Genomic DNA, 57671 nt, shown 5'->3' with positions numbered 1-57671 from the left:
TGTACTAGGTGGAGGTCACTCAATTGGTGTACCAATTGCTGTATCATGTGACCATTCATTTATTGCTGAAACAGCTACAATGACAATTCATCCAGTAAGATTAACAGGACTTGTTATTGGTGTTCCTCAAACATTTGAATATCTTGATAAAATGCAGGAAAGAGTTATTAATTTTGTTACAAAGCATTCAAATATTACTGACGAGAAATTTAAAGAACTAATGCTTTCAAAAGGGAATCTTACACGTGATATTGGGACAAATGTTGTTGGTAAGGATGCAGTTGAATATGGTTTAATTGATGAAGTCGGTGGTGTAGGTCAAGCTATACAAAAACTAAATAGTTTGTTAGAAAAATCTAATGATGAGGACACGATGCTACAATGATCTTTTACACAATGGTACCGAGTGAACACATGTTTCCAACATTAGAAGAAGAATATAAAAAGCAATCGATTGTTGAAGTGAATGGTGTACAACTTCTTGTTCAAGAAACAACAAATTCTCAATTTGAAATTGTCCGAATATTAAGCAGTGATCCTAATCACTATTTAGACTCTGCAATATGTCCTGGACAAAAAGTTACAATGTCCATTTCTACCAATCAAGGGAATTATGGTATAATGAATTAAAAGAGATAGGCAGCCATTATGGCTGCTTTCTTTCTTGCAGCAAAAAAATTTAAAAATAGTAAACAGATTACTATACATAGGTGATATAAATGACAAAAAGAAAAGGAAAACAGAGAAAACAACGAAAACCGAAGGATGACTGGAAACGTATATTAAAATTTGAGCTTTCAGGTTTAATTATATTAGCAATAGCTCTTATAGCAATATCCAAATTAGGTTTTGTAGGTACAGCCTTTGTCCATCTATTTCGTTTTTTTAGTGGTGAGTGGTATATGCTCTTTTTAGTTGGTATTGTATTATTCTCACTATATTTAATTTGGAAAAGACAAATACCTCCTTTATTTTCAAGACAAATGGCAGGTATTTTCTGTATAACTGCATCACTTTTATTATTAAGCCATGTAACCCTTTTTAAAATGCTTTCTCACAATGGAACATTTGTTTCTCCGAGTGTCCTTTCAAATACCCTTGAGCTATTTTGGATGGATGTAAGAGGGGAAGCTAGTTCGGTTGATTTAGGCGGTGGTATGCTTGGTGCAATATTATTTGCAGCTTCATATTATTTATTTGCTGAGGCAGGATCGAGAATTATTGCTGTTGTTTTAATAGTAATAGGAATTATTTTAATTACTGGTCGTTCTTTACAAGGTACACTTACCAAACTACTTCAACCCGTAGGGAATTTTATTAAAAATCAAACACTAGGATTTATCGATGATATGAAGGGTCTCCCCGAAGCATGGGAGAAAAAACGAATAGAACAAAAACAGAAAAGAGCTGAACAAAAAGAAAAGAAAGAAAATGAAATGGAACATGAAGTTGAAGAAGATGAACTGCAGCCAATTATTTCAAGCTTCTCTGATAGCTCAGAGCCGGAAAAACCAGCTCAGGAAATGATTATTCATACAATGGATACAAATAATGATTATAAAGCTCAAAGTAATGCTTCAAACACACAAAGTGTGGTGGCCGAAGAAACTCAAGATCTAAATCAGGAAGTACTTCAGCCTATGGCATTTGTAGAGGTAGAAAATAAAGATTATGAGCTGCCATCAATAGAAATATTAAAAGCACCAAAACATAATTCTCAAGCGGCAGATAAAAAGAATATCTATGAAAATGCGAGAAAATTAGAAAAAACATTTCAAAGTTTCGGAGTGAAAGCAAAAGTTACACAAGTTCATTTAGGTCCTGCTGTAACAAAATATGAAGTCTATCCTGATGTAGGTGTAAAGGTAAGTAAAATTGTCAATTTAAGTGATGACTTAGCTTTAGCATTAGCTGCAAAGGATATAAGAATTGAGGCACCTATCCCAGGTAAATCAGCAGTAGGAATTGAAGTTCCTAATTCTGAAGTAGCGATGGTTTCTTTAAGAGAAGTATTAGAATCCAAATCTAATGATCGACCTGACGCAAAACTTTTAATTGGACTAGGTCGAGATATTTCAGGTGATGCTGTTTTGGCTGAATTAAATAAAATGCCTCATTTGTTAGTAGCCGGTGCTACTGGAAGTGGTAAAAGTGTATGTATTAATGGAATCATTACAAGTATTTTAATGAGAGCTAAGCCACATGAAGTGAAATTAATGATGATAGATCCCAAAATGGTTGAATTGAATGTTTATAATGGTATTCCTCATCTTTTAGCACCTGTAGTAACTGATCCTAAGAAAGCATCACAGGCACTAAAAAAAGTGATTAATGAGATGGAAAGAAGATATGAGTTGTTTTCACATACGGGAACACGTAATATTGAAGGTTATAATGAGATAATTAGAAGAAATAATCAGGAGGAATTAGCAAAACAGCCGGAACTTCCTTATATCGTAGTAATTGTGGACGAGCTTGCAGATCTAATGATGGTTGCTTCTTCAGATGTGGAAGATTCGATAACAAGATTATCTCAAATGGCCCGTGCCGCTGGTATTCATTTGATAATAGCAACACAACGTCCATCAGTAGATGTTATTACAGGTGTAATTAAGGCGAACATTCCGTCTCGTATCGCGTTCAGTGTATCATCACAAACAGATTCAAGAACAATTCTTGATATGGGTGGAGCTGAGAAGCTACTTGGTAGAGGTGATATGCTATTTCTACCTGTTGGAGCATCAAAGCCTGTTAGGGTACAAGGAGCATTTTTATCAGACGAAGAAGTTGAACAAGCAGTAGACTTTGTTATTGCTCAACAAAAAGCTCAATATCAGGAGGAAATGATCCCAACAGAGGTTGTTGAGACGAAAACTGAAGTGACAGATGATTTGTATGATGATGCTGTACAACTTGTTGTGGATATGCAAACCGCATCTGTATCAATGCTTCAACGTCGATTTCGAGTTGGATATACAAGAGCAGCTAGATTAATAGATGCAATGGAAGAAAGAGGTGTGGTAGGTCCCTATGAGGGAAGTAAACCACGTGACGTCCTAATATCAAAGGAAAAACATGAAGAACTTACTTCTTAAATAGCAAGAACTTAAGCAGAAAATCTATGGATAGTGAACTTGCTACATGTGAATTAGGAGAGAATATGGAAGTGATGGTTAAACTATAACCATCACTTTTTTTATTACTTGCTTTCTTTAAACTAGATAATCAAAATCTAAAAGCTTGCTCAAACAGCAATAGTAAAAGTGCTACTTCAAAACAATCACTCTAGAAGAGTTGAAACTTTGAATATAAAGCAATTTTTTTATCGTATTAGTTTATATAGGAGTAACAATAGTAATTATCTTAATATTTTAAATTTATTTTAAAATCGACAAATTACGACATTAAGAGTAAAATATTAGATGAAATATATGGAGAGAATTGGCTAATGCTAGAGAATGGTATTAAACTTTTTAACAATAACCTCAAACTTAAATATTTTATTTCTCTTCTTTCGACAAATTTGAAGAGTTTCTATTTATTTCTAGCATAAAACGTGATATAGTAATTTCGATTAGAGAAAGGTGTATAACATCAGATGTCTGATCTCTTATAGTTAGCGGATAAATTGGGGGTGGATGAATGACCATAAAATCTGATAATCGGCACTTGTACCTACAAGTGATTGATAAGATAAAAGAGGATATAGAAAACGGTACATACAAAGAAAAAGAGAAATTACCCTCTGAATTTGAGCTTTCAAAAAGTTTAGGTGTAAGTAGAGCTACTTTAAGAGAAGCACTTCGAACATTAGAAGAAGAAAACGTTATCATCAGAAGGCATGGGGTCGGTACATTTGTGAATGCGAAACCACGTTTTACTTCTGGTATCGAACAATTAAATAGTGTTACAGGTATGATTGAACAAGCTAACTCAATTCCTGGAACCGTTTTTCTTTCATCGTCAATCATAGGAGCTACAGACGATGATGTAAAAAGATTTAAGTGTAAAAAGGAAGAGGATATCTTTTTACTAGAAAGAGTTAGGACTGCTAACGCTGAACCAGTAGTCTATTGTCTTGATAAAATACCTACTGACCTGCTTCCAGATACTTTTGAACATGAACAGGAATCATTATTAAAGGTTTTAGAAGAAAAAGCTGGTATTTATATAAGCTATGCAGTGACCCATATTGAACCGATAGGATACCATGATAAAATTTCTCCTATTTTAGAATGTGACCCTGAAACATCATTATTATTGCTAAAACAGATGCATTTCGATGATGAAGATCGACCAATTTTATACTCTTTAAATTATTTTAGAGCTGATAACTTTAGTTTCCATGTAGTAAGAAAGAGAATATAGGTTAAGAATAAAAGGGATGACCTTTTTATAAAACTATCAATTTTACTGTGTTATTCAGAGCTTTATGTGAAAAAATATAAAACATTGTGAGAAAATCTCCAATATTTCTGCTTTTTTACCTAAAGTTATCTAATATAAATAAGTATTACATAACTTCAAGGAGGTGGTTGTTCTCGAATAGACTATCATTTTTTAGTAAAATGTAATACTTATACTTAAATTATTGAGGGGGCTTTAAAAAGATGAAGAAAAAACATGGTTTAGCATTATCATTATTACTAGCTGCTGGTACTCTTTTAGCAGGTTGTGGTGGCGGAGATCAGAAGGAAGAAGCTGGTGGCGGAGAAGGTGCTGGTGAAGCAAAAGATAACTTCTCAGTTGCAATGGTAACGGATATAGGTGGAGTTGATGATAAATCATTCAACCAATCTGCATGGGAAGGCTTAACTGCGTATGGTGATGCTAATGGTCTTGAAAAAGGGACTGGTGGATATGACTATCTTCAATCTCAAAGTGATGCAGATTATGCAACTAACTTAAATACGTTAGCTCGTAAGAATTTTGATCTTATCTATGGAATTGGATATTTACTTCAACCCGCTGTAGATGAAATTGCTCAACAACAAAAAGATACAAAATTTGCAATTGTTGATAGTGTTGTAGAACAGCCTAATGTAGCTAGTATTACATTTAAAGAGCATCAAGGTTCTTTCTTAGCAGGTGTTGTAGCTGGTTTAACAACAAAAACAGATAAAGTTGGTTTTGTTGGTGGAGTTGAAGGTGACTTAATTAAGAAATTTGAAGTTGGTTTTGTTGAAGGTGTTAAAGCAGTAAATCCTGATGCAAAAGTTGAAATTCAATATGCTGGTTCATTTGGTGATGCGGCAAAAGGTAAGCAAATTGCTTCAAGCATGTACGGTTTAGGCGCAGATATTATTTATCATGCAGCAGGTGGAACTGGTAATGGTGTATTTTCAGAAGCAATTGATTTGAAAGTTGAAGATCCAACTCGTGAACTTTGGGTAATTGGTGTTGATAAAGACCAATACGAAGAAGGTAATGGTAAAACAAAAGACGGAGAAGAATTTAACATTACTTTAACATCTATGGTAAAACGTGTTGACGTTGCTGTTCAAGATTTAGCTGAAAAAGCTGCAGCTGATGAATTCCCAGGTGGCGAAGTTATTGAGTATGGAATCGAAGAAGGTGCTATTGGTATCGCTCCGAGTGATCAGCATCTAAGTGATGAAATTAAAACAAAAGTTAAAGAATACGAAGAAAAAATTCTTAATGGTGAAATTGAAGTACCTACAAAATAAGAGTTTAAAATGGAATGGGCTGACTAAATAGTGAAATCTCAAATCTCTCTTGCAAAAAAGAAATAAAAAAGTGTTAGAGAGATGGGAGTTAATTATGTCAGCCCTTATTCCTGAAAATCGATAAATTCAAATCTTTTATCTAAGTCAATTTAGTAGTACATATGTAATGAAAGATTTGAATTTGCTGATTTTTATTCAAGGTATAAGCAAAAAAAATTAATATTTATGTTGTTCAGGATAAAGGAGTGAGCATGTTTGGACTATGTAATTGAAATGCTAAATATTCGTAAAGAATTTCCTGGCATAGTAGCAAATGACAATATAACGTTACAGGTAAAAAAAGGAGAAATTCATGCTCTATTAGGAGAAAATGGGGCAGGTAAATCAACATTAATGAACGTACTCTTTGGACTTTATCAACCTGAAAAAGGTGAAATAAAAGTTAAAGGAAAGAAAGTTGATATTACCAATCCCAATATTGCTAATGATCTAGGTATTGGAATGGTTCATCAGCATTTTATGCTTGTTAACACATTTACTGTAACAGAAAATATTATTTTAGGTAACGAACCAAAAAAAGGTAGTTCAATTAATTTAAAAGAAGCTGAAAAACAAGTAAAAGAGATTTCAGAGCGTTATGGTCTGTCAGTTGATCCTACAGCAAAAATAGCTGATATTTCTGTTGGAATGCAGCAAAGGGTTGAAATTTTAAAAACACTGTACCGTGGTGCTGAAATTTTAATTTTTGATGAACCAACTGCGGTGTTAACACCTCAAGAGATAAAAGAATTAATTCAAATATTTAAAACACTGATTAACGAGGGTAAATCAATTATTTTAATTACACATAAATTAAAAGAAATAATGGAAGTCTGTGATCGTGTAACTGTTATCCGAAAGGGAGAAGGAATAGGGACAGTTAATGTAGCAGAGACAAATCCAAATGAACTTGCATCGTTAATGGTAGGAAGAGAAGTTTCTTTTACTACAGAAAAAACAGTAGCTAAGCCAAAACAAGATGTTCTTACGATTGAGAACCTTAACGTAAAGGATAATCGTCAAGTATTTAAAGTGAAATCATTGAATTTGTCAGTACGAGCAGGTGAAATTGTTGGAATTGCTGGTGTTGATGGTAACGGACAAACAGAACTAATTGAAGCGATTACAGGATTAAGAAAAGTCGATTCAGGTTCAATTAAATTAAATGATAAGAAAATAGAGAATATGCACCCTCGCAAAATAACAGAAAAGGGTGTTGGACATATTCCACAGGATCGTCATAAACACGGCCTTGTTCTTGACTTTCCGATTGGTGAAAATATGGTACTACAAACATATTATCATCAACCATTTTCTAAAAGAAGTGTTTTAAATTATAAAAACATTTATGAGAAAGCAAAACAACTTATAAAAGAGTTTGATGTAAGAACACCGAGTATATCTACTTTAGCAAGAGCATTGTCTGGTGGTAATCAGCAAAAAGCAATCATCGGACGTGAAGTAGATCGTAATCCAGATCTTTTAATAGCTGCTCAGCCTACTCGAGGATTAGATGTTGGAGCAATTGAATTTATTCATAGTCGACTTATTGAACAACGTGATAATGGAAAAGCGGTTCTTCTTATCTCCTTTGAACTTGATGAGATTTTGAATGTTAGTGATCGTGTTGCTGTTATTTACGAAGGTGAAATAATAGATATAGTAGATCCTAAAGAAACAACTGAACAAGAGCTAGGCCTTTTAATGGCTGGTAGTAAACGTCAGAAAGAAGGTAAGCTATCATGAATCTAAATCGTTATATGAACTTATTAATTCCAGTTATTGCTGTATTTTTAGGATTATTATTTGGTGCAATTATCATGCTTGTTAGTGGGTATAATCCTATAGCAGGATATAGTGCATTATGGTATGGGATTTTTGGGGAATCATATTATATTGGTGAAACAATTAGACAATTAACTCCTTATATTTTAACAGGTTTAGCTGTTGCATTTGCTTTTCGTACAGGTCTTTTTAATATTGGTGTAGAAGGACAAGTAATAGTTGGGTGGTTAGCCGCTGTATGGGTCGGGGTTGCATTTGAATTACCTGCAATCATTCATATTCCATTAGCCATAATTGCTGCTGGTTTAGCTGGTGCATTCTGGGGATTTATTCCTGGATTTTTAAAAGCAAGATTTAAGGTGCATGAAGTTATCGTCACAATTATGATGAACTATATTGCATTGCATGTTACAAATGCTTTAATACGTAATGTTATGACAGATAATGCTGATAAATCAGATAAAATTTTCCCAACTGCATCATTACGATCTGAGTTCTTCGAAAATATGACTGATTATTCTCGTATGCATTATGGTATATTTATTGCACTAATTGCTGCGTTTATTATGTGGTTTTTACTCGAAAGAACAACAAAAGGGTATGAACTTCGAGCAGTAGGATTTAATCACGATGCAGCTCATTACTCAGGTATGAACGTGAATCGTAATATTATTCTATCTATGGTTATTTCTGGAGCCTTTGCTGGTGTAGCAGGTGCCATGGAAGGTTTAGGTACTTTTGAATATGTTTCAGTAAAAGGCGGGTTTACTGGTATCGGATTTGATGGTATAGCAGTAGCTTTAATTGGAGGAAATGCAGCTATTGGAATTATTTTAGCAGCAGCTTTATTTGGAGGCTTAAAGGTAGGAGCATTAAATATGCCTTCTGAGGCTGGTGTTCCAAATGAGCTTGTTGAGATTATTATTGCGCTTATTATCTTCTTTGTAGCTTCTAGCTATTTTATCCGCTGGATTTTACTTCGTTTTAAAAAGGAGGGGAAATAAGTGAGTATATTACAAGCTCTAGAGATCATCATTCCCACTGCATTATTCGTTGCAGCACCACTTATTTTCACTGCACTAGGTGGAGTTTTTAGTGAAAGATCTGGTGTTGTAAATATTGGACTTGAAGGCTTAATGATTATTGGGGCCTTTGTAGGTATAATATTTAACTTGCAGTTTGCTGACATATTAGGAAATGCCACACCATGGTTTTCTATATTAGCTGCGATGATTGCAGCAGGCGTTTTTTCTTTGCTTCATGCCGTAGCTTCAATTACATTTAAAGCTGATCAGGTTGTTAGTGGTGTTGCTATTAACTTCTTAGCACTTGGTTTATCATTGTTCTTAGTGAAGAATATTTATGAAAAAGGACAAACAGATCGAATCACAATTAGCTTTAATAAAATGGATGTACCTTTTTTAAGTGATATTCCAATAATTGGTGATATCTTCTTCTCTGGAGGTTACATTACTTCGTATATAGCTATATTCGCTGCATTTATTGTATGGTATGTTATATTCAAGACACCATTTGGTCTTCGTCTACGTTCAGTCGGTGAACATCCAATGGCTGCTGATACAATGGGAATTAATGTGACAAAAATGAGGTATATAGGTGTTATTCTAAGTGGAGCTTTTGCTGGAATTGGCGGTGGAGTTTATGCAACAATTATCGCTAGAGACTTTAGTCATGCAACAATAAGTGGACAAGGCTTTATGGCTCTTGCTGCTGTTATATTTGGTAAATGGCATCCACTTGGAGCAATGGGAGCAGCATTGTTCTTTGGCTTAGCACAAGGTTTAAGTATTATTGGTGGCACGATACCATTGCTTAAAGATATTCCAACGGTTTATTTGCTTATTCTACCCTATGTATTAACAATTTTAGCTCTAACAGGATTTATTGGGCGAGCAGATTCTCCTAAAGCTTTAGGAACACCGTATGAAAAAGGTAAAAGATAATAGTATTGAAAAAAAGCTTCTACAATTTATTTTGTGGAAGCTTTTTTTTCATTTGTTTATCGAATAACGAGGTGAACAGAACCCTAATTTTTAGAAAGGCGCCTTATGTAAAGGGTCATACATAATGAGATTTGTTACTAAATCCCAGTATATGTTAGGGCGAAATTACACAAAATGAACTTGGTATCAAATAAATAATAAGACAAGGAGAAGACAAAATGGGATCAGGAAAGAAGCTTGACTTACTTGCATTATCATCTGTTCCACTTGTTATGACTTTGGGAAATTCTATGCTAATTCCAGTGCTACCTCTCATAGCAAAAAAATTAGATATCAGCTCTTTTCAAGTTTCCCTTATTATCACGGTCTACTCTATCGTTGCAATTATTTTAATTCCAATAGCAGGTTATTTATCAGACCGTTTTGGAAGAAAAGTTGTAATGGTTCCTTGTTTAATTATTGCAGGTATTGGAGGAGCGGTATCGGGATGGGCTGCATGGAAGATAGATGACCCATTTTTTATAATATTATTAGGACGGATTTTACAAGGGATAGGTTCTGCTGGGGCAGCTCCAGTTGTGATGCCATTAATAGGTGATATGTTTAAAAATGATGATGAAATAAGCGCTGGGCTTGGTTTAACTGAAACGGCAAATACTGCAGGGAAAGTATTAAGTCCAATAATTGGTGCTGCACTAGCCTCTTTTTTATGGTACCTGCCATTTTGGTTTATTCCTTTTTTTAGTGGAATTAGTGTATTGCTCGTTTTTCTATTAGTTAAAATACCCAAGAAAAAGAAACAGGAAAAACAATCATTCAAAGAGTTTACTCACTGTGTGAAAGATATTTTTAAGAAAAATGGTAGATGGTTATATTCTATTTTTGCAGTAGGCTGTATCATAATGTTTGTTTTATTTGGAGTTCTGTTTTATTTATCAGATATATTAGAAAAACAATACAAAATTGATGGTATTCAGAAAGGTCTTGTACTTGCGATTCCATTATTAGCATTATCAATAAGCTCTTTTGTATCAGGAAAAAAAATAGGTCAAAATCAGCAGTTAATGAAGACAGTGATGATTGTTGGAATGGGAACTGTTGCTATTTCTTTTATAGCGTTAAGAATTCAACACTCCATTATCTTTCTTATTTCATTTTTAGTCTTTACTGGTATAGGTATAGGGGCTACGCTACCAAGTTTAGATGCAATGATAACAGAAGGTATTGAAAAGGAAGAAAGAGGAACAATTACCTCCATATATAGTTCAATGAGATTTATCGGTGTTGCTGCAGGTCCACCTGCATATTCTTATTTTATGACAGCATCTGAGCATCTCATTTATTATATTTCTGCTGGAAGCAGCTTGATAGCAGTAATGGTGGTTCTACTCTTTATTAAGCCCAATAAAGGCAACGAAAAAGATCCTAATTCAAAACAGATGCCAAAGCTTGCATAAAGAAGACTGACTCAAGGGATCCCCTTTGTCAGTCTTCTTTAATTATGTATAAATAATAAATTGCTTAGAAAGACTAATTAAAGAGTAAAAAAGTGTATTATTTCCTTTATTATCCTCGTATTGTTATAATTACAAGCAAAACTGTCAATAAAAGGAGGTTCAAAATGTCGTACATAGATGAGCAACTTGTAGAAATAAACGGAATGTCATTACATACTATTTCTACAACAAAATTTAAAACAAATACAATTGTACTAAAGCTATTAGCACCATTGAATGAAACTGATGTTACTAATAGAGCATTATTGCCTTATGTTCTTCAGAGAGGTACAAAGTCTTATCCTACGAGCACAAGTCTAAGACAGCATTTAGATGAATTATATGGAGCAACACTACATGTTGATCTTGCAAAAAAAGGTGAGAATCATATCATTTCATTCCGGATGGAAATTGCAAATGAAAAATTTTTAAAGGACTCATCTCCATTACTTGAAAAAGCAGTGAAATTATTATCAGAGATTTTACTTGAACCTGTTATCGAAAATGGAGTTTTTAAAGAAGATGTTGTAACACAGGAGAAACGTACTCTTAAACAACGTATTCAGGCAGTTTATGATGATAAAATGAGATATTCAAATTTACGATTAGTTCAAGAAATGTGTAAAGATGAACCTTATGCTCTACATGTAAATGGTGAAATTAATCAAGTTGATCAAATCACTGGTGAAACTCTATATGAATATTACAAAACATCAATAACATCTGACAAAATCGACATGTATGTTGTGGGTGATACAAAGCAAGAAGAAGTAGAAGGTTTTGTTAAGAAATATTTTAACTTTACTAATACTTCTCAGCGAACAGCTGAACCAGAAAAGCAAAAGTCTGTAAAGGAAACAGAGGTTTTTGAAGAGCAGGATGTAAAACAAGGGAAGTTAAATATAGGATATCGAACAAATAGTACGTATAAAGATGATGATTATTATGCTCTTCAAGTGTTTAATGGAATTTTTGGAGGATTTTCTCATTCAAAGCTATTCATAAACGTCCGTGAAAAAGCAAGTTTAGCATATTATGCGGCATCTAGAGTTGAGAGTCATAAAGGGCTATTAATGGTAATGTCAGGCATTGAAGAACAGAATTATAAGCAGGCTGTGACAATTATAAAAGAACAAATGAATGCCATGAAAAATGGTGAATTTTCAAATGAAGAATTTGAGCAAACACAGGCTGTGATCCGAAACCAGCTGCTTGAAACAGTTGATACACCATATGGTTTAGTTGAAATCGTCTATCATAATGTGATTGCTAACATTCATCGCTCCTTTGATGACTATCTAAATGGCATTGATAATGTTTCAAAAGAAGAGGTAATACAGGTAGCTAACAAAATTGAACTGGATACTATTTATTTTCTTAAAGGAATGGGGGGGAATGTATGACAAATCCTATTCGTTTTGATCAATTAGAAGAAACACTTTATCATGAAAAAATGGAGAACGGTCTTGAAGTCTATGTTTTGCCCAAAAAAGGATTTAACAAAACATATGCAACATTTACAACAAAATATGGATCAATCGATAATAAATTTGTGCCTCTTAATGAGGAGAAATCAATATCAGTTCCAGACGGCATTGCTCATTTTCTTGAACACAAGCTTTTTGAAAAAGAAGATGGTGATGTATTTCAGCAATTTAGTAAACAAGGTGCATCAGCAAATGCATTTACATCATTTACAAGAACAGCTTATTTATTTTCTAGCACAAGTAATGTTGATAAAAACCTGGAAACATTAATTGATTTCGTTCAAACACCTTACTTTTCGGAAAAAACAGTTGAGAAGGAAAAAGGTATCATAGGGCAAGAAATAAATATGTATGATGATAACCCAGACTGGCGCTTATATTTTGGGCTCATTCAAAACTTATATCAAAATCATCCAGTTAGAATCGATATAGCTGGAACAGAAGAGTCTATTGCTAAAATAACAAAGGATTCGCTATATGAATGTTACAATACTTTTTATCATCCAAGTAACATGCTTTTATTTGTTGTCGGTGCAGTAGAGCCAGAGAAAATTTTGAATCAGGTTAGAGAAAATCAACAGAAAAAGGATTTTACAAATCAAGAAGAAATTAAAAGGGAATTCCCTATTGAAGAAGACGAGGTATATAAGTCAATTGAAAAACTACGAATGAATGTGCAAAGCTCAAAATGTTTAGTAGGATTAAAAGCTAAAAATCCTAAAAGAGTTGGGAAAGAATTATTAAAATATGAGCTTTCAATGAATATTATTTTAGATATGCTCTTTAGTAAAAGCTCTAATCATTATGAGGAATTATATGGTGAAGGCTTAATTGATGATACATTTAGCTATGATTATACAGAAGAAAAAGGCTTCGGCTTTGCAATGATCGGTGGGGATACAAATAATCCAGATCTTTTGGCAGAAAAAATCAAAAATATCCTTATTACAGCAAAAAAAGATGGTGGAGATTTTAGTCAGTTTGATGCTACGAAAAAGAAAAAAATTGGTTCATTTTTAAGGGCTGTTAATTCACCTGAATATATTGCAAATCAATTCACAAGATATGCTTTTAATGATATGAACCTCTTTGATGTTGTTCCTACATTGGAATCTTTAACAAAAGAAGACATAAATCAGGTTTTGAATGAAGCTGTGGAAGAGAAATTATTTTCAGTTTGTCAGGTTATTCCAAAGTAACATGACTAAAATATAGATGATATACTAAAAAGGTCTGACAAATAGTCAGACCTTTTTAAATACCAAATATAATAAGACCTTAAGGAGTTCATTTAAATGGGGAAATTCGCATTAATAACAGGTGCTAGTGGAGGGATTGGAGCTGCCATAGCAGAAAAATTATTGAATGAAGGGTATTCACTATATGTTCATTTTAATAAAAATGAAACAGCAATTAAGGAGTTTATTGAAAAATTCACAGGTAGTGAAAGTAAGATCATTCCAGTTCAAGCAGACCTGTCTACTATATCTGGTGTTAATGAACTAATTCATCAAATTTCAGTCCCAATTGATTTACTTGTATTAAATAGCGGTAATAGTTTCTATGGATTAATAACAGATATGAATGATCAGGAAATAGATCAAATGATTCAATTACATATATCAAGCCCTTTTCGCTTAGCGCAAAAATTACTACCCCCAATGATTAGTAAAAAATCAGGGAATATTATTGTTATTTCGTCAATATGGGGAATAACTGGTGCTTCATGTGAAGTTTTATATTCAATGGTCAAGGGAGGGCAAAATTCCTTTGTAAAGGCTCTGGCAAAAGAAGTAGGTCCAAGTAAAGTGAGAGTAAACGCGATAGCTCCAGGTGCAATTTCAACCAATATGCTTTCAAATTTTAATAAAGATGAATTAGAAGAATTATCAGAAGGAATTCCTATAGGTCGATTGGGGCATCCTAACGAAGTAGCTGAAGCTGTCGTATTTTTAGCTTCTGAAAAATCCTCTTACATAACTGGACAAGTAATATCAGTTGATGGGGGATGGATTTAAAGGTTTCTTTATTTATTTGAATAAAATGTTTTTCCTAAAGGAATAATACACATGTAACAATAAAAAAAGGAGGTACTCCTATGTCTGTTTTAGATAATTGGAATGAGTGGAAAGGTTTTCTTGGTGATCGTTTAGATCATGCACAAAACGAAGGTATGAATGATCAAGTTATTTCTAATTTAGCTTTTGAAATCGGCGATTATTTAGCTAAGCAAGTAGAAGCTAAAAATCCTCAAGAAAAAGTACTAGCAGATTTATGGAGTGTAGCGTCAGAGCAAGAACAGCACGCTATTGCTAACATGATGGTTAAGCTTGTTCAAGATAACGGTTCTAATTAAGAGAGGAGATTTCCTCTCTTTTTTCAATGTACTTATTCTTAGTTATTTTCCTCATACCTCTTTTAAATCTTTCATCTTTTGGAAAAATCATATATGATATAATGAAGATGATTCGAACTTTTATTTATATGGCTTTGTTAATACCACCAGTAGCAACAAAATCTTTATGAAATTTAACAGAGCCTTCTAATAAGGAGGGTTTATTTTGCCATATGAATGGTATTTAGAATATGAAATACAAAAAAACCGACCTGGTCTTCTAGGTGATGTTGCATCTTTATTAGGGATGTTATCAATAAATATTGTGACGATCAATGGTGTAGATGATTCACGTCGAGGATTATTGTTAAAGTGTGAAAGTAATAATCAAGTAAGAAGACTTGAATCAATATTAAATACAATGGACAATATAACTGTTACAAAGCTACGTGTACCTAAGCTCCGAGATCGTTTAGCAGTTCGACACGGAAGATATATACAAAGAGATGCAGATGATAAAAAAACATTTCGGTTTGTAAGAGATGAGCTTGGACTCTTAGTTGATTTTATGGCAGAATTATATAAGCAAGATGGTCATAAGTTAGTGGGGATTCGTGGAATGCCTAGGGTAGGTAAAACTGAATCAATAGTTGCTTCAAGTGTTAATGCCAATAAAAAATGGTTATTTGTTTCATCAACACTTCTTAAGCAAACAATTAGAAGTCAGTTGATTGCTGATGAATATAGTGAAGATAATGTATTTATTATAGATGGTATAGTATCTACTAGACGAGGATCTGAAAAGCATTTACAGTTAGTTAGAGAGATCATGAGACTATCTGCAACCAAGGTAGTAGAGCATCCAGATATTTTTGTTCAAAATACAGAATATACAATTGATGATTTCGATTATATAATAGAAATTCGCAATGATCCTGACGAAGAAATTACGTATAAAGATGTTGAAGAACCACAAATGAGGTTTGATTCTCCAAGTCTTTCAGGCTTTGACTTTTAATTATGGGGTGTTACGGTTGAGTGAATTAGGAAATCGACTGAAACAAGCAAGAGAGGAAAGAAATATTAGTTTAGATGACCTTCAAGCTATAACAAAAATTCAAAAAAGATATTTATTAGGTATTGAAGAGGGTAATTACTCTATGATGCCAGGGAAATTTTATGCAAGAGCATTTATTAAACAATATGCTGAAGCTGTTAATTTGAATGCAGATGATCTTTTTGAGGAATTCAAGAATGAAGTACCAACTACATATAAAGAGGATGTCCCTGAACAACTTTCACGAGTGAAAACGCAAAGAGAATTACCCAAAACTGCGTCTAAGTTTGTTGAGTTACTTCCTAAATTTGGTTTGATTTTGCTCATTTTAATTATCGCAGTTGGCTTTTGGATTTGGAGACAAAATGCAGCGGTAAATGATCAGGAAAATGAAAATGAAACAAACATAACTGAAGTAAATGATAGTGAATTCGAGAAAATTGATAATGTTGCATCTGAAGATGAAACAGAAACAGAAACAGAAATAACAGATGAAGAACCTGTAGCTGATGATGAGGAAAGTGCTCCCCCTGAGGAAGAAAAACCTGTACAAACCTTAACATTTAAAGAAGTTAATGGTTCAAATACAGTATATGAACTTTCAGGAACAGATAAGTTTGAGTTAGAGGTCATCGCAAAAGACCGTACATGGGTGGGTATTAAAAATGGTAAAGGAAAAACCTTTTTTGGTGAGGAAATTCCAAAAGGAGAAACACAAGCAAATGATTTCTCAGCAGAATCTGAAATTACAGTGAGGGTTGGCAACGTCCCTGGAACAGATTTGAAAATCAATGGTGAGCTTTTAAAATATGAGGATACGAAGAAAACTCCTCAAAATATTACAATTATTTATATGAAAGAATAGGGACTGACTCAAAGAATGTCTAAAACCTCTCCTAAGGTATGAAGTTTGTTTCACGAATATCTTAAGGAGAGCTCTGACATTCTCGGAGTCGTCCTGTTTTAATTGGAAGAAAAAAAGTACCATTTCACAAACAAACGAATACGGAGGATATGTATTATGAACTTACCGAATAAAATAACAATCTCACGAATTTTCTTAATTCCAGTATTTATGCTAATTATGCTTGCTCCATTTGAATGGGGAACATTGACATTAGGGTCAGAGTCTATTTTACTAACACATTTTATAGGAGCAATCATCTTTATTATCGCCTCAACTACAGATTGGATTGATGGGTATTATGCAAGAAAATTAAATATGGTTACAAACCTTGGAAAATTCTTAGATCCTCTAGCAGACAAGTTATTAGTTTCTGCTGCACTCATTATCTTGGTCGATCTTGAACTTGCTCCTGCATGGATGGTCATTCTTATTATTAGTCGTGAGTTTGCAGTTACAGGGTTAAGACTTGTTTTAGCAGGTGAGGGTGAAGTAGTAGCAGCTAATATGTTAGGTAAAATTAAAACTTGGGCGCAAATTATAGCAATTTCAGCTCTTTTATTACATAATATTCCTTTCGAATTTATTAATCTGCCTTTTGCTTCTATTTCTTTATGGGTTGCAACATTTTTTACTGTTTATTCTGGTTGGGATTATTTTATTAAAAATAAACAAGCGTTTATTAACTCAAAATAACGTTTATTCTAAGGAGGTAAACAATGAATATTCGTACTGAAATAATTGCTGTTGGATCTGAGTTATTGCTTGGTCAAATCGTTAATAGTAATGCACAATTTTTATCACAGCAATTAGCAGAGCTTGGTCTAAATGTATACTATCATACAGTAGTTGGTGATAACCCAGCACGTCTTGAACAAGCTATTGAAATTGCGCAAAAAAGATCTAATGTAATTATATTTACTGGAGGCTTAGGACCTACTAAAGATGATTTAACGAAAGAAACTGTTTCAAAAGCAGTTGGTAAAACACTTAACTTTGATCAACATGCATTACAAAGCATTGAGCAATATTTTACTCAAACAAAACGTGTCATGTCTGAAAACAATAAAAAGCAGGCACTTGTTATAGATGGTTCATACATATTAAGAAATGACTATGGTATGGCTCCCGGCATGGCTTTCCAAGTGAATGAAATAACATACATGCTATTACCTGGTCCACCTAGTGAACTGAGACCTATGTTTAATAAATATGGTATAGAATACTTTCATGAAAAATTAGGCCTTCAAGATAGATTAACTTCACGGGTTTTACGTTTTTTTGGTATTGGAGAATCTCAATTAGAAACAGATATTCAAGATTTAATTGATCAACAAACCAATCCTACAATAGCTCCTTTAGCAGCAGATGGAGAAGTTACTTTAAGACTAACAGCAAAGCATAAAGACGAAAAAGTAGCTAATAAGCTATTAGATGAAATAGAGAATAAAATAAATGAACGTGTTGGTGTGTTTTTCTATGGTTATGAACAAACAACAATTGTTAATGAGCTGAAAAATATTCTGATGGAGAAGAAAAAAACAATCGCCGCTGCAGAAAGTTTAACTGGTGGGATGTTTTCAGAGCATATTACAGCACTAGAGGGTGCAGGAATCATTTTCAACGGAAGTATTGTTGGATACACGAATGATGTTAAGCATAGAATTTTACAAGTAGATCAACACATTCTTGAAACATATGGTGCAGTGAGTGAACAATGTGCAAATGAAATGGCTAAACAAATACGCAAGCTTACTGGTAGTGATATAGGAATAAGCTTTACTGGTGTTGCTGGACCCACTACACAGGAAAATAAACCAGTTGGTACGGTCTTTATCGGTATATCACTTAGTGATGATTATACAAAGGTGTATAACTTAAATTTAGCAGGATCCAGAAACGGAATAAGACTAAAGACGGTAAAGTATGGATGTCACTATTTGGTCAAACTATTAAATGAAATAGAATGATATACTAATTGATGAAAAAAGATCTGGTACTTATTCAGATCTTTTTTCTTCGAAATTAAATAATAAATTTTAAAATTGAGTTTCCACATGTTATTATGCTGAGAAAATAGAATTTTTTAGTAAGATAAAATATAATTATGAAGAAAACTTCATAGCTAAAACAATCGAATAAATGTTCGGTTTTCACTTGGCAAATGATATAAAATGCGTTATATTTATTATAGATTCATTTAGAGGAGGAAATTTTGTGAGCGATCGTCAAGCTGCCTTAGATATGGCGTTAAAACAAATAGAGAAACAATTCGGTAAAGGTTCTATAATGAAGTTAGGTGAACAAACAGATAGAAAGATTTTAACTTCACCAAGTGGTTCACTTGCACTTGATGCTGCATTAGGGGTAGGTGGATATCCACGTGGTAGAATAATAGAAATATATGGTCCTGAGAGCTCTGGTAAAACCACTGTTGCTCTTCATGCAATTGCAGAAGTACAACAACAAGGTGGTCAAGCTGCATTTATTGATGCAGAACACGCTCTTGATCCTGTATATGCTCAAAAGCTCGGTGTTAATATTGATGAACTATTATTATCACAACCTGATACTGGTGAACAAGCACTTGAAATAGCTGAAGCTCTTGTACGTAGTGGAGCAGTAGATATTCTTGTAATTGACTCAGTTGCAGCTCTAGTACCAAAAGCTGAAATTGAAGGTGAGATGGGTGATTCTCATGTTGGTCTTCAAGCACGTTTAATGTCACAGGCTTTACGTAAATTATCAGGTTCTATTAATAAATCAAAAACAATTGCTATTTTCATCAACCAAATTCGTGAAAAAATTGGTGTAATGTTTGGAAATCCCGAAACTACTCCTGGTGGTCGTGCGCTTAAATTCTATTCATCTGTGCGTTTAGAGGTTCGTAGAGCAGAGACACTAAAGCAAGGAAATGACATGGTTGGTAACAAAACGAAAATTAAAGTTGTGAAAAATAAAGTTGCTCCTCCTTTTAAAGTTGCTGAGGTAGACATTATGTATGGTGAGGGAATCTCTAAAGAAGGGGAAATTGTCGACTTAGGTACAGATATTGATCTTGTGCAAAAAAGTGGTTCTTGGTATTCGTACAATGAAGAGCGCTTAGGTCAAGGTCGCGAAAATGCCAAGCAATTCCTAAAAGAGAATCCAGCAATTAGACTTGAGATTCAAGAGAAAATCCGTAAGCATTATGGATTAGATGAAGAAGTAATTGCTCCTGAGAATGAAGAATTAAACCTATTAGGAGAGTAAGGCAGTATAAAAGGGCAGATATGCCCTTTTTTTGTTTAAATTTAAATATTACATAAATATTTTGTATATTACTAAGTTATTGGGTGAAAATAAGTTATTATAAAAAAATATTTCTTCAAAAATATACTTCTAAATAGATTGGTAAACCACTGCCATAGGAAATCCCGTAATGTTTGAAAGCGTGATTCTGCTTGAATATTGTCGTAAAATCAATGAGTGAAGATGTAACACCTTACATGATCATTACAAAGCTCCATATAATCATAGTATGTCGAAAAATATCTGCTAATCACGTGACACACTTCGACAAAAAGCAACAATTATTCTCGTTGATTTAATGATTTATTCAACAAATTCGCTAGAAACACTGAAATCACTACGGTCATAGGCTTGACAATAAAAATTCACAGATTTACAATTAGGATGTATATTTTACAATTTTGTAGAATGATGATTGAAGAATTTTAAAAAGCAAACAAAATGTTGGTACTTGAAATGGTCTTCCTAAAAACTTATAAAAGACGCAAAGTTCAACATGATCAGAAAGCTTTGTGCTGTATGTTGACAACTTAAATTGAACAATGTACATGCCGACACTTTAATCTAGAAAAACAAGTTCATAGCAAGAGGAGGTGTAATGATGGACATAGTATCAATAATCATCTCCATTTTGCTTGGCCTAATCGTCGGTGCAGTTGTTGGCTATTTTGTTCGTAAATCTATTGCAGAAGCGAAAATTGCTGGAGCTAATAATGCTGCTGAGCAGATAATTGAAGAAGCAAAACGTGATGCAGAGGCAACGAAAAAGGAAGCGCTTCTTGAAGCTAAAGATGAAATCCATAAGTTGCGAACAGAAGCAGAACAAGAAGTTCGTGAAAGAAGGAATGAACTTCAAAAACAAGAAAATCGCTTATTACAAAAAGAAGAGAATCTCGATCGTAAGAACGAGTCTTTAGATAAACGTGAAGTTATGCTAGAGAAAAAAGAAGATTCTCTTAATGACAGACAACAGCATATTGAAGAGATGGAAAGCAAAGTGGACGAGATTGTGCGTAAACAGCAAACAGAGCTAGAACGCGTATCTAGCCTTACTCGAGATGAAGCTAAGTCAATCATTCTTGAAAAGGTAGAAAATGAACTCACACATGATATCGCTATAATGATTAAAGATAGCGAAAATCGTGCAAAAGAAGAGGCAGATAAAAAGGCGAAAGAAATCCTGTCACTTGCTATTCAAAGATGTGCGGCAGATCATGTAGCTGAAACAACAGTTTCAGTTGTTAACCTTCCAAATGATGAAATGAAGGGGCGTATTATTGGACGTGAAGGTCGTAATATACGAACGTTAGAAACATTAACGGGTATTGATCTTATCATTGATGATACACCAGAGGCAGTTATTTTATCAGGCTTTGACCCTATTCGACGTGAAACAGCAAGAATTGCTCTTGATAAGCTTGTTCAAGATGGACGTATTCATCCTGCACGTATTGAAGAGATGGTCGAAAAATCTCGTCGAGAGGTAGACGAATACATCCGAGAAACTGGAGAGCAAACAACTTTTGAAGTTGGTGTACATGGTTTGCATCCAGATTTAATTAAGATTCTTGGTCGTTTGAAATTCCGTACAAGCTATGGCCAAAATGTATTAAAGCATTCAACTGAGGTAGCTTATTTATCTGGATTAATGGCTGCAGAACTTGGTGAAGATGTGATGTTAGCTAAACGAGCGGGTTTATTACATGACATCGGTAAAGCAATTGACCATGAAGTTGAAGGAAGTCATGTTGAAATTGGTGTAGAACTTGGTACAAAGTACAAAGAACATCCTGTTGTTATCAACAGTATAGCATCTCATCATGGTGATACAGAGCCAACGTCAATTATAGCAGTGATCGTTGCAGCAGCTGATGCATTGTCTGCTGCTAGACCAGGCGCACGTAGTGAAACACTTGAAAACTACATTCGTCGTCTTGAAAAGCTTGAGGAAATCTCTGAATCTTATGAGGGTGTTGAAAAGTCATTTGCAATTCAGGCTGGACGTGAAGTTCGTATCATGGTTAAACCTGATAGTATTGATGATTTACAAGCACATCGCTTAGCGAGAGATATACGAAAACGAATTGAAGAAGAATTAGACTATCCTGGTCATATTAAAGTAACGGTAATTCGTGAAACAAGGGCAGTTGAATATGCAAAATAATAAAGTGGTGCAGAGATGCACCGCTTTATTTTTTGAGTTTTTTGTGTAACACTAAGTAGGAACATAAATAGGTTAAGAAATAATTGAAACTTTATAAAGAAATACAGCAATTTATACATATAGGCAGTCTTATAAGAAATTTAAATTAATATGACAGAGAGGGCTTTCAATTATGAAGTTATTGTTTATTGGTGATGTTTTTGGATCACCAGGTCGTGAAATGATTAAAGAGTATTTACCTAAATTAAAAACTAAATTTCGTCCGCAAGCTGTAATAATCAACGGAGAAAATGCAGCACACGGTCGAGGGATTACTGAGAAAATGTACCAGCAATTTATCGAGAATGGTGCACATGTAGTGACGATGGGGAATCATACTTGGGATAATCGTGAAATCTTTGAGTTTATAGATAAAGCAACGAAAATGATCAGACCAGCAAATTTTCCAGTTGATAACCCTGGTAAAGGGATGGTCTTTGTTACGGTTGGGGGAAAAGAAATTGCTGTTATAAATTTACAAGGTCGAGCGTTTTTACCACCATCAGATTGTCCATTTAGAAAAGCTGATGAATTGATAGAAGAAGCTCAGAAGCGAACATCCATTATCTTTGTTGATTTTCATGCAGAGGCAACTAGTGAAAAACAAGCAATGGGCTGGTATTTGAATGGTCGAGTTTCTGCTGTAGTAGGTACACATACACATGTTCAAACCTCTGACAATAGAATATTAGATAAAGGTACAGCTTATATAACAGATGTAGGTATGACAGGTCCTTATGATGGAATATTGGGTGTGGATAAAGATATGATCTTAAAACGTTTTCTAACAAGTTTACCTGTGCGCCACGATGTCGCTGAAGGTCGTAAACAATTAAGTGGAGTTATTATTGATATAGAAGATAAAACTGGAAAAGCCAGTAAAATTGAGCGTATCCTAATTAATGATGATCATATGTTTTTTGAATAAGTAAAAGAGCTCTTCATCAATAAACACATGTTTCACGCTTAACTTAAGTTGTAAACTAAATGTCTGGATCTTAGATATACAGCTGTAGTACTAAATCCTTTTTAGTTCTTGGATGTACTGTTGATTTTTGTTATAGGCATTTCCTCCTTCTATTCGAAGATTTCGAATTAATGTACGAACAAGCAGGAATATTTTCCAACTCTAGTGAATATAGTATCATTGGATGATTAACTAATACTGTTTTAAAGGTAAGTAAGGGGAGCCTTTAAACAAGATATGCCAATGATTGTTCTAATGAACACTCAAGGATTCATTGAAAACTAAGGGGGAACTAGAAATGGAAATATTAAAGGTTTCAGCAAAATCAAATCCTAATTCTGTAGCTGGTGCATTAGCAGGGGTATTAAGAGAACGTGGTGGAGCAGAAATACAAGCAATTGGTGCTGGTGCATTAAATCAAGCTGTAAAGGCTGTAGCAATTGCTAGAGGATTTGTAGCACCAAGTGGTGTAGACTTAATTTGTATACCTGCTTTTACAGATATTTTAATAGATGGCGAAGAAAGAACAGCTATTAAGTTAATTGTGGAGCCGCGTTGAAAGCGTTAGATTCTTTATATATGTGATGTTAATAATACAAGGGCTTGACTCAATAGAGTCAAGCCCTGTTTTGTCATGTTCTATAGGTTCTTAACACAGAAGGTTATTAACCTGATTATCGAACAATAAGACTCACTTATCGACTCTCGAAATATCTAAAATAAGATGATAAGGTTGCACTATGGAAAGGAGACTTGAGTAATGAAAATATTTGATGCTCATTGTGATTTATTATATAAGCTATGGAGAGAACCTGATATAGACGTATACCAAGATGAGAGACTCCAGGTTTCAATCTCAAAACTAAAAAAAATGAACAATAATATCCAGTGTTTTGCCATCTTTATTCCTGAAGATGTTCCGTTTATCAATAGAATGGACATTGCTTTACAACAAATTACGATCTTCTATGAAAAGATCGTTAAGAATTATCCAGAAATAAAACTAATAAAAACAAAATCAGATATTGATCAAATAACTAATCAAGAAATTGGAGCAGTTTTAACGTTAGAAGGATGTGATGCGATAGGAGATCAGTTAAAGAATCTGCAAATATTGTACCAATTGGGAGTCAGATCTGTTGGTTTAACATGGAATTTTGCTAATCTGGTAGCTGATGGAGCACATGAAAAAAGAAATGGTGGTTTAACAAACTTTGGGCGAAGTGTTATTGAGTATTTAAATGAAAAGCAGCTATGGACAGATGTTTCACATGCTAGTGAAAGAAGCTTTTGGGAAGCACTAGAAATAGCGAAGTACCCGATTGCATCCCATTCAAATGCTTATTCGATTTGTCCTCATGTGAGAAACCTACGAGACGAGCAAATTGTCGCTCTTTTAAAAAATAAAGGCATGATAGGTGTGACGTTTGTTCCATTTTTTACAACGAGTAAAAATAATCCAACAATTTCAGATGTCATAAAACATGTGGATTATATTTGTGGATTAGGAGGTGAAAATCAGCTTGGATTTGGATCGGATTTTGATGGGATCGATGTTACAATAGAAGGTTTACATAATTATGCATGTTATGAAACATTGATTAACGAACTTCAAAAATATTACAACGAAGAACTTGTACATAAATTTATGTATCGAAATTTTCTTGAACATATCAATTTCTGATATAGCCAAAGATTTTACTATATTAAAGTGAAACTCTTGTATTTTTTTGTTGGAAAGTCTACAATTGATACGTTTAGTGTAGTCTGAAGAAATTTCAGATGATATAATAATGAAATTCGACAAGATTATTGATAAACTGATAGTTATATATAAAAATTTCAACATTGCTTTATAGAGGGGTGTAAATACATGATAAGTCAACTTTCTTGGAAAGTTGGAGGACAGCAAGGAGAAGGTATTGAAAGTACTGGTGAAGTTTTCTCTATTGCATTAAACCGACTAGGTTATTTTTTATACGGATATCGCCACTTTTCTTCTCGTATTAAGGGTGGACATACAAATAACAAAATTCGTGTGAGTACAAAACAGGTACGATCTATTTCTGATGATCTTGATATATTAGTAGCTTTTGATCAAGAAACAATTGATGTGAATTTTCATGAGCTAAGAGATGGGGGAATTGTCCTTGCGGATGCTAAATTTAAGCCGAGTATTCCAGAAAGTGACAATGTAACATTATATTCTGTTCCTTTTACTGAAATTGCTACAGAATTAGGCACTTCATTGATGAAAAATATGGTTGCAATTGGTGCAACAAGTGCGATTTTAGATATTGAACCTAATCAGTATCATGAAGTTGTAAATGATACATATGGTAAAAAAGGTGAAAAGATTGTTGAAAAAAACATGGAAGCAATTTCAAAGGGTGCCGCGTATTTAAAAGATGAGCTCGGTTTTAACCGACAAGATATGTTTCTTGAAAAAGCAGATGGTCATAAGCGGATGTTTATGATTGGTAACGATGCAATAGCTTTAGGTGCAATTGCTGGTGGATCTCGCTTTATGGCAGCTTATCCTATAACACCTGCTTCTGAAATCATGGAATACTTAATAGAAAAATTGCCAAAATTCGGTGGAGCTGTTATTCAAACAGAGGATGAAATTGCCGCATGTACAATGGCAATCGGTGCTAATTATGCTGGTGCACGTACATTTACAGCATCTGCTGGTCCTGGATTATCACTAATGATGGAAGCTATTGGACTCTCAGGAATGACAGAACAACCACTTGTTATTATTGATACTCAACGAGGTGGTCCAAGTACAGGATTACCGACAAAGCAGGAGCAATCGGATTTAATGGCAATGATATATGGCACACATGGTGAAATTCCTAAAGTTGTAATGGCTCCAAGTACAGTTCAAGAGGCATTTTATGACACAATAGAAGCATTTAATATAGCTGAGGAATATCAAGTGCCTGTTATTCTTTTAACTGATCTTCAATTATCTTTAGGAAAACAAACTGTGGAGCCATTAGATTATAGTGAAATAAATATACGTCGCGGAAAGCTATTAACGGAAGATTTACCTGAATCAGAAAATAAAGCATACTTCAAGCGTTTTGAAGTAACAGAAGATGGTGTTTCACCACGTGTTATTCCAGGAATGAAAAACGGTATTCACCATGTAACGGGTGTTGAGCATGAAGAAACTGGTAAGCCATCAGAATCAGCCAGCAACCGTGTAGCACAAATGGATAAGCGACTTAGAAAACTAGATGGTCTATCGTTTAAAAATCCTGTTTATAAAAATCTCCAACATGAAAATCCGGACGTTTTACTTGTTGGGTATATCTCAACTAGAGGTACAATAGAGGAAGCAATTACTCGTTTAGAAGAGGATGGGATTAAGGTAAACCATGCACAAATACGTTTAATCCATCCTTTTCCAACTCAAGAATTGGAGCCCTTAGTAGAAGCTGCTAAAAAAGTTATTGTTGTTGAAAATAACGCTACTGGTCAATTAGCAAGTTTATTAAAAATGAATGTTGGGAATGCAAAGAAAATTTCATCATTACTAAAATATGACGGTAATCCATTCCTTCCTCATGAAATTCATACGAGAAGTAAGGAGTTGTTATAAAATGGCGACAACTTTTAAAGATTTTCGAAATAATGTAAAACCAAACTGGTGTCCTGGCTGTGGGGATTTTTCAGTTCAAGCTGCGATACAGCGAGCTTCTGCAAATGTAGGCTTAACACCAGAGGAGTTAGCTGTTGTATCTGGAATTGGCTGTTCAGGTCGTATTTCCGGTTACATTAACTCTTATGGCTTCCATGGAATTCATGGTCGATCATTACCAATAGCTCAAGGTGTAAAAATGGCCAATAAAGATTTAACTGTTATTGCATCAGGTGGTGATGGTGACGGCTTTGCAATCGGAATGGGTCATACAATTCATGCTATCCGACGTAACATAGATATTACGTATATTGTTATGGATAACCAAATTTACGGATTAACTAAAGGACAAACATCTCCTCGTAGTGATGCTGGTTTTGTAACGAAGAGTACTCCAGAAGGTTCAATTGAGTCGGCTCTATCTGTTATGGAAATGGCATTAACAGCTGGTGCAACATTTGTTGCTCAAAGCTTTTCAACTGATTTGAAAGATTTAACAGCCTTAATTGAAGCAGGAATTAATCATAAAGGATTTTCACTGATCAATGTGTTTAGTCCTTGTGTTACCTACAACAAAGTAAACACTTATGATTGGTTTAAAGAAAATTTAACTAAACTAGCAGATGTGGAAGGCTATGATCCACATAGTAAAGAAACTGCAATGCAAACACTTATGAAGCATAAAGGATTAGTAACAGGACTTATCTATCAAAACACTGAGCAAAAATCTTATCAAGAACTTTTAACTGGTTACAGTGATCAGCCACTATCACAAGCTGATTTAGAGATTGATGAAGAAGTGTTTAATAAGTTAGTAGCAGAATTTATGTAATGTTTAAAAAGATTGATGATTAATCATCAATCTTTTTTTATTAAGCTATTATCGCAATCTGTATTCATTTGGAAATCTTATGGAAACTACGCTGGATAAAGTCTAGAGGTGTCTTTTCTTATAAGAAATGTACCTTTTATGTGAGAAAATCTTAGTTCTAACAAATAATTATGTCTATTAACAACAATTTTTCAGAAAAGACTTTATAAGAAACATAATAATATTATGTAAACTCATGTGCTTTGCGATTGTTTGTTTCAGTATTTAAGATGTAAATATAAAATATAAAATTTTATTTCATATATAACCATTTGTCCACTGGTAAAACACACATATATTTACAAAGTTAATATTGATGTTAAAATATAGATATAAGAAGGTTTTAACTTTAAGGGGTGTTTTTCTTGAGTGGAAAAATGAAAGCGGTTGTAAAACATCATCGCGGTTATGGAGCAAAAGTGCAGATGGTTGATATTCCAAGAATAGCCGATGATGAAGTGTTAATTAAGGTAAAGGCCACTTCAATATGTGGAACTGATGTTCATATCTATAAATGGGATGAATGGTCTGAAAGTCGGGTAAATCCACCATATGTTTTTGGTCATGAATTTTCAGGAGAAGTAGTAGAAATAGGCTCTAAAGTAACCAATATTTCAATTGGTGATTCAGTTTCAGCTGAAACACATTTAGTTTGCGGAAAATGTTCACAATGTCTAACGGGTAAGGCACATATATGTAAAAACACAAAAATTATTGGTGTGGACACACAAGGATGTTTTGCTGAGTATGTTGCAATCCCTTCAGGTAATATTTGGGTAAATCCAAAAGGAATGCCTTTTGATGTTGCGGCAATTCAAGAACCTATGGGTAATGCGGTTCATACTGTTCTTTCAGGAGATGTTGTGGGGAAAACAGTAGCAATTATTGGTTGTGGACCTATTGGCATTATGGCTGTGGGTGTTGCTAAGGCAGCAGGTGCAGCACAAGTGATAGCTTTTGATCTAAATGACTATCGACTTACATTAGCAAAAATGATGGGAGCAACTACTATTGTTAATTCCAAAATTGATGATCCACTTCATGTTGTACAAAAACTGACAGCAGGAAACGGTGTGGATGTTGTGTGTGAAATGTCAGGTCATCCAATAGCCATGAATCAAGGTTTTAAAATGGTCACAAATGGTGGGAGAGTTTCGATCTTAAGCTTACCGGTTCGACCAATTGAATTTGATGTGACAAATGATATCGTTTTCAAGGGAATTACGGTAAAAGGTATAACAGGTAGAAAAATGTTTGAAACTTGGCAACAGGTTTCGAGTTTAATTCAATCAGGTCAAGTGGATGTAAAACCAATGATCACTCATCACTTTTCTTTAGAAGAGTTTGAAAAAGGTTTTGATCTTATGATAGAAGGTAATTGTGGCAAAGTTGTATTACATCCATAAAAAGAAAATAGGAGGAGATAAACATGAAAGGCTTTGAATATTTACAATCTGAACTAGATGATATGAAAAAAGAAGGAACTTTCAGAAGCTTAGTTCCTTTAGAAAGTGATCAAGGTGCAAAGGTTGTTATAAAAGGTAAAGAAGTCATACAACTTTCCTCAAATAATTACTTAGGTTTAACGAGTCACCCACGTTTACGTAAAGCAGCACTAGAAGCAGTAGAAACATATGGAGCAGGTACTGGTTCTGTCCGAACAATTGCAGGTACATTAACTATGCATCAAGAGTTAGAAGAAAAATTAGCAACCTTCAAACATACTGAATCAGCCTTGGTTTTTCAATCAGGTTTTACGACGAATCAGGGTGTGCTTTCTTCAATATTAACAAAAGATGATGTTGTTATTTCAGATTCATTAAATCACGCCTCTATTATTGATGGCATTCGTTTAACGAAGGCAGCAAGAAAAGTTTATAAGCATATAGACATGACTGATCTTGAAACAGCTTTAAAGGAGTCAATGGATTTTAGAGTAAGAGTAATTGTAACTGATGGTGTTTTCTCGATGGATGGTAATGTTGCACCTCTTCCTGAAATTGTTAATTTAGCTGAGAAATATGATGCTATAGTTATGGTAGATGATGCACACGCGTCTGGTGTATTAGGTGAAAATGGTCGTGGAACTGTTAATCATTTCGGTCTAGATGGACGTGTTCATATTCAAGTGGGTACTTTAAGTAAAGCAGTTGGTGTATTAGGGGGTTATGTAGCAAGCACCAAGACTCTCGTTGAGTACTTAATTCATAAAGGTAGACCATTTTTATTCAGTACATCACATCCACCTGCAGTTACCGCAGCTTGTATTGAGGCGATAGACGTATTATTGGAAGAACCAGAATTAATTGAAAAACTTTGGGATAACACAAGGTTTTTTAAAGACGGGCTAAAAAAATTAGGCTTTGATATCGGAAAAAGTGATACACCCATTACTCCGGTTATGGTTGGAGATGAGGCTTTGTCACATGAATTTTCTGATAAATTACTTGAATATGGTGTTTTTGCACAAGGAATCGCCTTTCCAACTGTTGCAAAGGGGCAAGCACGTGTTAGAACAATTGTTACTGCTGAGCATACAAAACAAGAACTTCAAGAAGCATTGAATATCTTTGAAAAAGCAGGAAAAGAGCTTGAAATAATATAAAGAAAATAAAAACAGTACTTTTCTGAGTACTGTTTTTATTTTAAACCATAAACCTTAAAAGTTTTATTGTAGAGTTTTTGAAAGATATCTACGTTTGGAAAGATAGGTGTTATTCTTTTTTTTTTTTTTTTGAGAGTGGAGCAGATTTAATTATTAATAATCGATTTTATCCTAAATTTAATAAATCTATATACATATTCTGGGCATACTTAACTAGATGAATTGATACAGATTGGAGTGTTATGATGAAAGCTGTAACATATCAAAGCCCAAATAATGTTGCTGTCAAAGAAGTACCAGATGCAAAGCTTGAGAAAAAAGATGATATTATTGTTAAAATTACGTCTACAGCAATTTGTGGATCTGACCTACATTTATACCAAGGTAATATGCCATTACCAGAAGGGTATATTATTGGTCATGAACCTATGGGCATTGTCGAAGAAGTGGGTCCAGATGTAACAAAAGTAAAAAAAGGTGACAGAGTTGTCATTCCGTTTAATGTATCTTGTGGGGAATGTGTTTATTGTCAAAGTGATTTAACAAGTCAATGCGACAATTCAAACCCTCATTATGATTCTGGTGGATTATTTGGATATACCGAAAAATTCGGTAATCATCCAGGTGGACAGGCTGAATATTTAAAGGTTCCTTTTGGTAATTACACACCATTTTTAATTCCAGAGTCTTGTGAATTAGAAGACGAGTCACTTCTTTTTTTATCAGATGTACTACCAACTGCTTACTGGAGTGTTGAGCATGCAGAAGTCAAAAAAGATGATACAGTTATCGTACTAGGTAGTGGTCCTGTAGGATTAATGGCTCAAAAGTTTGCTTGGATGAAGGGCGCAAAACGAGTTATTGCTGTTGATTATGAAGCATATCGATTAAATCATGCAAAAGAAAAGAACAAAGTTGAAACGTTCAACTTTACAGAATTTCCTGATATGGGAGAACACTTGAAAGAAATCACACACGGTGGAGCAGATGTTGTGATAGATTGTGTTGGTATGGACGGGAAAAAATCTCCATTAGAATATATAGAGCAAAAGTTAAAGCTACAAGGTGGAACAATAGGAGCTATACAAATTGCAACAAAAGCTGTAAGAAAATGTGGAACAGTCCAGCTTACGGGTGTTTATGGAGCAAATTATAATAACTTTCCACTAGGAGCCTTTTTTGCAAGAAACATTTCACTCAAAATGGGTCAGGCTCCAATTATCCCAATAATGCCAAAGCTATATGATATGATTACGAGTAAAGAAATTGATCCTCAAGAGATTATTACACATAAAACTTCATTAGATGATGCAGAACATGCATATAAAATCTTTAACGGTCATGATGACCAGTGTATAAAGGTTGTATTAAAACCATAAGTTATTAAATAAGCTGACATAGATAAGGCTGTATACCTTACTATGTTGGTCTTTTTTTTGTTTTTTAGATGCTTCATGTAAATTTTTAAGTGACAAAGCTAATAGATACCCTATAAAATGAATTTTCGTACATTTTTAATCTTAACAAAAATAAAGTAAACTAGTAGAAGAAGATAAATGATTCGTAGATTAATAATATAAGGTGATAATAGATGAAAGTAATCATTGCAGAGAAACCAGATCAAGCCGCAACACTGTGCGCTCAATTTCAAAGAGTTAAAAGAGATGGTTATTTTGAAATAAAGCCTAATGATCTGTTTCCAAATGGAGCTTATTGTACGTGGGCTATCGGTCATTTGACTCAATTAAGTGCACCGGAAGTTTATAAAGCTGAGTGGAAAAAATGGTCGCTTTCCATGTTGCCAATTATTCCAGAGAAATTTCAATATGAAGTGACAAAATCAAAAACAAAGCAATTCAATGTCGTTAATCAGCTTCTTAAAAACCCATCTGTTAATGAAATCATACATGCTGGTGATGCTGGACGAGAAGGGGAACTAATCATTCGTAACATCATCAGCTTATCTGGTGTGAAAAAGCCTCTGAAAAGACTGTGGATATCATCATTAACGCCTGCTTCTATTCTCGAAGGCTTTCGGCAATTACTCGATGATGAAAGAACCAAAAATCTCTATTATGAAGCCTATTCACGTGCTTGTGCAGACTGGTTAGTAGGCATGAATGCTTCTAGAGTATATTCGCTTCTACTCAAGCAAAAAGGAATGAATGATGTTTTTTCAGCAGGTCGTGTACAAACACCAACACTTGCTTTAATCGTAAAAAGAGAAAAAGAGATTGAACATTTTAAGCCTGAGCCCTTTTGGGAAATTATTGCGACATTTAAAGTGAATGGAAAGAAATATAAAGGAAAATGGCAAAAAGATAACCAAACGCGTGTGTTGGAAGAGGAACTTGCACGAAAAATAGCCTCATTTTGTCAGGATAAGCCAGCAGAAATAAAAGAGCTAATAACTGAGCGCAAGGAATATCAACCACCGTTACTTTTTAATTTATCATCTTTACAAGCAACAGCGAATAAAGCATTTAAATTTTCACCTAAGAAAACATTAGATATTGTTCAATCACTTTATCAAAAAGGTATCGTATCTTATCCGCGTAGTGATTCGACTTATGTTACCAAAGGAGAAGCTGAACAATTTCCGGATATATTAACAAAGCTTAGTCAATTTGAAGAGTATAAAGATCTTTTTCCTTTACCTAAACAATCAATATTAAATAATACAAGGTATGTTAATGAAAAAAAGGTAACAGATCACTATGCCATTATTCCAACTGAACAAGTCAGAGATCCAAAACGTATGTCTGGTGATGAACAAAAAATGTATGACATGATAGTTCGAAGATTAATCGCAGCACATTATGAAAAGGCGATTTTTGATTATTCGACTTTATCTACTTTGGTTGATGGACGTGCAGAATTTATTACAAAGGGTAAACAACAGATCCAAGAAGGCTGGCGTAAAGTTATTTTTCAAGACGATAAAGAAAAAGATGAATTACTTCCGAATGTCCAAAAAGGTGACAAAGGGCATGTAGACAAAATTGAAACAAAGGAAGGTAAAACACAGCCGCCTAAACGATATACAGAGGGTCAGTTAATCACTTTAATGAAAACGGCTGGAAAATATTTAGATAACGATGAATTAGAAAAAATCTTAAGTAAGGTTGAAGGTTTGGGAACAGAAGCAACACGAGCTGGGATTATTACAATGCTACAAGATCGTAAGTACATCGAAGTAAAGAAGAATCAAGTATTTGCAACAGATAAAGGGAAAGTTCTTATAGAAGCTGTAGGTGATCATGTTTTAGCTTCTCCAGAAATGACCGCTAAATGGGAGCAACGTTTATCAGAAATAGGTGAAGGACAAGCCTCACCAGCTTTATTTATGGAGCAAACTAAAAAACTATCAACTAAAATCGTGTCAGATGCTATTTCTATTGCAACAACATGGAACTTTGAAGGACTTAATGTTGAGTCAATACAACGGACTACTTCGCGCTACTCGATTGGGAAAAATGTAGGTAAATGTAAATTGTGTGATGGTGATATTGTTGATAAAGGTGAATTCTACGGATGTACGAACTATAAACAAACAAAATGCAATTTTACAATATCAAAGATAATTCTTAGCAAGAAAATTTCACAAACTAATATTCAGAAACTATTAAAGGGAGATCAAACAAATTTAATAAAAGGATTTAAAAAAGGAGATAAGACGTTTGATGCAAAGTTAGATTGGAAAGAAGGGAAAATTCAATTTATTTTTGAGTCAGCACATACCAAAAACTAGATTAGCATTTTTAGTGAAAAACGTGTACAATTTCCTTACAGATTCTATTAAAGATTGTCTTCTCACAATATAAGCGATATACTATTTAGTTGTATGTTTCAATAAATTTTTTATAGATTTTTAAAAGCTGACCATTAAAGTTTTTAGCTTTGCTAAGACGATATGATTTTTGTAGAAAAAGGTAAAAGGTAGTTTGAAAGGAGAATGACAGAATGAATGAACAACAGCGTAAGGAAAGTACTCAAGTAAATCCTTCGGACAAAAAATCCGATAAGGACTACAGCCAGTATTTCCAAGCCGTGTACATGCCTCCTTCTCTAAAGGATGCAAAAAAACGTGGTAAAGAAGAAGTAAAATACGACGGTTTTTCGATTCCTGAAGAATATAGAGCAATGGGACAAGGTAAGAAGTTTTACATCCGCACTTATGGGTGTCAAATGAATGAACATGACACAGAGGTTATGGCGGGTATTTTCATGGCACTGGGTTATGAGCCAACTGATGGTGTTGAAGATGCCAATGTTATTCTTTTAAATACTTGCGCAATTCGTGAAAATGCAGAGAACAAAGTGTTTGGGGAGCTTGGTCATTTAAAGACTTTAAAGAAAAGAAGACCTGACTTATTATTAGGTGTTTGTGGATGCATGTCACAGGAAGAGTCTGTTGTTAATCGTATACTAAAGGTTCACCCATTTGTTGATATGATCTTTGGTACACATAATATTCACAGACTACCTAGCATTCTTCATGAAGCTTATATGTCTAAAGAAATGGTTGTAGAAGTATGGTCTAAAGAAGGAGATGTTATTGAAAACCTTCCAAAAGTCCGTAAAGGTAATATTAAGGCATGGGTAAACATTATGTATGGCTGTGATAAGTTCTGTACGTACTGTATTGTTCCTTACACACGTGGTAAAGAACGAAGCAGACGTCCAGAGGAAATCATTCAAGAAGTTCGTCATTTAGCTTCACAGGGCTACAAAGAAATTACACTTCTTGGTCAAAATGTTAATGCATATGGTAAGGATTTCGAAGATATTGAGTATGGTTTAGCACACTTGATGGATGAAATCTCAAAAATTGATATTCCAAGACTTCGTTTTACGACAAGTCATCCAAGAGATTTTGATGATCATTTAATCGAAGTATTAGCAAAAGGTGGAAATCTTTTAGATCATATTCATTTACCAGTTCAATCAGGTAGTACGGACATCCTAAAGATTATGGCTCGTAAATACAGTCGTGAACATTATTTAGAGCTTGTGCGTAAAATTAAAGAAGCAATGCCAAATGCATCTCTAACAACAGATATTATTGTTGGATTCCCTAACGAAACAGAAGAACAATTTGAAGAAACACTTTCATTATATCGAGAAGTAGAGTTTGATAGTGCTTATACTTTTATTTACTCACCTCGTGAAGGTACACCTGCTGCTAAAATGGAGGATAATGTACCGATGGAAGTGAAAAAAGAACGTCTTCAACGCTTAAATGCTTTGGTGAATGAAACATCAGCTAAAAAGCTAAAAGAATATGAAGGTAAAATTGTTAATGTTCTTGTTGAAGGTGAAAGTAAAAATAACCCTGATGTTCTCGCAGGTTATACTGAGAAAAGCAAGCTAGTAAACTTTAAGGCACCAAAATCTGCCATTGGGCAAATTGTAAAAGTTAAAATAACGAAAGCAAAAACATGGACGCTTAATGGAGAAATGGTAGAAGAAGCGGTTGAGGTGAACTAAGATGACAACATTATATTCAAAAGAAGATATCGTAGCAAAAGCACGTGAATTGGCACAAATGATTTCTGAATCTAACGAGGTTGATTTCTTTAAACGTGCTGAAGCACAAATTAATGAAAATCAAAAAATCCGTGAAATGATTTCAAGTATAAAAAGCTTGCAAAAGCAAGCTGTAAACTTCCAACATTATGGAAAACACGAAGCTTTAAAACAGGTAGAAGAAAAAATTGAAAAGATTCAAAATCAATTAGATGAACTTCCAATCATTCAGGAATTTCAAGATTCTCAAATTGAAGTAAATGATTTACTTCAGCTTGTATCACATACAATTTCAAACAAAGTGACAAATGAAGTAATCTCTTCTACTGGTGGAGACCTTTTAGCTGGTGAAACAGGTTCGAAGGTCCGTAGCTCGACTGGCGGTAGCTGTTCATAAATTTAAGAAAGAGGCATGCAAAATAACGCATGCCTCTTTTTTATGCCTTCTTTCCATTAAGTAAAATTCTCTTTTCTAAATAGACATCTAATGTAGTCAGGTTATCGGTATAACGGGATCCCTTAAACACTACAAGTAAATAGACTATAAAAAATTAATTAATTATGCATATTTAGGCTTATTTGGACATAAATTTCTTTGAAACACTAGAAGAAATTCAAGTTGAAAATCATTTTGGTGTCTTTGCAATTATTATGTTGAAGTAAAGATAGGCTTTCACTTTTTTTAAGAACATGCACCTTTTTTGTTTTTTAGGCACATATTGCATCAATGCAGCATACAATGAACTATAAAGTTTCATGAATTGGATACTCATGTCATCAATTCATTTTATTATTTAGCACATATGTTACTAGCCTAACATAGGATTTAATGAAGATTTATTGAGGAGGGTATGCTCGAATGTCTGAATACAGAGAGATTATCACAAAAGCAGTTGTTGCGAAAGGCCGCAAGTTTACACAATGTACACATACGATTTCACCATCGCAAAAACCTGCGAGCATTTTAGGTGGCTGGATTATTAACCATAATTATGATGCTCATAAGAATGGAAAAACAGTTGAAGTAGAAGGTACTTATGACATTAACGTTTGGTATTCTTACAACGAAAACACAAAAACAGAAGTTGTGACTGAACGTGTAACATATGTCGACGTAATAAAACTTCGTTACAAAGATGACAATTTCATTGATGACGAACACGAAGTTATCTGCAAAGCACTTCAACAGCCAAATTGCCTTGAGGTAACAATATCACCAAATGGCAATAAAGTAATCGTTCAAGCTGAAAGAGAACATCTTGCAGAAGTTATTGGTGAAACTAAAGTTTGTGTTCATGTTAACCCAGAAGGCTGCGACGATGATGAAGAATGGGAAGAAGAATTAGATGACGAATTTGAAGATTTAAATCCAGAGTTTTTAGTTGGAGATGTAGAGGAGTAACTAGGAGGATATTACCTCCTAGTTTTTTCTTAGGTTGTAAAATGAATCAAACAAAACCTCTATTTCTAGAGGTTTTGTTTGAAAAATTAGAACTATTATTAAGTTATCGTTTTCCTTTTCAAGCTGTTTGTAATTGCTGTTCAGCTAATTCTTTATACAATGAATGACTTTCAAATAATTGCTTATGTGTACCAATACCTGTAATTTCACCGTTTTCCAGAACTACAATCTGATCTGCCTCAACAACAGTAGCAAGACGATGTGCAATAACTAATGTTGTTCTTCCGATCATTAAGTTTTCTAAAGCTTTTTGAACAAGTTTTTCAGAAGAACTATCAAGATTTGAGGTGGCTTCATCAAGTAAAAGTATTTTCGGGTTTCTAATCAATGCTCTTGCAATAGCAATCCTTTGTCGTTGGCCTCCTGATAATTTTATACCTCTTTCACCAACCTCAGTTTTTAACCCCTGAGGCAAACGTGAAATAAACTCCATCGCATTTGCTTGCGTAGCCGCTTGCTCCACCTCTTCAATTGAAACATCCCTCATTATCCCATACGTTATGTTCTCCATTATGCTTCCTGACATAATAGGACTTTCCTGTGAAACATAACCAATTTCACTTCTCCAAGATTCTAAATCGAAATCAACTATATTGTTATCACCTAGGAACACTTCGCCATGATCAATTTGATAGAAACGTTCTAAAAGCGAAAATAACGTTGTTTTACCACTTCCGCTGGGACCAACAAAAGCTGTTGTTTTCCCAGGAGGTATAGCTAGAGAGATATTTTTCAAAATAATATCTTTATTATAGGAAAAAGATACTTTATTAAATACAATTGGTTGTGATGGGTTTGATACAATTTGTTTATTTGAAGGATTTTCAACTTCAATTGATAAAATTTCTTTGATCCTCTCTGTTGCACCCATTGCTTTTTGAAAGGCTGTAAAAGCAGTAGCCATTGTGCTAAAAGGAATAATGATCTGAAACATATAGATAATGATTGCTACTAATGAGCCAGCTGAAAGTTCTCCAGATGAAACACGTACCCCTCCATAACCAATTAACATAATCAACATAAGCATCATGATAAATGTCATAAACGGTGAAATAATTGCTTGGATTTTTGCTTCTTTAAGACCGAATTCAAATAAATGAGATATCCCTTTTTTCCCTTTCTCTAACTCTATTTTTTCTGCATGATAAGCTTTAACCAATCGGATTTCAGATAATACTCTTCCTAGATTACCAGAAAAACTCGCCATTTCATCTTGCATTAACTTTGATATCGTGAATATTTTTCTGCCAAGTGGAATGAAAACTGCTAAAGAAATAGGGATAGCTAATAACATGAATACAGTCATTTTCCAGTCAATTATACAAAGAATAATAATCGTTGCAAAAATGGAGATTAATCCTGTAACAAAAGAAATCATATGCTGGGTGATCAATGTTTTTACTGTATTTGTATCCTGGGTGACTCTGCTCATTGTTTCACCAGATTCAAATGTATCAAAAAAAGGTATCGGAAGTTTGAGGATGTGAGCCCATAATCTTTCACGAATGGATGAGACCACCTTTTCACCTATATATGTCATTAAATAATAAGCGAACCCAGACGTAACAGCTTGCAAAACAAATGCTAAAGCCAATACGAGAATGATAGATAACTCTAATGAAGATGAAGCTAACTGATCGACTAAATCTTTAGTGAGAAGCGGTACGATAAGACCTGAACCTGTTTCAACGATGCTTAATAAAACTGCGATGATTAAGATACCTTTTGGTGGCTTTGAATTCTTTAACATATTCCAAAATGCTTTTACTGTTTCTCCTTTGATTTGTTTATCGTCCATTTAAGTTCACTCCTATTTTTGTTAAATAAATGTCGAAGGCTTTAGCTAACCACTCTTCTTCCTCCTTTGTAAATGGTGAAGGAAATAACCAAGGATCATCATCTATATTTTCCGGGATATCTTCTAATAATGTGGTGATATTCATACCTGAAACCTCTTCTGTAAGCTGTATATATTCATATATTAGTTGTTGTACTTCATAGCATCCGGGATCTTTACCATATAAACCTTTAAGTGTAGAAGAAAACTCTAAAAAAGATTTTTCAATCTGTTTCTGTTTTTCATCACTATGAAGATACATTTTTTGTACTTTTTCTTCGTCAAAAATTGTTTTGAGCCATTCTTTCTGTTCATCTTCATTTTGAATCATGTGAATGAGAAAAATAAAGATGGAGGAATCAACTTTTTTATTGTCATCAACAAGGTGTATTGCATGATCTAGTGTCTTAATCATTTGTTTAATTTGTGATTGCTTTTCAATCATTTTTTGCTTTTGGTATTGCAAAGACTCTTTTAAATCCCAATTACTTGAGTTTATTAACTCTTTTATTTCATCTAAAGAGAAGCCTAAAAATTTTAGCGAAATGATCTTTTGTAAAGTAATAATATCGTCATCAGTGTAATATCTTCTACCTTTTTCAGAAACTAGAGAGGGATGTAAGATTCCAATTTCATCATAATAATGCAAAGTACGAACAGTGGTCATAGTCTTTTTTGCGAATTCTCCAATCGGATATGTAGTATTCATGGCTCTCTCCTTTTAATAGATATCTTTTTATCTATAATCTTATTGTAAAATCTAACGTTACGTTAGTTGCAACGTTTTTTTTTACTTTTTTCTATATTCCTCTGTTTCCCTTATGCATAAACACCAAGAATTTGTCGATCTATGGTATAATAAAATGTAATTTTTATAGAACGTTTAGGTGATATTGGGGGATAAAAATGGCAACATATACGCCGATGATACAACAATATTTAAAGATTAAGGCAAATTATCAAGATGCCTTTTTATTTTTTCGATTAGGTGATTTTTATGAAATGTTTTTTGATGATGCAATCAATGCATCTCAGGAACTTGAAATTACATTAACAAGTCGTGATGGTGGTGGAGAGGATCGAATTCCAATGTGTGGGGTTCCACATCATTCTGCACCTAACTATATTGAACAGCTTATTACAAAAGGCTATAAAGTCGCAATTTGTGAGCAAACAGAAGATCCAAAGCAAGCAAAAGGTGTTGTTAGACGAGAGGTTGTACAGCTAATTACACCTGGTACGGTTATGGACGGGAAAGCGATACAAGATAAAGAAAATAACTATATTGCTTCTGTAACAGTTTTTGACTCTCAATTTGGTCTTGCTTTAAGTGATTTAACGACAGGAGAAAATCTTGTTGCAATTTGTGCAAGCTTTGATGAGCTTTTAAATGAAATTTATTCTGTTGGGGCCAAGGAAGTTGTTATTTCAAATGAATTTCCTGAATCATTGAAAAAACAATTAGTTGACCGATGTCAGGCGACATTGTCATATCAACTTGATACCAATACTACAACTAAATTTGAAGTCATTTTAAATCAAGTTACTGACGAGCGTCTTGTTAAAACGTTCGATCGATTACTAACATATCTTGAACGTACTCAAAAAAGAAGTCTTGATCATCTTCAGCAAGTTAAGGTGTATTATTTACAAGATGCAATGAAAATAGATTTATATTCAAAACGGAACTTAGAGCTAACAGAAACGATTCGTTCTAAAGGGAAAAAAGGATCACTTCTATGGCTATTAGATGAAACAAAGACTGCTATGGGTGCTCGTCTTCTAAAGCAATGGGTGGACAAGCCCCTTGTTGATCGCTCAAAAATAGAAGAACGCTTATTGATGGTTGAAACATTAATAGCGAATTATTTTGAAAGAGAGGATTTAAGGCAGCTTTTAAAAGAAGTTTATGATTTAGAACGTTTAGCCGGGCGAGTTGCTTTTGGAAATGTAAATGCTAGAGACTTGATTCAATTAAAAAAATCGTTACAGCAAGTTCCAGAGATTGAAAAATTATGTCTAACATTGCAAAAAGAAGGATACTTTTCACAACAACTTGATGCTTGTGTTGATTTAGCGATGTTATTAGAGGAAGCCATTGTTGAAACTCCTCCTTTATCCATAAAAGAAGGAAGCATTATTAAGGACGGTTATCATAGTCAATTAGATCAATACCGAGATGCAAGTCGCAATGGGAAAACGTGGATTGCACAGCTTGAGCAACAGGAAAGGCAGAAAACTGGTATAAAATCATTAAAAATAGGCTATAACAAAATATTTGGTTACTTTATTGAAGTATCAAGAGCAAATCTTCATTTATTAGAGGAAGGAGTTTATGAGCGGAAGCAAACTCTATCAAATGCAGAACGCTATATAACACCTGATCTAAAAGAAAAAGAGTCCTTAATATTAGAAGCCGAGGAAAAAATCGTTGAATTAGAATATCAGTTATTTGTCGATATAAGAGAAAAGGTAAAAAACTATATTCCTAGGTTACAAGGTTTAGCGAAGCATTTAAGTAAGTTAGATGCTTTACAATGCTTTGCAACTGTTAGTGAAAATCGTCACTATTGTAAGCCGAACTTTTCAAGCAATGGTGAGTTATCAATTAAAGATGGACGTCATCCCGTAGTGGAAAAGGTGATGGATTCTCAGGAATATGTACCAAACGATTGTTCGTTTAATCATGATCGTGGCATGTTGCTTATTACTGGTCCAAATATGTCTGGTAAAAGTACGTATATGAGACAAGTTGCTTTAACTTCTATTATGGCTCAAATTGGTTGTTATGTACCAGCTACAAAAGCGGTTCTACCTATATTTGACCAAATTTTCACAAGAATAGGTGCAGCTGATGATCTGATTTCAGGACAAAGTACATTTATGGTAGAGATGTTAGAAGCTAAAAATGCGATTGCTCACGCAACATCACAGAGCTTAATTTTGTTTGATGAAATTGGAAGAGGTACTTCTACTTATGATGGGATGGCTTTAGCACAAGCAATAATAGAACACATACATGAGTTCATTGGAGCAAAAACATTATTCTCAACGCATTATCATGAATTAACGGTTCTTGAAGAACAATTACACTCCTTAAACAATATCCATGTGAAAGCTATTGAAGAGAACGGCCGTGTAGTATTTTTACACAAAATTGAAGAAGGTGCAGCAGATAAGAGTTACGGTATCCATGTTGCAGAACTTGCTGATCTTCCAAGTTCACTAATAAAAAGAGCGAAAGAAATTCTAACTGAGTTAGAAAAAGAAAAAACAGAAGCAATACCAGTGAAAACAAAAGATATTGTGAAGGAAGAGACTTTTTCAGATTCAGATTCTCAGCTCTCATTATTTCCAGTTGAAAAACAAGCTTCAAATAAAGGACAGCAAATACCTAAAAAAGAGCAAGCGGCAATCGAACTCTTAAAATCATTAAATCTTTTAGAAATGACACCATTAGATGCTATGAACGAACTTTATCAGCTCCAGAAAAAAGTAAAGTCTTAAAGATTAGGATTCAGACTTCTCTATACTAGAAAGGGTGGTGATACTTTTGGGAAAGATAATACGCCTTGATGATTCACTATCTAATAAAATTGCGGCAGGTGAAGTTGTTGAACGACCAGCTTCTGTTGTAAAAGAATTGTTAGAAAATGCAATTGATGCTAATAGCACAGTTATTGAAATTGATATTGAAGAAGCAGGCTTAAGTAAAATGCGAATTGTTGATAATGGTGACGGTATTGAACAGGATGATTGTATAAATGCGTTTCATCGTCATGCAACAAGTAAAATTAAAGATGAAAATGATTTATTTCGAATTCGTACTCTTGGCTTTAGGGGGGAAGCTTTACCAAGTATTGCTTCTGTTTCACTACTTGATATGAAAACTAGTACTGGCGAGGGTGCAGGAACAAACATCATTTTATCTGGTGGTAAAATTGAAAAGCATGTATCAACAACTAGTAGAAAAGGTACTGATATTACAGTTAGAAACTTATTTTTCAATACACCAGCACGCTTGAAATATATGAAAACGATTCATACAGAGTTAGGGAATATAACCGATATTGTTAATCGAATTGCTTTAGCGCATCCAGAGGTTTCCATTCGTCTTGTTCATAACGGGAAAAAGCTATTACACACAAATGGAAGTGGAGATGTTCGCCAAGTTTTAGCTGCAATTTATGGTCTCACTATTGCGAAAAAAATGAAAAAGCTCTCTCTTGAATCATTAGATTTCCATGTGAATGGCTATATAGCACTACCGGAGATCACTAGAGCATCAAGAAACTATATATCAACGATAATTAACGGACGTTTTATTAAAAACTATTCTCTTGTCAAAGCTATCCAGCAAGGCTATCACACATTACTTCCAATTGGCCGGTTTCCAATTGTTTTCTTAGAAATAAAGATGGACCCAATACTGGTTGATGTGAACGTACACCCTTCAAAGCTAGAGGTAAGATTAAGCAAAGAAGCTGAATTAAATGAGTTAATAGCAAGTGGGATAAAAGATGTTTTTAAACAGCAGCAGCTAATTCCATCTGTTGAAACACCAAAAATCAAAAAAGCAAAATCAATTGATGAACAGCAACAATTTACATTTAATCATCGCACTGAAATAGATCGTCATCATAACCAAATGGCTAATCATGGTACTACCACACCTGTAATAAAAGAAAGTTCATTTTTAGATGATGTGAAGCCATCAATTACGAATTCAATCAAAATAGAAACATATGAACAAGATACAAAAAACAGATCTTTTGATGAACAACAGAATGTTATAGAAAATGGAAATGATGCACCGATCGAAAGCCCATTTAGTCAGAATGAAGATACTATTTCTCAAAATGAATTCTCAGAAGATATAGAGGAAACAATTTACAATGATGAAAAAACAGACCGTATTCCACCTTTATATCCGATAGGTCAGATGCATGGGACATATATTTTAGCTCAAAATGATCAAGGTCTTTTTATCATTGATCAACATGCAGCACAAGAGAGGATAAAATATGAATTTTATCGAGAAAAGGTTGGAGAAATTCAGTCAGAGGTACAGGAGCTTCTAGTTCCTATTACATTTGAATACTCCAATGATGAAGTGATGATTATTGAGGAGCATCTTGATACACTTGCTCAGGTTGGAATTTTTCTCGAATCCTTTGGTCGCAATAGTTATATTGTAAGATCACATCCACAATGGTTTCCAAAGGGAGATGAAATAACAACAATAGAAGAAATCATCCAGCAGGTATTAGATGATAAAAAAATTAATTTGAAAAAGCTAAGAGAAGAAGCAGCTATTATGATGAGCTGTAAAGCTTCAATTAAAGCGAATCATCATTTGCGAAATGATGAGATATTTGCTTTATTAGAAACATTAAGACATTCCTCTGATCCGTTTACATGTCCACATGGTCGACCTATCATTGTTCATTATTCGACGTATGAGATGGAGAAGATGTTTAAACGAGTGATGTGATTTTTAACAAGGTAAAACCGTTGATATATATGGGTTTTACCTTTATTTTTTGATGTAATGACCACGAAATGACCACATTCATTGCTCAGAGCTAGTTTTTCTTAATGCTTTTGCAAAATTCTCGGCTGATTCAGTTTGTAAATTTGAAGTGACATGACTATATTTATCTAATGTAATAGAAACATTCGCATGACCTAATCGTTTGGATACAACTTTTGGGCTTTCACCTATCTCTAACATGATAGTTGCATGTGTATGTCTCAGATTGTGGAACCTAATCCTTTTGAGATCAGCTAATTTAGTATCATATAGAAATTGCTTATGAATTGTATTTGGATTTAATGGTTCGCCACTAAATGCGGAAACAACAAAATGCTCGTCAGTTAATTTCGTTCCTACTTTCAATAGTTGTTCCTTTTTTTTACTCTATAAGACTTTAATTCTTCGATAACCTCATCCGTAATGGAGATATTTCTTTTTCCACTAGTCGTCTTTGGTTGATGTAATACTAATCCTTCACCAGAAATGTAATATAGTGAATGTTCTACATAGATTCTACTTCTTTCAAAATCAATATCTTTCCATCTTAGACCTAGAATTTCACCACGCCGCATACCTGTATAAATTGCTAAACAATACATCAAAAAAATATGATCTTTTTGTTCTCGCATTCTATTTAGAAATAAGTTACATTCATCAATAGACCAGGTTTCAACTTTTTTCTTAATACGCTTAGGAGCTTTCACATTATTCATAAAGTTATTTTTGAGGTACTTCCAATCGATAGCTGTTTGAGCTGCAGTTTTAAGAATCGAGTGTATATAATGGACGTATTCTTCAGATAGTCCTTCATCTAGTAATTCCTTGTAGTACTTAGATTCTATCAGGATCCAAAGCAATATTACATACACTTAAATAAAAACTATATTTTTAGAAAATATAATATTATAATAATCCCTAGTATTTTGAAAAATTACTTAGACAGAGGTGCCTTTAGTAGTGTTAAAAAGAATTTCTCTATTATTCATTATTACTTTTCTTTTATCTCTAAATTTTAATAAAGTTTCAGCAGAGGATAATTTCATCTTAAGGAAGATTTTAACTGACATTAGTTGGACTAAAAGTGAAGAGGGCACAAGAATTAACCTAGATTATATTGAAATAAAAAAAGTAGGGGATCAAGAAACAACTTCTGGTTCAAACACTTATTTTATACATGCAACTGACCTCAAATATGAAAAACTAAATGCAAAAAAGGTAGATAAATACCTAGAAGAAAGTGGAAGTTCAAGTTTTGTATATAATGAGGATATTGTTTACGGAAATTATTTAGACATTTATGCTGACGTTCATAATGAAAGCATTACAAGAGAAGAACTTGAAACTTTAACAAATGAAGCAAAAAAAGAAGTTAATAATTATTATGAACAAAAGGAAGAAATACTTTCCGGTGATGTAACTCTTAAACAAGAACAACAGGAAATAACCGAAGATGGCCAGAATCCAATTTATTTATGGATTCTCTCAATTATTTTTGCGCTTTTTGGAATAAGCATCTTAATGAAGATATTAAACCGTAAAAGTAAATGAAAAATATAATTACATAAGAGAGGCTAGGATAAAAGTATTTCAGCCGGAAAAAATCCGAACTATCATTCTAATTCTAATTTGAAATTATTTGATAGCACGGTCTTTTTATTTTTTGTTATATATTATTCTGCTTTAAACAAGCAAATTAGTTATGTTCCAACCTCTTTTATAGTTCTTTTATCATCACAGAACATCTTGTATAGATAATAGGATAAGAAAAAGGATATTATTTCTAGGTTACAAGTTGAAGCTGATTTTTTGGACCTTTTTAAAAATGAACACATTATAAAAAGTGACCACCAAAATGACCACAGTTTGTCCAATTGATATAATAATTTTACGAAAAAAATTTTTAGGATTTCTTATTTATAGATAAGAAAATACTTACTATGAAACAGAACGATCGTTCGTGAAAATAGATAATTAAACGTGTGATGTAATATAAAGAATGGTAAAACAATGGAGATAACTGTTTTACCATTCATATTTCTTTGTCTTTTAGAGATCATTCTTATTCAATACCTTCTTCTTTGCTTTTATCTTTAGAAAGAAACCAACCCAAAATCCCTATTAGAAATAAAACAGTCCAAAATGAAATTTTCCAAGTTAATGATTTTGGGAATTCTTTCGGAAGATATCCTAAATCGGGATGTGATAGGGTATAAATGGCTAATTTAACACCAACCCAACCCACAATTAAGAATGCAGCAGTTTCAAGACCAGGCTTTCTATGAAGTATTCCTACAAATACTCCTGCTGCAAACCTCATGATAATTAAACCGATTAATCCACCTAGGAAGATTACTAAGAATTGCCCACCATCTAATCCACCTATTTGTGGTAACGGTGTTTCTGGAAGTGCAATGGCAAATGCTACAGCAGCTAAAATTGCATCAACGGCAAATGCTATGTCTGCTAACTCTACCTTTAAAACTGTGACCCAAAAACTTGATCCTTGTTTTTCTTTACCTAATTCTTTATTTTCTCCTTTACGGAGAACAAACTTTTTGAATAAGTGATTAAGGGAAATGAATAGTAAATAAATGGATCCAATCGCTTGTACCTGCCAAACGTCTACAAGAAATGAAATAATAAATAGTGACCCAAATCGGAAAACGAACGCCCCAGCAAGACCGTAGAATAAAGCCTTTTTACGTTGATCCTCTGGTAAATGCTTGACCATTATAGCAATGACCAAAGCATTATCTGCAGCCAAAATTCCTTCTAGACCAATAAGTACAATTAATACCCATAGATATTCTAACAATAACCCAACATCCATCTTCAGTCATCTCCTGTTCTAGAGATTTTCATAAAACTATTTTGTACTATCTAGATTTGTGTATGATAGGTGATTATTGGTAATACAATACTGATAAATAGTAAGAAGATTGGTTGTAAAGGATAATGGATACCTTTTAAGCGATTGAAGTAAAATATTACGAATACATATATGATTGCTTTTAGTAGAAGGAGGATAATATGACAACAACATCTAAAGGCACAATAGAAGCTGAAATTAGTAAAGAAATTACACAATGGGAAAAGGATTTCCTTGGGAGGGGATCAATTACAGTTAAATCAGATATTTTACGAGATATGATTATCATAAATCTTAAAGGAATTTTAACACCAGCTGAATATGTAGTTTCTGAAACGAAAGATGGTTTGTTATCAATTAAGCGAACAAGAACTGCATGTGTTGAATCTGGTGTCGAGAATTTAAAGGGTATTATATTAAACATAACTGGCGAAAAAGTGAAAAGCTTTCATACAGATATAAGTACAAGTACTGGTGAGAGAATTATGGTGTTTAAATTAACAAATAATTATGAGAAAACATTTAGTTCTTGACCATTTCCAGGCAAAAAAATAGTCAAAAGGCATGAATAGAAATTAAACCATAATAATATTATGTTAACTATTAGAACAAATAACATAATACTTAATTATGGGTTAGTAAATATTCTTTCAAATGTTTACATTTATATTAAAAAGGTTACAATAATCTGGTGTTCACATCAAACACATGATAAGATGATGAACGTAGAATCTATTCTATGTGAAAGAGTGATTGTTATTGGATAGAGAGAAACTCGTCGTCATCATCGGACCAACAGCAGTTGGTAAAACAAAACTTAGCATTGATCTAGCACATCGTATGAACGGTGAAATTATAAGTGGTGATTCAATGCAAATTTATAAGGGTATGAATGTTGGTACAGCGAAAATTAGAAAGGATGAAATGGAAAATATTCCTCATCATCTTATCGACATAAAAAACCCTAATGAAGATTTTTCTGTTGCAGAATTTCAAGAAACTGTTAGACCATTGATTAATAACATTACTTCACGTAATAAAATGCCAATGATAGTTGGTGGTACAGGCTTATACATTCAATCAGTTTTATATGATTATCAATTCACTGAATCACCATCAAATCCAGTCTTCCGTGAGAAAATGTATAAATTGCTTGAAGAAAAAGGGGAAAAAGTATTACATGAACAGCTAGTGTTAATTGATCCAGTGTCAGCAAAAAATATACACCCTAATAATTCAAGAAGAGTTATACGAGCACTAGAAGTATATGAGTGCACAAAAAAACCAATGTCTGAATACATAAACGATCAAGAAAAACACCTTCTTTATGATGTTGCTCTCATTGGATTGTCGATGGATCGTGATGTATTATATGACCGAATTAATCATCGAGTGGATATTATGGTAGAGCAAGGTGTACTAACAGAAGCTAAGGAATTATTTGACAAAGGTCTCAGAGATAGTCAGGCAGCTAAAGCCATTGGGTACAAAGAATTTTTTGATTATTTAGATGGTAGCTGTACACTTGATGAGGTAATTCTCCAACTTAAACAAAATTCTAGAAGGTATGCCAAGCGACAACTTACCTGGTTCCGCAATAAAATGGAAGTAAAATGGTTTGATATGACACCACCTATTCACCATGAACAAAAGGTAGATGAAATTTTTTCATACATAGCAGGAAAGCTAGAACTTTAATCGAATTTAATGGTATAGAGAAAAGAGGAGGACGAAACATGAAACAATCAATTAATATTCAAGATCAATTTCTTAACCAACTTCGTAAGGATGGTACGTTTGTAACTGTGTTTTTATTAAATGGCTTTCAATTAAGAGGATTAGTAAAAGGCTTTGATAACTTTACTGTTTTGTTAGAATCAGAAGGAAAGCAACAATTAATTTATAAGCATGCGATATCGACATTTTCGCCACAAAAAAATATTCAACTAGAACTTGAGTAGAATATATACATAAAAAAGAACCGATAAGTAGCTCTTATCGGTTCTTTTTTTATTCAGTCCTTATTTCACCTTTAAGTTAGGTTAGTCTAAAGAATTTTTTTCAAAAGATCCGTTTAAAAGATTTGTCAGTTATAGCTTGACGATCTTTAAGTTCAGAGAGTATGGAACAATGAGGAATACACCCTAAAAATCTAAGCAAAAAAATCAATCTTTATTAAAAAAATCATAGCATAGGTTGTAAAAGATTTTTATATGAATATAAATAAAGGAATGAATATTTCTTGGGAAACCGCAAAAACCAACAGATTTCTTCTGAATCCGCAAACGTTCATCCAATAGATATAACATATTCATTTAGGTCAATGTCACAATAAAAATTGAGCCCACGTATAATAAGTAACAGATTGTGAGGTGAACTTTCATGGAATATGATCGAGCAGTCACGTATAAGACAAATGGACAGATTAACATAATATTAAATAATCAATCAAAAGAAAATGCTGAAACCAGTTCATCTTCTTATGATCTTAAAATTCCAAAAGCTGAAGTGAAGCATGCGATACTTAGAGAGATTGAAGAAGAGATGAGCTCTCTAGTTGGTATGAATGAGATGAAGAAAATGATAAAAGAGATATATGCTTGGATTTTTATTAATAAAAAACGTGAGGAACAGGGGTTAAAGGCAGGAAAGCAAGCACTTCATATGATGTATAAAGGAAATCCAGGGACAGGAAAAACAACTGTTGCTAGATTAGTAGGTAAATTATTTTTTCAAATGAATGTGTTATCAAAAGGTCACCTTATTGAGGCAGAGCGGGCAGACCTGGTGGGAGAGTATATAGGTCATACAGCACAAAAAACACGTGATTTAATAAAGAAGGCTCTTGGAGGTATCTTGTTTATTGATGAGGCGTATTCACTTGCAAGAGGTGGAGAAAAGGATTTTGGTAAGGAAGCCATTGATACGTTAGTAAAGCATATGGAAGATAAACAACATGATTTTGTTCTAATACTTGCTGGCTATCCTAAAGAAATGGATAATTTCTTATCATTAAATCCAGGTTTATTATCAAGATTTCCTCTTGTTGTTGATTTTCCAGATTATTCTGTAGATGATTTAATGGAAATTTCAAACAGAATGATTACTGAGCGTGAGTATCGCTTTAATCAAGATGCGATGATAAAATTTAAAGAGCATCTTATGGATGTTAAAACAATGACACATCCCGCAAAATTTAGTAATGGACGTTATGTAAGAAATATCATAGAAAAATCAATAAGAGCACAAGCAATGAGGTTATTGTTAACAGATTCCTATCATCGTGAAGATTTGTTAACGATTAAAAGTCAAGATTTAGTATTATCAAATGAAAAACCTACTTAACATTTTTAGATTATTTAAATGATACTGAAAGGCTGACTCTACGGAGTTAGCTTTTTAATGTTTAAGCATTGTTTTTTATATCGGGAAATCGAATGCCTGTAATAGAAATTAACATCAAATCTTAATATGGCAAATTATATAAATATAAAATTTTTAAAACTTGGTTTAAGCCGTTCTTTTTTTCCTGCTATTAGCATACATCATATAGATTTTAAATTTTTGGAGGGGAAAATGAAAATTAAGCTGATTATTCTGCTCATGTTATCTAGCTTTTTGATAGCTTTAGCAATTTACTTTGTAAAACCAATTGATAATGAAAAACATGAAGTAGATAATGTAGAGGAATTAGAGAAATACAAAACATTCACTTATTTAATTACAGAAATCAAGGGAACTGAGTATTACGGACAATCGATTGATGGGAAAACAAAAATTTACTTTGATAGTGAAAAAATGAAACATCCTATTCAAGATCATATAAAAATAAATGATAAAATCATTGCATATGTAGAGCAAGAAAATCATGTAGGTGGTCTTGTAAAGGTTGAAAAGCTTAAAAGATAAGAAGGTTAATAGATATGTATATGTGTCAATTTAAGGCATGTTCTGAACGACAGCATATAAAGACCCGAACTATTAGGTGAAGAATTAATTGATTCATCCCCAATAATTCAGGTTTTCATTAGCTCAAATACTTATGTGCCTGCCTTTTTTATTATATATGCAAGTGCTCTTTACTTAAGGCTTGTTGCTGTGAACAGAATTCAAACCATATAAATGGCACTGTTCTATATAAGAAGGATGCCAGATGAATTTAATGTATGGATTTTGTTAAAAATTTAGTTCGATCTATTTTTCATAGGGCGCATATTTTCTATCTGGCATAAGTTCTTCATCGAAAGGAATTTCTTGACTATCCGTCGATTCAGATTGATGCATTTGATTATTATTGTTTTCAACTACTGAACCCGAATTTTCAATAACATTAGCTGATTGATTTACTTTGTTAGTGCTATTAGTTAAAGAAACATTCTCTGTAGATTTGGTTTTAGCATCAAAGAATCCTTTACCACTTTCAGGATTTGAAATGATCCCTAGTGTCACGAGAATCCCTAGTATTGATGTAACATATGTTTCCCATTGAGTTAGGTCAATTTGTAATCCAAGATCTTTCAATATCATATACATAACAGATGCAATAGACACCCATAGTCCGTAATTTTTCCACTTCAAGGTAATGAACACACCTTTCACCGTTAAGATAATATAACTTATTCCGTTAATTTATTTCGGTGAGAAGAAAAAATTTTAAGTATGCTTAGCTTAACAAGGTAATGAAAATAAGGAAAACTTCCAACAGTAATGAGTGTATAAATAAAGAATTTAATTTATATTAAGACATGGTTAAAACAGACATTTTTTATTGTTAATTGTATGTTATATAACCTTACTCTTATTAAAATTAAATATAATGGTGAGTTGAATGAAAAGGGTAATTGTATAAATATGTGACTAATGCTCAATTGTGATGGAAAACCAACATTCCAATCGAAAATAACTATAGAAAATAATGTTGGAAACGCTTTCATAATATCCCTTACAATGTTAAGATATGAACTATAAGAGGGAGTGATCAGAATGAGTGATAACAAACTATTTTTGGAAGAGTTAAAATACCTTGTTGAAAATGAATTGTCACTTAATGAATATGTGATTGATCAATTAGAAGAAAGATTTAATAAGAATCCATTTTTAATTATACAGATTCATCAAATTTTAGTTAATTATAGAACATTATTACCATTCTTAAATGACATAGAGTCTGTGATATATGATTATATTGTAAATACTGAAATGTTAAATGATAAAACATACTATGGTGCTACATTATTTGTTGCTGATTTATTCGATACTACTCAGACGTATATCAAATGTAAAGTAAGTCAAACAGATAAAATGCTGAAAAAAATTAGTTAAAGTATAAAAACCTGGAAATTATCTTCCAGGTTTTTTATTGAGAAAGGTCTTTATCTCCTGACGATGACGTGGCATTATGTAAGCTTCTATTTGGAAGTTTCCATTTATAAGTGTATGAAAATACTCGAAGGAGAACAATTGTAACAAATAACGTATATAAACCAACTGGATCAGATACAATGTTAAATCCAATTAATAGACCAGCAAGTATTGCCCAAAATGCATAAATTTCAGCACGAAGTACAAGTGGCTTTCGACCTGCTAAAAGATCACGGACTATTCCACCACCACTACCTGTCAAAACAGCTGCTACAACAACAGCACTAATCGGATGATCCATTTCAACAGCATAAAGTGCTCCTTGAATGGCAAATGCAGAAAGTCCAATTGCATCAGTTAAATTTCCCCATTTATGCCAATGCTTAAGAAGTTTATTCGGAAACAGAAATACAATGGTCATTGAAAATAAAGCTACTTGAAAGAGAAGTCCTTGCTCCCATAGTGCTGAAACTGGGACGCCTATTAATAAATTTCGTATGGCTCCTCCACCGAATGCAGTAACAATACCTAAAATATAAATACCTAATATGTCATATTCTTCTTCCATAGCAACGATAGCACCACTAATGGCAAAAGCGATTGTACCAATAATACTTAAAACTTCCCACGTCATTTATATCCCCCATGTTCTTCTTAAGGTGTAACTCGAAATTGATTTTATAGTGTGTAGGAATAAAGGTCAATTGATTTTTTTATTATGATAAACTTAAATTATAAATGAAGATTCTTGTTTTTGATTATACTAAAGAAATAATTAGAGATATGGTAAAATGTTTGATATGATTATAGAGCTAAAAATGGCGAAAGGATAGGTTTTCTCATTGAATAATACACTTGATGTTTTAAAAGAAAAAGTTATCCTAGTAGGGTGTCAACTCCAAACAATGAATGATGAACATTTTGTTTACTCATTGGAAGAACTAGGATCTTTAACAAAAACTGCAAATGGAGAAGTACTTACAATTATTACTCAAAAAAGAGAACGTCCCCATCCTGCTACCTATATAGGAAAGGGAAAGGTTGACGAAGTTTTAAATGTAGTTGAAGAGCTCGAACCAGATATAGTCATTTTTAACGATGAATTGTCACCTAGTCAACTAAGGAATTTATCGACAATTTTAAATGTTCGAATTATCGATCGCACTCAATTGATTTTGGACATTTTTGCCCAACGTGCTAAATCTAAAGAAGGTAAGCTACAGGTTGAATTAGCGCAGCTTCAGTATTTATTACCTAGACTAGTTGGACAAGGTATTTCCTTATCACGTCAAGGTGGAGGAATTGGTACAAGAGGACCTGGAGAAACTCAGCTTGAGACTGACAGAAGACATATTCGAAACAGAATAAATGAAATTAAACAACAGCTTTCTTCCGTTGTTCGCCACAGAAATCGATATAGAGAGCGTCGTCAAAAAAATCAAGCATTTCAACTAGCCCTTGTTGGATATACAAATGCTGGTAAATCTACAATCTTTAATCGGTTAACAACAGCGGGAAGTTTTGAAGAGGATTTGTTATTTGCAACTTTAGATCCGATGACACGGAAAGTTTTGTTGCCTTCTTCGTATCAAGCGTTAATTACTGATACAGTAGGATTTATTCAGGATTTACCAACTACTCTTGTTGCAGCATTCCGTTCAACACTTGAAGAAGTGAAAGAAGCTAATTTAATCTTACATATAGTGGATAGTTCAAATGAGGATTATGCTAATCATGAGCAGACAGTATATAAATTACTAGATCAGCTTGATGTCTCTGAAATACCAATATTAACAGTTTATAATAAAAAAGATCTAACACCCGCATCATTTGTACCATCACCTATGGAAGATTATGTGTCAATCTCTGCTTTTTCGGAAGAAGACTTGGAGAAGCTAATGAAAAAAGTTGAGGAGCTAGCAAAGGGTGGTATGAATCATTATGCAGTGGAAATACCTGCAAATGAAGGTAGAGTTCTTTCTCAATTAAAATCAGAAACGCTTATTACTTCATTTCATTTTTCTGAAGAAGATGAAATGTATAATGTTGAAGGATATGTACTTCCATCACATTCAATTAATGGTCAACTAGAGATGTACAATGGAGAGGGACAAGAACATGTTTAATCATTTAAAAAGTGGTGCACAACTAGCACCACTGGTTTCAAAAATTGAAAATAAAATTAGTGATGTTCACGATATGATTGATAAAAGAAGTGAATCCAATCAATTTAGGGTTTTACAAAGCTTTCAAAAGCATCGTGTCAGTGATTCCCACTTTATTCCTACAACAGGATATGGTTATGATGATGCTGGTAGAGACACGCTAGAGCAAATATATGCAGATGTATTTGGTGGGGAAGCGGGCTTAGTTCGTCCACAAATCATTTCTGGAACACATGCGATTTCAATAGCGTTATTTGGTATTTTGAGACCTGGAGATGAGTTAATATACATAACAGGAAAACCATATGACACACTTGAGGAAATTGTAGGAATAAGAGGTAATGGAGTAGGTTCCTTAAAAGAATATAACATCGATTATCAGACTGTTGACTTAAAGGAAAATGGACGCGTCGATTTTGATTCTGTTAGAAGGGTGATAAGTTCAAAAACTAAAATGATTGGTATACAACGATCGAAGGGATATGCAAATAGACCATCCTTTACAATCGAGGAAATTCATGAAATGATTGATATTGTTAAATCAATCAAAGAAGATGTAGTGGTTTTTGTTGATAATTGCTATGGTGAATTTGTAGAGGAATTTGAACCATGTCATATAGGAGCAGATTTAATTGCTGGTTCTTTAATTAAAAATCCTGGTGGTGGGATAGCTAAAACAGGAGGATACATAGTAGGAAAAAAACATTTAGTTGAGGCGTGTTCATATCGTATGACTTCGCCGGGTATAGGTGCTGAAGCTGGTGCCTCCTTATATAGTTTACAGGAGATGTATCAGGGATTCTTTTTAGCACCACATGTTGTAGGAGAAGCATTAAAAGGGGCTGTTTTTACTTCTGCGCTTCTCCAAGAAATTGGGATGGATACATCACCTAAATGGGATAGCAAAAGAACTGACCTTATTCAATCAGTTCAGTTTAATGACCCCAAAAAAATGGTAGCATTTTGTCAAGCTATTCAATATGCATCACCAATTAACTCACACGTAACACCATATCCTAATTATATGCCGGGTTATGAAGATGATGTCATTATGGCGGCTGGTACGTTCATTCAAGGAGCAAGTATAGAGCTTACAGCTGATGGGCCATTAAGGGCACCCTATGTTGCATACGTACAAGGTGGACTTACCTATTCTCATGTAAAAATTGCAATATCTCTTGCAATAGATTCATTGATTGAAAAGCAATTACTTTCACTATAAAAATAGAAAAAAACTTGCATTTACCATGTTAATAATTCTAACATGGTGTTGACATATTATATGACGTTAATTATAATAAAATTAGTTAGTTAAACAAAAGGAGCAAATAACATGAGTGATAATATTCGCCGCTCAATGCATTTATTCCCAATAGGAATTGTTATGCAGCTCACAGATTTATCTGCTAGGCAAATTCGATATTATGAAGAAAATGAATTGATTTTTCCTGCAAGAACAGAAAGTAACAGAAGACTATTCTCATTTAACGATGTTGATAAGTTACTAGAGATTAGGGCGCTTATCGAACAAGGTGTGAATCTAGCTGGTATTAAACAGATTTTCTCACGAGCAGAACACGCACATGCTGAAGGAAAACATGAAGAACCTAAAACTGTTGAAAAGCCTGACTTAAGTGATGCTGAATTGCGTAAACTATTAAAGTCTGAGCTCATGCAGGCTGGGCGATTTAACCGTCCGACTTTAAGACAGGGCGATATGTCAAGGTTTTTCCATTAATTATGAGCAACCAAAATTAAAATAAAATTTTTACCTGATTAGGAGAGGAGATTTACAATGGCTAAATACACAAGACAAGATATTGTAAGCTTAGTTAAAGAAAACAACGTAAAATACATTCGACTTCAATTCACTGATATTCTTGGTACGATTAAAAACGTTGAAATCCCAGTTAGTCAGCTAGATAAAGCACTAGATAACAAGATGATGTTTGACGGATCTTCAATCGAAGGTTTCGTACGTATTGAGGAATCTGATATGTACTTATATCCAGATATTAACACTTTTGTTATTTTCCCTTGGACTGCTGAAAAAGGAAAAGTAGCACGATTCATTTGTGATATCTATAACCCAGATGGTACTCCTTTTGCTGGAGATCCACGTAATAATTTACGTCGTCTTTTAGCTGAAATGGAAGAGTTAGGATTCACTGATTTCAACTTAGGACCTGAGCCGGAATTCTTCTTATTCAAATTAGATGAAAAAGGCGAACCTACATTAGAACTAAACGATAATGGTGGTTATTTTGACTTAGCACCTACTGATTTAGGAGAAAACTGTCGCCGTGATATCGTTTTAGAGCTAGAAGAAATGGGCTTTGAAATTGAAGCATCTCATCACGAGGTTGCACCAGGTCAGCATGAAATTGATTTCAAATATGCGGGAGCGATTAGAGCTTGTGATGATATTCAAACATTCAAACTAGTTGTTAAAACAATTGCTCGTAAACATGGTTTACATGCGACATTCATGCCAAAACCATTATTTGGTGTTAATGGATCAGGTATGCATATGAACTTATCTTTATTCCGTAAAGGTGAAAATGCATTCTTA

The 57671-nt window shown here is 33.6% G+C and carries 51 protein-coding genes (2 of these 51 running past the window's edge); 44 read left to right on the top strand and 7 right to left on the bottom strand.

All coding sequences use genetic code 11. The features are described from left to right. The 31 genes from FS935_RS05855 to cotE form a co-directional block, all read left to right on the top strand. Positions 1–385: the 3' portion of a ClpP family protease gene (locus FS935_RS05855; RefSeq protein ID WP_240050831.1), read on the top strand. 353 nt of this gene lie to the left of the window's left edge; 385 of the gene's 738 nt are visible here — the last part of the coding sequence; its start codon lies beyond the left edge, outside the window; it ends in the stop codon at positions 383–385. After that, the gene (locus FS935_RS05850) at positions 382–630 is read left to right on the top strand and encodes a YlzJ-like family protein (protein WP_146946646.1); all 249 of its coding nucleotides are present in this window, start codon (positions 382–384) and stop codon (positions 628–630) included. Before FS935_RS05855 ends, FS935_RS05850 begins: the two co-directional genes overlap by 4 nt. An 89-nt stretch (positions 631–719) precedes the next feature. Next, positions 720–3095, top strand: coding sequence for a DNA translocase FtsK (locus FS935_RS05845; protein ID WP_146946645.1), 2376 nt, complete (start codon positions 720–722; stop codon positions 3093–3095). A gap of 547 nt (positions 3096–3642) precedes the next feature. Continuing rightward, complete coding sequence (locus FS935_RS05840) at positions 3643–4368, top strand: GntR family transcriptional regulator (protein WP_146946644.1); 726 nt, start codon at positions 3643–3645, stop codon at positions 4366–4368. Positions 4369–4610: 242 nt separating this feature from the next. Next, entirely contained in the window at positions 4611–5687 is a 1077-nt protein-coding gene (locus tag FS935_RS05835) for a BMP family lipoprotein (RefSeq protein ID WP_146946643.1), read from the top strand. Between the two features lie 255 nt (positions 5688–5942). Next, complete coding sequence (locus FS935_RS05830) at positions 5943–7472, top strand: ABC transporter ATP-binding protein (RefSeq protein WP_146946642.1); 1530 nt, start codon at positions 5943–5945, stop codon at positions 7470–7472. Then, positions 7469–8515 (top strand): ABC transporter permease, encoded by a 1047-nt coding sequence (locus FS935_RS05825; RefSeq protein ID WP_146946641.1) that lies wholly within the window; start codon positions 7469–7471, stop codon positions 8513–8515. Before FS935_RS05830 ends, FS935_RS05825 begins: the two co-directional genes overlap by 4 nt. Positions 8516–8521: 6 nt before the next feature. Continuing rightward, the gene (locus FS935_RS05820; protein ID WP_439116625.1) at positions 8522–9475 is read left to right on the top strand and encodes an ABC transporter permease; all 954 of its coding nucleotides are present in this window, start codon (positions 8522–8524) and stop codon (positions 9473–9475) included. 218 nt (positions 9476–9693) lie between these two features. Continuing rightward, positions 9694–10932, top strand: a complete 1239-nt coding sequence (bcbE, locus tag FS935_RS05815; RefSeq protein ID WP_146946639.1) for a bacillibactin exporter BcbE — start codon at positions 9694–9696, stop codon at positions 10930–10932. 164 nt (positions 10933–11096) lie between these two features. Continuing rightward, positions 11097–12374: an EF-P 5-aminopentanol modification-associated protein YfmF gene (gene yfmF, locus FS935_RS05810; protein ID WP_146946638.1), complete on the top strand. Its 1278-nt coding sequence runs from the start codon at positions 11097–11099 to the stop codon at positions 12372–12374. After that, entirely contained in the window at positions 12371–13657 is a 1287-nt protein-coding gene (gene yfmH, locus FS935_RS05805; protein WP_146946637.1) for an EF-P 5-aminopentanol modification-associated protein YfmH, read from the top strand. The genes yfmF and yfmH overlap by 4 nt, the downstream gene beginning before the upstream one ends. 96 nt (positions 13658–13753) lie before the next feature. Then, on the top strand, positions 13754–14476 hold the full coding sequence (gene ymfI, locus FS935_RS05800; RefSeq protein WP_146946636.1) for an elongation factor P 5-aminopentanone reductase: 723 nt from the start codon (positions 13754–13756) through the stop codon (positions 14474–14476). Positions 14477–14556: 80 nt separating this feature from the next. Further along, positions 14557–14814 carry a DUF3243 domain-containing protein gene (locus FS935_RS05795; protein WP_146946635.1) on the top strand — a complete coding sequence of 86 codons (258 nt, stop codon included), beginning with the start codon at positions 14557–14559 and terminating at the stop codon, positions 14812–14814. Between the two features lie 202 nt (positions 14815–15016). Continuing rightward, the gene (locus FS935_RS05790) at positions 15017–15811 is read left to right on the top strand and encodes a DUF3388 domain-containing protein (protein WP_146946634.1); all 795 of its coding nucleotides are present in this window, start codon (positions 15017–15019) and stop codon (positions 15809–15811) included. A 16-nt stretch (positions 15812–15827) separates the two neighbouring features. Then, a complete protein-coding gene (locus FS935_RS05785) occupies positions 15828–16715 on the top strand; it encodes a helix-turn-helix domain-containing protein (RefSeq protein ID WP_158638550.1) in 888 nt (295 codons plus the stop codon). Positions 16716–16868: 153 nt separating this feature from the next. Then, positions 16869–17450 carry a CDP-diacylglycerol--glycerol-3-phosphate 3-phosphatidyltransferase gene (pgsA, locus tag FS935_RS05780; RefSeq protein WP_146947078.1) on the top strand — a complete coding sequence of 194 codons (582 nt, stop codon included), beginning with the start codon at positions 16869–16871 and terminating at the stop codon, positions 17448–17450. Between the two features lie 23 nt (positions 17451–17473). After that, complete coding sequence (locus FS935_RS05775; protein ID WP_275669579.1) at positions 17474–18724, top strand: competence/damage-inducible protein A; 1251 nt, start codon at positions 17474–17476, stop codon at positions 18722–18724. A gap of 247 nt (positions 18725–18971) precedes the next feature. Next, positions 18972–20006 carry a recombinase RecA gene (gene recA / locus FS935_RS05770; protein WP_146946632.1) on the top strand — a complete coding sequence of 345 codons (1035 nt, stop codon included), beginning with the start codon at positions 18972–18974 and terminating at the stop codon, positions 20004–20006. Positions 20007–20646: 640 nt separating this feature from the next. Next, complete coding sequence (rny, locus tag FS935_RS05765) at positions 20647–22209, top strand: ribonuclease Y (protein ID WP_420828002.1); 1563 nt, start codon at positions 20647–20649, stop codon at positions 22207–22209. Between the two features lie 172 nt (positions 22210–22381). Then, on the top strand, positions 22382–23176 hold the full coding sequence (gene ymdB / locus FS935_RS05760) for a 2',3'-cyclic-nucleotide 2'-phosphodiesterase (protein WP_146946630.1): 795 nt from the start codon (positions 22382–22384) through the stop codon (positions 23174–23176). A 337-nt stretch (positions 23177–23513) separates the two neighbouring features. Further along, complete coding sequence (gene spoVS / locus FS935_RS05755; RefSeq protein WP_010193268.1) at positions 23514–23774, top strand: stage V sporulation protein SpoVS; 261 nt, start codon at positions 23514–23516, stop codon at positions 23772–23774. A 201-nt stretch (positions 23775–23975) separates the two neighbouring features. Continuing rightward, positions 23976–24899, top strand: coding sequence for a dipeptidase (locus FS935_RS05750; RefSeq protein ID WP_146946629.1), 924 nt, complete (start codon positions 23976–23978; stop codon positions 24897–24899). A 189-nt stretch (positions 24900–25088) separates the two neighbouring features. Next, positions 25089–26825: a 2-oxoacid:acceptor oxidoreductase subunit alpha gene (locus tag FS935_RS05745; RefSeq protein WP_146946628.1), complete on the top strand. Its 1737-nt coding sequence runs from the start codon at positions 25089–25091 to the stop codon at positions 26823–26825. 1 nt (position 26826) lies between these two features. Beyond that, entirely contained in the window at positions 26827–27696 is an 870-nt protein-coding gene (locus tag FS935_RS05740) for a 2-oxoacid:ferredoxin oxidoreductase subunit beta (RefSeq protein WP_146946627.1), read from the top strand. A gap of 404 nt (positions 27697–28100) precedes the next feature. Continuing rightward, positions 28101–29141: an L-threonine 3-dehydrogenase gene (gene tdh, locus FS935_RS05735; protein ID WP_193559351.1), complete on the top strand. Its 1041-nt coding sequence runs from the start codon at positions 28101–28103 to the stop codon at positions 29139–29141. Positions 29142–29164: 23 nt separating this feature from the next. Further along, positions 29165–30340, top strand: coding sequence for a glycine C-acetyltransferase (locus FS935_RS05730; RefSeq protein WP_146946626.1), 1176 nt, complete (start codon positions 29165–29167; stop codon positions 30338–30340). A 245-nt stretch (positions 30341–30585) separates the two neighbouring features. Further along, positions 30586–31719, top strand: a complete 1134-nt coding sequence (locus FS935_RS05725) for a zinc-dependent alcohol dehydrogenase (protein WP_146946625.1) — start codon at positions 30586–30588, stop codon at positions 31717–31719. A 212-nt stretch (positions 31720–31931) separates the two neighbouring features. After that, positions 31932–34091: a DNA topoisomerase III gene (locus FS935_RS05720; protein ID WP_146946624.1), complete on the top strand. Its 2160-nt coding sequence runs from the start codon at positions 31932–31934 to the stop codon at positions 34089–34091. Positions 34092–34303: 212 nt separating this feature from the next. After that, positions 34304–35830, top strand: a complete 1527-nt coding sequence (miaB, locus tag FS935_RS05715; RefSeq protein WP_146946623.1) for a tRNA (N6-isopentenyl adenosine(37)-C2)-methylthiotransferase MiaB — start codon at positions 34304–34306, stop codon at positions 35828–35830. A gap of 1 nt (position 35831) precedes the next feature. After that, positions 35832–36266 (top strand): regulatory iron-sulfur-containing complex subunit RicA, encoded by a 435-nt coding sequence (gene ricA / locus FS935_RS05710; protein ID WP_146946622.1) that lies wholly within the window; start codon positions 35832–35834, stop codon positions 36264–36266. A 462-nt stretch (positions 36267–36728) separates the two neighbouring features. Continuing rightward, entirely contained in the window at positions 36729–37271 is a 543-nt protein-coding gene (gene cotE / locus FS935_RS05705) for an outer spore coat protein CotE (protein WP_146946621.1), read from the top strand. Positions 37272–37389: 118 nt separating this feature from the next. Here the strand turns inward: cotE and FS935_RS05700 are convergent, their stop codons facing one another. Together FS935_RS05700 and FS935_RS05695 are read right to left on the bottom strand one after the other, a co-directional pair. Continuing rightward, on the bottom strand, positions 37390–39129 hold the full coding sequence (locus FS935_RS05700; RefSeq protein ID WP_146946620.1) for an ABC transporter ATP-binding protein: 1740 nt from the start codon (positions 39127–39129) through the stop codon (positions 37390–37392). Further along, complete coding sequence (locus tag FS935_RS05695; protein ID WP_146946619.1) at positions 39119–39877, bottom strand: MerR family transcriptional regulator; 759 nt, start codon at positions 39875–39877, stop codon at positions 39119–39121. Before FS935_RS05695 ends, FS935_RS05700 begins: the two co-directional genes overlap by 11 nt. Positions 39878–40074: 197 nt before the next feature. Between FS935_RS05695 and mutS the strand changes: the two genes are divergently transcribed. Both mutS and mutL read left to right on the top strand, forming a co-directional pair. Continuing rightward, positions 40075–42675 carry a DNA mismatch repair protein MutS gene (gene mutS, locus FS935_RS05690; protein WP_146946618.1) on the top strand — a complete coding sequence of 867 codons (2601 nt, stop codon included), beginning with the start codon at positions 40075–40077 and terminating at the stop codon, positions 42673–42675. Positions 42676–42721: 46 nt separating this feature from the next. Next, a complete protein-coding gene (gene mutL, locus FS935_RS05685) occupies positions 42722–44662 on the top strand; it encodes a DNA mismatch repair endonuclease MutL (protein ID WP_146946617.1) in 1941 nt (646 codons plus the stop codon). Between the two features lie 78 nt (positions 44663–44740). On the opposite strand, the gene FS935_RS24170 is transcribed toward mutL, so the two are convergent. Next, positions 44741–45067 (bottom strand): tyrosine-type recombinase/integrase, encoded by a 327-nt coding sequence (locus FS935_RS24170; RefSeq protein ID WP_146946616.1) that lies wholly within the window; start codon positions 45065–45067, stop codon positions 44741–44743. Further along, complete coding sequence (locus FS935_RS24165) at positions 45064–45561, bottom strand: site-specific integrase (RefSeq protein WP_146946615.1); 498 nt, start codon at positions 45559–45561, stop codon at positions 45064–45066. The genes FS935_RS24170 and FS935_RS24165 overlap by 4 nt, the downstream gene beginning before the upstream one ends. 100 nt (positions 45562–45661) lie before the next feature. On the opposite strand from FS935_RS24165, the gene FS935_RS05670 reads away from it, so the two are divergent. After that, entirely contained in the window at positions 45662–46252 is a 591-nt protein-coding gene (locus tag FS935_RS05670; protein ID WP_146946614.1) for a hypothetical protein, read from the top strand. A gap of 511 nt (positions 46253–46763) precedes the next feature. On the opposite strand, the gene FS935_RS05665 is transcribed toward FS935_RS05670, so the two are convergent. Continuing rightward, positions 46764–47534, bottom strand: a complete 771-nt coding sequence (locus FS935_RS05665) for a TerC family protein (RefSeq protein ID WP_146946613.1) — start codon at positions 47532–47534, stop codon at positions 46764–46766. A gap of 200 nt (positions 47535–47734) precedes the next feature. Here FS935_RS05665 and FS935_RS05660 point away from each other — a divergent pair, with 200 nt between their 5' ends. From FS935_RS05660 to FS935_RS05640, 5 genes are all read left to right on the top strand, one after another. After that, positions 47735–48106, top strand: a complete 372-nt coding sequence (locus tag FS935_RS05660; RefSeq protein ID WP_146946612.1) for a Na-translocating system protein MpsC family protein — start codon at positions 47735–47737, stop codon at positions 48104–48106. Positions 48107–48326: 220 nt separating this feature from the next. After that, positions 48327–49271 (top strand): tRNA (adenosine(37)-N6)-dimethylallyltransferase MiaA, encoded by a 945-nt coding sequence (gene miaA / locus FS935_RS05655; protein ID WP_275669575.1) that lies wholly within the window; start codon positions 48327–48329, stop codon positions 49269–49271. A 38-nt stretch (positions 49272–49309) separates the two neighbouring features. Then, a complete protein-coding gene (gene hfq, locus FS935_RS05650) occupies positions 49310–49534 on the top strand; it encodes an RNA chaperone Hfq (RefSeq protein ID WP_146946610.1) in 225 nt (74 codons plus the stop codon). Between the two features lie 421 nt (positions 49535–49955). Then, on the top strand, positions 49956–50918 hold the full coding sequence (gene spoVK, locus FS935_RS05645) for a stage V sporulation protein K (RefSeq protein ID WP_146946609.1): 963 nt from the start codon (positions 49956–49958) through the stop codon (positions 50916–50918). A gap of 231 nt (positions 50919–51149) precedes the next feature. After that, positions 51150–51482, top strand: coding sequence for a hypothetical protein (locus FS935_RS05640; protein ID WP_146946608.1), 333 nt, complete (start codon positions 51150–51152; stop codon positions 51480–51482). 285 nt (positions 51483–51767) lie between these two features. Here the strand turns inward: FS935_RS05640 and FS935_RS23735 are convergent, their stop codons facing one another. After that, a complete protein-coding gene (locus FS935_RS23735) occupies positions 51768–52151 on the bottom strand; it encodes a hypothetical protein (protein ID WP_193559350.1) in 384 nt (127 codons plus the stop codon). 405 nt (positions 52152–52556) lie between these two features. On the opposite strand from FS935_RS23735, the gene FS935_RS05630 reads away from it, so the two are divergent. Continuing rightward, a complete protein-coding gene (locus FS935_RS05630; RefSeq protein ID WP_146946607.1) occupies positions 52557–52895 on the top strand; it encodes a hypothetical protein in 339 nt (112 codons plus the stop codon). A 34-nt stretch (positions 52896–52929) separates the two neighbouring features. Here FS935_RS05630 and FS935_RS05625 read toward each other — a convergent pair whose 3' ends face one another. Beyond that, on the bottom strand, positions 52930–53568 hold the full coding sequence (locus FS935_RS05625) for a trimeric intracellular cation channel family protein (RefSeq protein ID WP_146946606.1): 639 nt from the start codon (positions 53566–53568) through the stop codon (positions 52930–52932). A 208-nt stretch (positions 53569–53776) separates the two neighbouring features. On the opposite strand from FS935_RS05625, the gene hflX reads away from it, so the two are divergent. The 4 genes from hflX to glnA form a co-directional block, all read left to right on the top strand. Next, complete coding sequence (gene hflX / locus FS935_RS05620) at positions 53777–55060, top strand: GTPase HflX (protein WP_275669574.1); 1284 nt, start codon at positions 53777–53779, stop codon at positions 55058–55060. Beyond that, the gene (locus tag FS935_RS05615) at positions 55053–56321 is read left to right on the top strand and encodes a methionine gamma-lyase family protein (protein ID WP_146946604.1); all 1269 of its coding nucleotides are present in this window, start codon (positions 55053–55055) and stop codon (positions 56319–56321) included. Before hflX ends, FS935_RS05615 begins: the two co-directional genes overlap by 8 nt. A 111-nt stretch (positions 56322–56432) precedes the next feature. Further along, entirely contained in the window at positions 56433–56837 is a 405-nt protein-coding gene (locus FS935_RS05610) for a MerR family transcriptional regulator (protein WP_146946603.1), read from the top strand. Positions 56838–56894: 57 nt separating this feature from the next. Next, positions 56895–57671: the 5' portion of a type I glutamate--ammonia ligase gene (glnA, locus tag FS935_RS05605; protein WP_146946602.1), read on the top strand. It continues 558 nt past the right edge of the window; only the first 777 of its 1335 coding nucleotides appear in the window; its start codon is at positions 56895–56897; its stop codon lies beyond the right edge, outside the window.

It is taken from the genome of Metabacillus litoralis, from assembly GCF_007994985.1.
Taxonomy (GTDB): Bacteria; Bacillota; Bacilli; order Bacillales; family Bacillaceae; genus Metabacillus; species Metabacillus litoralis.
The sequence above is the reverse complement of the archived record's forward strand: the minus strand, read 5'-3'. Positions and strand labels throughout refer to the sequence as shown.

What these genes read in the sequence shown, in the direction of transcription:
- FS935_RS05850 (WP_146946646.1), top strand. Translation starts at nt 382, where the DNA reads ATGATCTTTTACACAATGGTACCGAGTGAACACATGTTTCCAACATTA.
- FS935_RS05845 (WP_146946645.1), top strand. Translation starts at nt 720, where the DNA reads ATGACAAAAAGAAAAGGAAAACAGAGAAAACAACGAAAACCGAAGGAT.
- FS935_RS05840 (WP_146946644.1), top strand. Translation starts at nt 3,643, where the DNA reads ATGACCATAAAATCTGATAATCGGCACTTGTACCTACAAGTGATTGAT.
- FS935_RS05835 (WP_146946643.1), top strand. Translation starts at nt 4,611, where the DNA reads ATGAAGAAAAAACATGGTTTAGCATTATCATTATTACTAGCTGCTGGT.
- FS935_RS05825 (WP_146946641.1), top strand. Translation starts at nt 7,469, where the DNA reads ATGAATCTAAATCGTTATATGAACTTATTAATTCCAGTTATTGCTGTA.
- bcbE (WP_146946639.1), top strand. Translation starts at nt 9,694, where the DNA reads ATGGGATCAGGAAAGAAGCTTGACTTACTTGCATTATCATCTGTTCCA.
- yfmF (WP_146946638.1), top strand. Translation starts at nt 11,097, where the DNA reads ATGTCGTACATAGATGAGCAACTTGTAGAAATAAACGGAATGTCATTA.
- yfmH (WP_146946637.1), top strand. Translation starts at nt 12,371, where the DNA reads ATGACAAATCCTATTCGTTTTGATCAATTAGAAGAAACACTTTATCAT.
- ymfI (WP_146946636.1), top strand. Translation starts at nt 13,754, where the DNA reads ATGGGGAAATTCGCATTAATAACAGGTGCTAGTGGAGGGATTGGAGCT.
- FS935_RS05795 (WP_146946635.1), top strand. Translation starts at nt 14,557, where the DNA reads ATGTCTGTTTTAGATAATTGGAATGAGTGGAAAGGTTTTCTTGGTGAT.
- FS935_RS05775 (WP_275669579.1), top strand. Translation starts at nt 17,474, where the DNA reads ATGAATATTCGTACTGAAATAATTGCTGTTGGATCTGAGTTATTGCTT.
- rny (WP_420828002.1), top strand. Translation starts at nt 20,647, where the DNA reads ATGGACATAGTATCAATAATCATCTCCATTTTGCTTGGCCTAATCGTC.
- ymdB (WP_146946630.1), top strand. Translation starts at nt 22,382, where the DNA reads ATGAAGTTATTGTTTATTGGTGATGTTTTTGGATCACCAGGTCGTGAA.
- spoVS (WP_010193268.1), top strand. Translation starts at nt 23,514, where the DNA reads ATGGAAATATTAAAGGTTTCAGCAAAATCAAATCCTAATTCTGTAGCT.
- FS935_RS05750 (WP_146946629.1), top strand. Translation starts at nt 23,976, where the DNA reads ATGAAAATATTTGATGCTCATTGTGATTTATTATATAAGCTATGGAGA.
- FS935_RS05745 (WP_146946628.1), top strand. Translation starts at nt 25,089, where the DNA reads ATGATAAGTCAACTTTCTTGGAAAGTTGGAGGACAGCAAGGAGAAGGT.
- FS935_RS05740 (WP_146946627.1), top strand. Translation starts at nt 26,827, where the DNA reads ATGGCGACAACTTTTAAAGATTTTCGAAATAATGTAAAACCAAACTGG.
- FS935_RS05730 (WP_146946626.1), top strand. Translation starts at nt 29,165, where the DNA reads ATGAAAGGCTTTGAATATTTACAATCTGAACTAGATGATATGAAAAAA.
- FS935_RS05725 (WP_146946625.1), top strand. Translation starts at nt 30,586, where the DNA reads ATGAAAGCTGTAACATATCAAAGCCCAAATAATGTTGCTGTCAAAGAA.
- FS935_RS05720 (WP_146946624.1), top strand. Translation starts at nt 31,932, where the DNA reads ATGAAAGTAATCATTGCAGAGAAACCAGATCAAGCCGCAACACTGTGC.
- miaB (WP_146946623.1), top strand. Translation starts at nt 34,304, where the DNA reads ATGAATGAACAACAGCGTAAGGAAAGTACTCAAGTAAATCCTTCGGAC.
- ricA (WP_146946622.1), top strand. Translation starts at nt 35,832, where the DNA reads ATGACAACATTATATTCAAAAGAAGATATCGTAGCAAAAGCACGTGAA.
- cotE (WP_146946621.1), top strand. Translation starts at nt 36,729, where the DNA reads ATGTCTGAATACAGAGAGATTATCACAAAAGCAGTTGTTGCGAAAGGC.
- FS935_RS05700 (WP_146946620.1), bottom strand. Translation starts at nt 39,129, where the DNA reads ATGGACGATAAACAAATCAAAGGAGAAACAGTAAAAGCATTTTGGAAT.
- FS935_RS05695 (WP_146946619.1), bottom strand. Translation starts at nt 39,877, where the DNA reads ATGAATACTACATATCCGATTGGAGAATTCGCAAAAAAGACTATGACC.
- mutS (WP_146946618.1), top strand. Translation starts at nt 40,075, where the DNA reads ATGGCAACATATACGCCGATGATACAACAATATTTAAAGATTAAGGCA.
- FS935_RS05665 (WP_146946613.1), bottom strand. Translation starts at nt 47,534, where the DNA reads ATGGATGTTGGGTTATTGTTAGAATATCTATGGGTATTAATTGTACTT.
- FS935_RS05660 (WP_146946612.1), top strand. Translation starts at nt 47,735, where the DNA reads ATGACAACAACATCTAAAGGCACAATAGAAGCTGAAATTAGTAAAGAA.
- hfq (WP_146946610.1), top strand. Translation starts at nt 49,310, where the DNA reads ATGAAACAATCAATTAATATTCAAGATCAATTTCTTAACCAACTTCGT.
- spoVK (WP_146946609.1), top strand. Translation starts at nt 49,956, where the DNA reads ATGGAATATGATCGAGCAGTCACGTATAAGACAAATGGACAGATTAAC.
- FS935_RS05640 (WP_146946608.1), top strand. Translation starts at nt 51,150, where the DNA reads ATGAAAATTAAGCTGATTATTCTGCTCATGTTATCTAGCTTTTTGATA.
- FS935_RS05630 (WP_146946607.1), top strand. Translation starts at nt 52,557, where the DNA reads ATGAGTGATAACAAACTATTTTTGGAAGAGTTAAAATACCTTGTTGAA.
- FS935_RS05625 (WP_146946606.1), bottom strand. Translation starts at nt 53,568, where the DNA reads ATGACGTGGGAAGTTTTAAGTATTATTGGTACAATCGCTTTTGCCATT.
- FS935_RS05615 (WP_146946604.1), top strand. Translation starts at nt 55,053, where the DNA reads ATGTTTAATCATTTAAAAAGTGGTGCACAACTAGCACCACTGGTTTCA.
- FS935_RS05610 (WP_146946603.1), top strand. Translation starts at nt 56,433, where the DNA reads ATGAGTGATAATATTCGCCGCTCAATGCATTTATTCCCAATAGGAATT.